This is a genomic window from Arthrobacter sp. lap29, from assembly GCF_032458965.1.
Classification (GTDB): domain Bacteria; phylum Actinomycetota; class Actinomycetes; order Actinomycetales; family Micrococcaceae; genus Specibacter; species Specibacter psychrochitiniphilus.
Window position 1 is genome coordinate 633,434 of the sequence record NZ_JAUCEK010000001.1, and the last position, 57,671, is coordinate 691,104.

The following is a 57,671-nucleotide window of genomic DNA, read 5'->3' on the forward strand; positions in this document are numbered from 1 at the left end:
CAGTGCGAGCAGATGTTGGGCAACACTAGCCTCGCTGGCACTGACAGCGTCGACGATGTCGCCGCGAGGTACCGGCCCGTGGCCTTCCAAGTACCTGAGGATTTCGCTGCGGCCGCGATTGCCGAAGGCCTCGACGGCCGCTTCGACATCTGATGTCCATGCAATGTCAACGGGATGCGTAATTTTAGGCATGGTTCCATTCTGCCTCCGTTATCCACAGATTGACATAGTGGGGGTTGACTAGGTCAAATCTTGATCTGACAATGGTTTATATAGTCTTTGGGCTTCTGTTGAACAATTGGAAACCCTGTCATGGCCGTAACGCTGTCGATTCTTTTGGTTGGCGTAGGGGCTGACCCGTACAGTGTGCAGTTTTTCTTGAACGAAGACGATCATGGTCTCTTACACGTCAACCCGACCGACCTACCGCAAGGATCTGCTCCCGTGCGATTTCAGACCGGGTTCCGGGGCTGACGGTCCCATGATCCGTGGCGACGATGTCATCACGGCGGTGGATGATGTCTCCTGTTTTGTCCGTTCTCGCCTGACCCGGGCTGGGTGCGCCTACGAGCTGGACGACGTGCTTCAGGACATCCGCATCGCCGTGTGGTCTGGAGTGTCCCAGGGCCGTTACCAGTCGTTGCCCGGTGTCCGATTTGGTGCGTGGGTCCAAGGCATTGCCAACCACGTGTGCGCCGCTCACATTGCCAAGGCAGCCTCCCACTTCACCGTTCCCCTGTTCACGGAGGACACCGATGACCATGCCGCCTTCGACCGGGCGCAGGATGTCGTGGTCGAGCCATCAGGGGTTACTGATCAGGAGTGGGCGCTCCATGTCTTGAAGCTGACACGGATGTGTGCCGGCGAAGAAGCATGGGGGTCCGCCATGTTTCTTCTGATGGATGACTTTGACGATAGCGACGGCTCGGCATCCTGCGAGGGCGCAGATACCCCGGCCTATCGCAGGGCACTCAGGGATTTGAAGTTTGTGCGCCAGATGGCGATCACGGTGAAGAACGCACTGGCCGCCGTTGACTTCGATGAGAGAAAACCGGGGGTTGTGGCTGTGCGTGCGTCTGAATGTTTGCCGACTGAGCTGCACAGGGCCATCGCGGCAACGATCGTTGCTCCGCGATTGAATGGACGCGACAGGCAGGCCGCACTTTCTGTTGTTGCAGCCAAGGTCAATGTCACACCCCGCTACGTCGCTGTCCAGACCGGCCGTGCTAGGGCCCTCTACAAGGCAGCCCTGAAAGTCATGAGGATGTCGCAACCGGTGTGAACTCGGCACCTGTTCCTCCTCGGTCAGGCGTGTGTGCCCCTTCGGCCATCTCGGACTGACAGTCTCGACCGACAGCCATCTCCTGTTGACATGCAAGACGGTGTGGCCCGGCTCGAAAGAGCCTCCGTAGATCCGCTGTGGTTGGGTCATACGTCTTTGGCTCCTGTGCCGCATGGATGTGCAAAGGAGGCCAACAATGCGCAACGCATCAGCTTGGATGAGAGATCTTCCCCATTCCCGGCGACAATGGCTACTGACTGCCCTCGTAGTCACCCTCGCTGCCGTCGTCATCGCCCTGTTCCTGACGCCAGACAAGTCCCCGATCCCAAAAGAGGAGAGTGTTTCGGCGGTCCCGACTCTGCCCCCGTCTTCGGTTCCGCCCAGCCAGGCAACGGCCGGGCCGGGTCCTGCAGCCGCAGCTGCCACGGTGCCACTGGTTGTTGCGGTGTCGCCGGGGGAGCCGAAGACCCTTGATTTCAAGAAGTACGCCCAGGACACTGCCCAGGCGTTGTTCACTTGGGACACGCGCACCGCAACGTATACCCAGGTATATTCCCATGTGCGTAGTTGGTGGGTTGTCCTCGCTGATGGTTCGAACCCGCTGACCGTGTATACGCAGGAGTTCGAGGGAACCGGGATTAACTCGGCAGCGTTCGCTCAACTCTCCACCTATGGCGCGTACCGGACTGCCACCGTTACCGGGACCAGCTGTGACGATGCGTTGGCGCAATTCCGGGATCATCCGGCCCCTTGGGTTGGGCTGCATGTTTGCACGATGACGGTCAGCGTCACCGACCGTTCCGCCGTAGATCCACACGTGACCGCTTACCGTGTACCGGTGAGTGTCATGGTGAATTGTCCACCGGCACCCACGGCCCCGGCCAACCGATGCGCGCTGGTGGGCTTTTACACAATGGCCAGCAGAATCGTCTACTGATGCCCGCCGCAGCTCTGGCCGCAATCGCGAAAGCCCGACTGATCCAGCGCACTCTTGCCTCGCTGGTCATTGTGGTCCCAGTGGGGATGGCAGCCCTGCTCGGCGGGACCAGCGTCGTCGTCGCTCAAATCGCGGACACAAACCAACCCTGCACGTTGGCGCCCCAAACCCCTGCGCCCACAGGAGCAGTCTCGCACCCGTCATTGACGCCTCGCGCCAGCAACGAGGGGCTGACTGTTCCCGGTCCGGACGGTGTACCACTGACACTTGACCCGAAGCAGCAAAGCGTCGCAGGAGCTTATCAGTCGGTGGGTGCTTCCCTGGGTGTTCCGTCACGGGGGATCCAGATTGCCATCATGGTGGCCCTTCAAGAATCCGGGCTCAGGATGCTGGCCAACCCTGCTGTACCCGAATCGCTGAGTATGCCGCACGATGGTCTTGGCTACGACCATGATTCCCTCGGATCCGCGCAACAGCGGCCCAGCGCAGGATGGGGGAGCACCCGGGAACTGATGACACCTGCCTATAACGCCGAGGCTTTCTTTGGTGGCCCGAGCGGGCCCAACCACGGGTCCCTTCCCGGACTGCTCGACATTTCGGGCTGGGATTCGATGGGCTTGGGACAGGCTGCCCAAGCCGTACAGGTGTCCGCCTTCCCTGAACTCTACGAACGGTGGGAATCTGCGGCCCTGGCCATCGTGTCTTCTGTCAATGGGACGGACGTCCCGCAATCATGCGTACAAGCCGCACCTTCAGAGGACCAGTCCGCACCGCCGATCCCTGCCGACCTGAGCACGACACGGCAAGCCATTCTCGGGTTTGCCCAGGAAGGCGTGGGCGGCAGTTACGTATGGGGCGGTACGGCATTCAAAGCCTGGGACTGCTCCGGCTATGTGCAATGGATCTATGCTCAAGTCGGGATTCAACTACCGCGCACGGAACAGTGGATGGCCGGGCGTCTAACGTCCGCTCCGCAGCCGGGGGATCTGGTAGTTCAGAACCCGGATGGGCCAAATCATTGGGGTCACGTCGGTATCTACGCAGGGTCAGGGATGATGTACAGCGCCTTGAACCCCTCGGTGGGAACACTGCTCCACCCCGTCAGCTGGAATCCAGGCACACAATACTTCACCCTCCTTGGACCCGCCCCGGCTACCTGACGGTTGCTGGCGAAACATTGGTCATGCGGGATGGGGTCGTGTGGTCCATGGAAGGGGAGAAGCAAACGCTAGGTCTGCCTCTACTATCCGGATGGAGTAGTGTCATGAATTTTGCGCCCGTAGATCCGGGAATCGTCCCCAACAGCAATTTTCCCTTTCTTGAGTCCCTCAAGGAAATCGGTGGAGGGATCTTGGTGGGGGCCTTTATTGTCATCGCCATTGTGGCGATTATTGGTGCCGCTATGCTGCTGGCCGGCAAACTCAGTCAGTCCTCCCGTCTCGCCTCCGGCGGGGGGATGATCCTGCTCTGGACGGGACCCATCGCCGCGATCCTTGGCGGGATCAACGGCTACATCCTGTGGTCGCAGTCCGCCTTCAATCTCGGGTTCTGAGTTGTTGTTATGCCAGCGATTGAGTGCACTCTCGGGGGATGGTGGCCGTTGGGCTGTGGACTGGCTTCTGCGGCGAAGGACTCCGTTAATGACAGTATTAGCGGCTTCTTCGCCGGAATTTTGGTGAGTATTGCCTCGTGGTTGTGGTCTTTTATTTCTGGTGCGTTCGGCGTCTCCGATGTCGACGATTCACAGTGGACGGCAGTCCAAGGATTGACGAGCTGGTGGGTCGTGGTCATGATGACGCCGTTAGTGTCCGTCATGATCCTCCAACTGGTTTCGGGCCTGATCTCTCAACAACCGCGACGGATCTGGCGGGCCCTGATCGGCGGATTTGTTGCTGTTCCCGTCGTGGGCGGTGCCGTCTATCTCATGAGGGCTCTGACACGTGTCAGTGATAGCGCCTCCACTGCGCTACTGGCCACGATGGGATCTGACCCGTACGTGGTGTTCATGCGGCTCTTCGGATTTCAACGCGGGCCAGCGGGTTCGGGGCAGGCCTGGGTCCTCACCTCGATCGGAGGACAAGGCATGACGGGGGATCAAGTCACCGGCACCATAGTAGTCACAGTCTTGGCCACGCTCATCGTCTGGGTTCTGGCATTTATCCTGATGTGTTCGATGATCTTCCGTTCCTTCGCACTGATCGTGCTGGCCGCAGTGGCCCCCGTTGCGCTGATGCTGATGCCGTGGGAGAAAACCAAATCCTGGGCGGGCCGGTGGTGTGAGATTGTCATCGCATTGTTGATAGCAAAACCGCTCGCGGCGACTGTCCTGGCCGTTGCCGTAAAACTGTACGCAGACTCCACATCCTTCGCTGGGTTGGCTGCCGGCGCTGTGGGCATGACCTTGGCTTGTGCCGCTCCGTTGATGGCATTGAAGCTTGTCGGTTTTGCGGGTGGTGAACTCGCGGCAGCAGCCCAAACCGCGGGTGGAGGACATCTCGCTCGCACGGGGGCAAATTTTGCCGGCCGACAGCTTGGGCAACAGCTCCGAGGGCACCACATGCTCGGCTCAGGTGGCGGTATGAAAAGCCCCAAAATCATTCAATCGAGAGAGAAACCAGAGACTGCCCATGTGAAGGATGCTGTGGATTCCAGCTCTACATCCTCGGAAGATAAACCCATTATTCAACAACGCCCGGGAGCCGCAGCGACTCAACAGGCTCCGGCCCCTCCGGTACCTAGTTCAGTGCCGACTCAGCCAGCACAGGCGTCAGCGGCTCCAACCCCGGATCGAAGCCAGAGCGCTGGCCAGTCCCGAGCGCCACAACCGCCGCCGAGACGGAACGCCGCCACAACCAAGATTCCTTCGCCAGCTCCACCAAAACAGTCAAGGACAGGAACGCCGAGGCCAGAAGGCGGCCCGTCGAGTTCTGGCCCTGCACGGCCTAGCGCGACGAGTCCAAGCCCATCGCCTGGGCCTAAGCCGAGGCCACCGTCGTCCCGGCCCGACAACCCACCCATCAGACCACCCCACACTGGAGGACATCATGACTGAGAACAGCAACGCCTTGCAACCGGTGAGTTTTCCTAGGCACGAACGCCGCGGCGTCCTCATGGGCTTGCAGTGGTACCAACTTGCCCTCGCCGGGGGCGGTGTCCTCATTGCAGGAATGTCCTCGGCCATCGGCGGCCCAGTCGGGTTTCTGGGCTCCAGCCCGGCCTGGATCTTCCTGTTAGTCTTCGGTGTTCTGCAATATGCGAGAACCCCGTATCCCCTCTGGGCGCTGACCGGGACCCGTTTTCTGCTGCGAAAGACGACCGGGCAAACCACCTATTTCCTGCCTACCGAGGACCCCGTCCCGGTCGGCACTCTGGTTCTTCCTGGTGGGCTCGCGTCCTTGGTCATTCATCGGACTGTCTACGGTGAGTGCTTTGTTGTGGATGCCCAGGCTCATGAGGCGTTTGCGGTCCTGCGCTGCAGGGCTGGCGCTTTTGCGTTGCTCGATGATGATGACAAGGCTTACGCCGTCCAAGCGTGGTCACGGGTGCAGGCTGCACTGGCCAAGAGGCCCGTCGTCGCGAGAATCGCCATCCAGGACCATACCGTCCAGTTCCCAGCCACGGCTCTCCAAGATTATTACGACCAACAAGTCATCTCCCGCGGCGATGCAACCCCTGCCACGGATTGGGGTGACAGCTCTTATAAGGACTTGATCGCCGCGGCCGGGACAGCATCAAGCCATGAAATCCTCCTGATCCTAGTAGTGAACACTGCCAAGGCAAGGCGCCGAATCCACGACGCCGGCGGCGGGACAAAAGGGTTGGAATACACCCTGCGCTCAGAAATCCGGGCTCTTCGCACCGGGCTCAAAACCCACGGAGTGATCGTGGAGGAATGGTTGGGGGACAGGAGCTTCGCCGCTGTTCTTAGGGGAGCCTTTGATCCAGAATCGGTCATGCGCATCTCTCAACGGACCGGGGACTTCAAGGGAGTGGAACCGAGCCAAGGCGGCCCCACAGCTCTGGAAGAGCACTGGTCCTACATTCGCACCGACAGCGGCTTCCATCAGACGTTCTGGATCGCGGAATGGCCACGCCAAAAAGTCTTCCCAGGATTCCTACACCCGCTGGTCTACGTCGGAGGGTTTCGGCACACCGTCACCCAGATCATCAAGGCCATCCCCACAGACCAGGCACTCAAAGACATCCGCTCGGCTCAGGAAGCCCATGAAACCAGGCGCCGGATCAACTCCAAGTTTGACCGCCCCAGCACACGTGAACAACGCGCCGAGGAAGAAGAAGTCCAACAGCGCGAGGAAGAGATCGTCGCCGGTCACGGAGACGTTAGACCTGCCGCCTACGTCACTATCACCGCGGACTCGCTGGCGGAACTCTCCAGCCATCGTCAGGAACTCGAATCAGCGGCCGCCAGCGCCTTCGTTGACTTACGACTGCTTGTCGGGGAACAGTGGCCAGCCTTTATCGCTGGCGGACTCCCATTAGGAAGAGGTCTGAAATGAAAACCACTAGACAAGCTGTTGCCTTTATCCCAAGCCATGAGTCCCGCAGTGCTAGGCGAGAACGGCGGGCACTGCAGGATCAGGCCGTTGCTGGCGGGCAGGAACCCTTCTGGAAGAAGTTGGGACTGCTCGTCGGCGACGAGGAAGGACCCGATACGGCGTCCCGGATGCAGCCCTTAGGCTCGCATTCGTTCCGTGGTCCGCATCGATTGCACCCGGCACCTCACCGGGCCTCCACCATGACTTTCGCCGCTGCGTATCCTTTTATCGCCGAATCTGGGTTGGGGCACGAAGGAACCTATATCGGCAGCGATGTTTTCGGTTCAGGCGCCTTCGCCTACGATCCTTGGGTTCTCTACGACAAGGGTGTCATCAGCGGCCCCTCCATCGTGGTCATCGGCACGGTAGGGACGGGCAAGTCCATGTGCGGGAAGTCCTTTGTTGCCCGCTCCATCACGCTCGGGCGCAAGGCTGCTGTGGCGTCGGATCCCAAAGGGGAGTGGGTTCCTGTGGCCAACGCCGTCGGCGGCAAAGTGATTTCCATCGGGCCTGGCCGGTCCACGCGAGTCAACCCGCTCGACGCTGGCCCCCGCTCCAAGGATTTATCCAATGCGCAATGGCGGGCTGTTGTCCGGCAACGACGCCGACAACTGCTGGTCGCACTCGTATCGCTCATGCGTCAGGGTGTGCCGATGCATCCGGTTGAACACACGGCCCTTGACATGGCCTTGACCGAGGCTGTTGCCGCCAACGACACTCCCACGCTACCCATGGTGCTGGGATATCTCCTCAACCCATCCAAGGAAACCCGGGAACTCGTCGGACCCGACGGCGGGCGGGCCGTTGCCCATTCCCTGCGCCGCACCGTGTCAGGGGACCTGGAGGGCATGTTTGACGCGCCCTCCACGGTCTCCTTTGACGCTGACGCACCCATGATGGTCATGGACACCTCAGCCCTGATCGGCGCCTCGGAACAAGCTCTCTCCCTGGCCGCTGCCTGCGGAGCTACGTGGCTGGAAGCGGCGATCACCAATCCCGACGGCGGGAAGCGCATCGTGGTCTACGACGAGGGCTGGCGCATGCTGGCGGATCCCTACATGCTGGTCAAAATGAGCGAACAGTGGCGGCTCGCCCGTACCTACGGCATCGCGAACCTGTTGATCATGCACAAGGTCGCGGACCTGAATGAGATAGGCGACAGCACCAGCGGCCACCGCCAAAAAGCCCTCGGCCTGCTCACCGAGGCCGACACCCGGATCATCTACCGCCAAAAACATGACTCCATGAGCCTGACCAAAGACGCGCTCGGACTCACTGAGGCTGAATGCGGCCAGGTGGAGGAACTGCCCAAGGGCGTCGGGTTGTGGAAGGTAGGCAATCGTTCGTTCATCGTCGCCAACGAGGTCACCAGTGATGAACTCACAGTCTTCAGTACCGATCACCGGATGATGCCATGAGCATCGTGCACGCAGACTCCACACCTCTCATCACTGTCGGCCTGTTATGTGCGGCGGGCTATGTCGGATTTAGCGGCCTGACAGCTGGGGCCGCGAACGTCGCCTCGCAGTGGAAGTGTGGGCAGGGGTTGAGCGGCCCGCCCAGTCCGATGGCCGCCGTCGGACTTTTCACCGGCAACCTGGCCACTATCGGCCAGGCACCGCCAGGATGCGAGATGGGCGTCGGTACCGTCTGGGTCCTCCTTGGCCCGGTGCTGGTCCTGCTGCTGGTGGCTGTCCTGTTCGTCTTTTTCCTATGGCGGAGCTGGCGCCAATCAGGGGCGTGGCTGCGCCAAGACATCCTCGGCCGAGATGGTATGGCCCAGCGGGCCGAGGTAGTGCGCGAGTTCGGCCGTCGGGCCGCACTGAATCGGGGCAGGATCACCCGCCCCGGACTCAAACACCCGACTTTGGCTGACGTGTCCTGGACCCTGGGCACCTCGCGAGGCACCAAGGTTCACGTCTCGACCGAGGAATCCATGGTCATCCAAGGCGCCCCACGCTCCGGAAAGGGACTCTTTGTCGTCATCAATGCCATCTTGGATGCACCGGGAGCGGTGGTGACGACCTCCACCCGCGCCGACAACCTTGCCGTCACCATGAAAGCCCGGGCCACCGGCGGGCGCCCCGTGACAGTCTTTGACCCGCAAGGCATGTCCGGACTGACATCCACCCTGCGCTGGTCCCCGGTACGAGGTTGCGAGGACCCGGACGTAGCTGTCCGGCGGGCACTGGTGATCTCGGCGGATTCGAAAATGAGCGGCGAAAACGCTGCCTGGCAGAAGCGGGCACAAATCGTCCTGCAATGCCTGCTGCACGCAGCAGCCCTCTCCGGCGAAGGCATTCAGGCTTTCCGCCGCTGGTCCTCAAACCCCACCCTGGCCACCGAGGCGCTGGATATACTGCATGGGCCACGGGCAGCGTTGGGCTGGCATTCAGATCTGATGGGCATCCTTGAAGACGACCCCCGCAACACGTCAAACTCATGGATCGGTGTCTCCGCCGCCGTCGCGCCCTTGTCCTCACCCCGAGTCCTGGCCGCCCTGGACCCGGCGAACCGTGAAGACGAATTTGATCCCGAGGCCTTCATCCGTGACCGTGGAACCCTGTACCTGATCGGCACCAAGTCCGGGGCAGCTGCGGCAGGACCCTACCTCTCTGCATTGATTGATGACATCGAGGCCACGGCCAGGGACATGGCGTTCACCGCCCCGGGCGGCAGGCTGGATCCGCCACTGTCCCTGATCCTGGATGAAATCGCAAACCTCTCGCCATGGCCCGGACTGCCCATCGTGCTCTCCGACGGTGGTGGCATCGGAATCTCCACCATCGTCGTACTCCAATCCCTCTCCCAAGCGCGCTCGGGCTGGTCGATCGAGGAAGCCTCCACCATTTGGGAATCGGCCATCATCAAGGTCATCTTCGGCGGCGGCTCAGACGAAAGGGATCTGCGCGATCTGGCCTCTCTGTTGGGGGAGCGGCGCCACACCTACAGGACCCACTCCTGGTCATCCCAAGGCCGGCAGGAAGGCGAACAGATCCGGGACTTGCCCGTCATTGCACTGCACGAAATCCGGCGCCTGCCCGCCGGGACCGCCCTGATGGTGGGCCGGCGCACCCGCCCCATCCTGTTGGACCTGCGCGGCTGGCACCAACGCCGCGACGCAGCCGCACTGGGCCGCTCCAAGATCGAGGCCGAAGACGCCCTCGCCCAGGGTCACATCCACCAACAAATCGTGGAGAAGGAGATCCGTGATGAATCCCTTTGATGACGACGAAGCCGCCGACAGGCTCTTCGGCGACCTGACTACGGACGAACCTCTCGGAGGGGCTCCCGGTGGCCTGATGGAGCCCACCTATCGGTGGCGGGACCTTGATCGGATAACCTCACCCAAAGCGTGGAAGGCGTTGAACGGCTGGGTGTCCTGGTTCGTGGCCACCTACAGGTTGACGACCTCGGTTGTCCCTGACTGCTGGTGGAGGCACTCGGAACTCGTCGCCGAGCTGTATGCCCTTCAAAAAGCGGAAATGGCGTCCTACACGCCAGCAGATCCTGGCTTCGGGCCGCTCGGGTTTCACGAACGGCTACCCCTGGCCATCGAGCGCCTGAGGCTAGAAACCAGAACCATTGGCTGCGTGGGACTCCAAACCCACCGCGAGATCAGTCCTCGGCTGCTTCCCACCGATGATCCGGAGTTCCTAGCCTGGACCAGCGAACCGCACCAAATGGCGCCTGAAAATTCATTGGGCTCTGGTCATGTGGTTGGGGGCAGTTCGCGCCATGGATAAGTATCACCGCAAAAACGGAGATAACTCTTAGAAGTAAGGGAGGCGGCCGCCGTGGCCCCTAAAACAAGCAACCACCCGGACAGCAAGGAGGAAGTGGGCCAGCGCCGTGCCGGCCCACGTCCGAGCAATGAGGACCGGCTGGCCGGGCTAACCCAGCAACTGCAGACCCTGCTGGAGAACGCCATTTCCACCCCAGGACGCTGGCACATGCTCCTGGACACCTCGGCGACCCTATGGCGATACTCCGGCGGCAACATCGCCCTGCTCATGGCACAAATGGAAGGCCGCGGGCAACAGCAACCCCTGCTCGTTGCAGGGTTTCGAGAGTGGGAACGCCACAGCCGCAACGTACTCAAAGGCGAACACGCACTGTGGGTCCTCGCACCACGAACAGCAACCAAAAACACGGAAGCGAACCCGAAGGCTGACGCCAAGCCAACGCCAGATATCTCAAAGCAGGGCAGCGGCGGCACCAAGGAAGCTGATCGCCGACAGATTGTTGGATGGCGGGCCCAATCCGTCTTCGACGTGTCCCAAACAGAAGGACAGCCCATCTACATTCCGCGTCCCATGGTGGACGTTGAATCTTCACCTATGGGGTTGTGGTCGTCGCTGGTGACATTCGCACAGAACCAAGGATTCACCGTTGAGCAATCAATGAGCCAATACGGGCTCTCGAGCGGATACACGGACTTCGCCGGGCGCAAGATCCAGGTTGGCGCCTGGCTGGACCAAGAACAACGCGTCGCCGTGCTGGCCCATGAACTCGGCCACGTCTGCCTGCACGGCCCCGACGACAAACTCGGGAAACTCTACGGCAGTGGACTGGACCATCGCGGCCTGGCCGAAGTCGAAGCCGAATCCGTCGCCTACACGGTATTGCGCGCCCACGGAATCGATCGCAGTGCCCAATCAGGCAGCTACCTCGCAGGATGGGCTGACCAAATATTGGCAGTCGAACAATCCAGTCTGTCCGGTCCAGTGGCAGCGAAAAAGTCAGTCAGCAGGCTTGAGATAGCCCGGTCAACCTTGGCACGAGTCACATCCGCCTGCCGCTCCATCCTAGAAATCACCCAGCCGCACAACTTGGGAGGAAAACCAGCCTCGGCAGGAGTGGCCGTCGCCTACGAACGCGGCGACCTCACCGGTCCGGTGGCCGGCCACCAAACACCCGATACCGCGCCGAAGATCGACGCGTCATAAGCCAAGCAAGCCACCCGGCCGGGCACACCGGCCGGGACCAAGAAAGGTAGGGAAAGAAAATGGGCACCAGAATCCCAGTCAGCATCCACGGCAACCTCGTCGCCGATCCGGAACTCTCCTACGGGGAGTCCGGCATCGCCCACGCGAAGCTGCGCGTCGCCGTCAACCAGCGCTTCCAGGCAGCCGACGGCACCTGGCGCGACGGCGTCCCTGTCTTCCACAACGTCTCCGCATTCAGGGCACTGGCAGAAAACGTGGCATCCTCCCTGAGGAAGGGAGACCCCGTCACCGTTACTGGCGACCTGGAATTCAGGTCTTACGAAAAGGACGGCGCCCAGCACGAAGCCCGGCGCATCGTTGCCGAAGTCGTCGGCCCAGACCTCCGGTTTGGAACAACCTCCTACGAGCGGACACCCAAGGCAATGCCGACGGTAACCATGGGAAGCCCCGACCATGTCCAATCCGAGACAGGAGTCACGAATGGTTCGGGGTGGGTACCAACAATGCCAGTCACATCGCCGTCGGCGGGAGGAACTAACTCCAACGGCCTGCAAATGTGACGCTTGAATGGGCGGCGTTCCTTCGGCCGCCAGCAGGGAACCCAAAGCCCCTATTATGCGAGTTCGTTCGTTGTCACTGGAGATGTCGCCGGGGTTAGCTTGGTGCACTGTCTCCTTGCCATCCTGCGACAACTCGATCAATATGACTCGGGAGGAGTTTAAGTCTAGAGCCATCGGCCCATGTAGCGATGAAGTCTGGATCATTGCTCTTAGGCGGATTCACCACATCACGGATGCGGACTGCCGCCGGTACTCCCGTACTAACCCCAGTTACTAGAGCGTGTTGTTGCGCAAGCCCAGGTAACTGATCAAGAAGTGCACGAGAGCTGAGGGCCGTTGCGTGCCGAAGCAGAGTCTGATCGGCTTCGTGAGTGAGTCGGTGAGCGATCACTGTTCCGCACTGTGCGACGACCGTCTCACTTAGTTCGCTTGGACGTTGGCTCGCTAAAAGAAGTGACAGTCCGAATTTGCGGCCTTCTTTTGCAATTCTTTCGAAAACCGCAGTAGATCGGCTTCCAGCACCATTAATTTCTCTACGAGCGGGAATGAAACGGTGCGCTTCTTCCAGCACGAGTAGCACCGGGTGGGCAGCCCTTGGATCGCTTCGAACGGCGAAATCAAATAGGAGACGTCCGAGGAGGGCGGTTACGTTTTCGAGGACGTCACTTGCTACCAAACTCAGATCAAAAATCGTCACTGATGGGCCGCGAACATGCTCAGCTACTTGTGTCCTATAAATATCTGCTGCGGGCCAGTCAGATGCGTCGTTACCAAGCGTCGGATCGGCGCCCATGAGAGCGCGGAGATAGGTTCCGAGGGGGTCCTGGTGCTTCTCAATTCGGGACATGAAGTCGTATCTACCGTCGGCAAGCAATCGGCTGAGCCGCATCTGAAGAGTCGCGACGTAGCTAGCGATCTTGTTATCGTTAGCCTGCTCGAACTGGATTCGGTTCGGTAGGAAATAGTCGCAGAGCTTCTGCAGGTCGTAGTAGACAGGAGCATCGAAATCGGCGCCAGTGGCTCCGCTGCCGAGTCCGAGTGCGCTGAGTGCAGCGGTCACGTGTCCGTTGAGTTCACGGATCAAAGTTCCAAGAACGTCACGATGCTTGGGCGTTAGTTGCGCCCACTTTGATTTGTTCTCAATTCCGGAGTGAGCGATGGCTATAGGGACCAAGGGCGCCATCGCTTCCCAGTACGCCTTTATCGGTGAATCCGATTGTGCCTGAAATGACAGAAGAGTGCCAAGCGTCTCAAGCTGCCGGTATGCGGGGCCTTCAGCATCAGTTGTATTCGTAAAGTAGGTCTCAATGATTCCCAGAGTGATTCTCACATTTTCGAGACGGTCAGCTTCCACTGGAGAAGTCGCATCTGCAATGCGAGCATCGGCAACGGCTCGCTGAAGCACTGGCGCTTGAACACCTTCGCTCGCGCGGAACAGCGAAAGGTGTTCTTCATTGTTCATGAACCAATGCGGCAGGAATAATCCTGAATCGGGGCCAGGCTGTGGTCCAAGAATGAGTGTTCTGGTCTTCTTACCACGTGCCGTGTCGCTTGCAAAAGACTGGGCATACTCGCCGTTAACATCGAAGATAACGATGTGGCCGTTTGGGATATCGTTCTCGATAAGTCCATCGATCAATGCCGTTGTCGTGCAAGATTTACCCGAGCCGGTTGACCCAACAACTGCGCAATGATGACCAAGAAGCAGATTTGCATCGAGATAAACGTCCTGTTCGGTCGCAACTGCGGAGGAGCCGAGCCGAATAGTTGGCACTTTATTGGGCAGGAAGATGTTCTTTACTTCAATGGTCGTAGCGGATCGAACTGGCGCATGAAGTGAAGGGTAAGCCGTCAACCCAGACTTGAATTTTCCTCCTTCAAATCGCCCGACGACAGCAGCTTCAAGTTCGTACGCACTCTGATCGTCTTCGCTCAACAAGTTTCGGCGGTCGGTGGCATCCGGGCGGTTCGTAATTGATACGCCCGTAACGATGGCAACGACGCGATGTGCGCCAGCAGTCACCGTGACATAGGAGTTGACGACCCCAACGGTTTGGAGCCCGTCGGGACCCACTTTGGTAAATCCTTTCGCTCCTATGTCGAGCGCTATTCGAAGCGTGGTGCTCTGCACAGCCGTGACTCGGCCGATGACGCCGACGTCACTCATCGCCAGCTCCATCTTTCTCAGGAAGTGCCTCGACAAAGCGCTCGAGTGACTCGATCAGATTCATCACAGCGGCGGGCGCGTTTACATTCACATTCAAGGCAGGCTGTGGGAGGAGTTCGACCATATGAACGAATTCACCAGCCTTACCTGTGAGGACCGCTATGCGGGAGTCGTCGCCTGCAGCAAGCGCCGCGACTGGCGTGTTGAGAACTTCATGATTGCGCGCTGCTAGCGTGCTGCCGACTAAGTCGTCGTCAAGGATTGCGTTGTTCAGCGTCGAGTCTCTATCGAGCACTGCATATGGGTCGATAGCGAGGACACTAATAGCCGGGTTGATCGCGAGGCTACGCAACAGGATTCGATTGATGTGTGGGTCGCCGTAGCCATAGCCAATCGTCAAGACAGCTGTGTCACTTTGTTGGACAGCATCGCTGAGTAAACGCATAAGGTCCGAATAGGGGTAGGAGAGCGAGTCTCCCTCTTTTGCGGTTGTGGGATAAATAAGTACTGGCTCATCGATTGTGGCGCTACCTTCTTGAACCTGAGTAATCTCAAGTGTTCGGATACCAGATGAACCGATTGTAGCTGCTTTCCAATTGAGGCTTCCGTGGATTTTGTGGAGATAGAGGGCGCTGTCGGCACGAGCAACTACCTGCTGCGATGTCGTCTCAACGCGATGGAAGTCCAGGCCATAGTATGCGAGGTTAAGTCGTCGGTCGACGGTGCCGCTGAAACCGTCAATGTAGGGGTATCCGAGCTCGTCAAGGGCGCGCTCGATAACTAAGTCATAGTTGGTCGTGAAAACTTTGGGACGGGGCAGATTCGCTCGTCTGCTTCGGACGATTCGCGATAGGAACTTGCGGTGGGCCGCGAGTGGGTCCTTAAGGTCGGTGTCCGGTGACGGGAGCTGGCAGGCGTGGGCAAAGGCAACATTAATCTTGCCCTTCAACTGTTGGATCTGATCCTTCGTGAAGCCCTTGGCACTGGGCCCAGAACCAAACGTTACCTCTGTGAGGCCGGCTTGGTCAGCAAGAGACGCGGCCAGCTGGAGACCGTTCAGAAGTTTCTCCAAATCTCCTTTGTCAGCAGGGTTTAGGAAGGACAATAATTCGGAATCAATCTCGTCAACGCTATGGCCTGCGTTGGAGATGAGCTGTTGCACCGCTGCATTGTTGAGATTCCTAGTCTGCGGTGAGCCGAGGTGAAAGGAAGCACCTGACCCAACGAGAACTACAAGATTTTGGACTTGAAGCAGGGAGGCCAAATAGTCTTCGACTACGTGGCGGTCTAGATCTGTAAGGCGTGACTTTACGATGCCGCCAGCGATAAAAATTCCACGAACTTCGCTACCAGAATCAATGTCGATCACTTGTGCTCCTACTCGTCGAGGTCTATGCAGAAAAGCCACTGGAAATGCGCCTATCGCTTGCATGCCCGCAATCGCCCGGTAGATTCCAGCCGCAAGAGGCTCCGCAATGCCGCAAATACCATTCAAACACTGATCATAGTGCGACAATGCGACAGCGCACGCTCATTGGGCTATGACGACGCGATCCCTGAAGTAGGGGAGCGCTTCTGCTGCTGCAAATGAGTGGTAGTCAGTCGCCATAAGGTAGTAAATATCGGGCCAAGGGCCGTGTACCTGGATTTGGGCAGGATCGGGCGAGATTAGGAGGACTGATCCTCGCCAAATTTCATCCGGTATCGCTTCCATCCAGGCCCGTTGCACGTATCCGAATTTGTCCCAGCGGATGGTGACCCAGGTGCCTGTAGGGTCCAGCGCATGGATGTCCACGACCGTAACTTCGGTGGTAACTCCGAGCTGGCTCTTGACGGTGGAGAAGTGTTCCCATTGTTGGACAGCGTTGATGATCCATGCCTTCGTTCGACGGATCTTTATAAACCAAATGGTTGCTGCGACTCCAGCTAGGATAATGGCTGCAGCCACCAACACCCATCCGACTGCCGCGGAGGACGGCTGGGACAGGAACAAGCGAATGGCAATGGCAAAGCACACGCAGCTGATCACGGTGAGTGTGACTGCCCAGCCGGATGAGGTCTGGGGCTTGACCATCGGATTCGTTCGCATGACTCGACCTCTGCCTATGTACCGATTTTACAGCGAGGGGCCGACAACGGGCAGCCGTGTGTGTGGTTGGGCTGTCAGCTCAGGTGGAATCGTCGAGAAGGTTGTAGTGGGCGTGCTGCTCTTGGCGGCGGTGATGCGGACCTCGAGTCGGGCTCGCTGGTCGGACTGTTCCCAATCCGTCGCGCTGGGAGGCGCCCCGAGGGGCAGGGCAGGGTTGTCGATGTCCCAGCGATCCCGGAAGCCGGCGACGTCCCGCACCAGGGATTTCCACGCCCCGCCGTTGGCTTGCAGGCTGGTTTGTGCACGGAGTTGGTCCATCCAAGGCTCTTCGTTGGCGAGGGCTTGGACGGCCACTGTGGACAGCCGCTTGGTGATCCGCTGCTGAACGTCGTTGAGCAGTTCACGGAGCTCTTCCCGGTCTGTGGGCACGGCCTCAGGCGTAAGCCCCAGTGTTCCAGTGGCCGGTAGCCGCCGCTGGAGCGCCTGCAGGTGGGAATGCACAATGGCGGCAACGTCGCGGGCGCCAGCTGTTGGTTGCAGCCCGCCTGCCAGGGTTTGCTCGGCGAGGGCTCGGTTGGCGACCGCGGTGCGCCGCCAGGATGCAACCATGGCGCCCCAGGATGGGGACGCCTGCATCTCGGTCACGTGCTCGGGGGAGTGGGTTTTGATGAGATGGGTGACGTCGTCGGACGCGGCGACCTGGGCCAGGTAGTCATGCTCTGCCAGCAGGCGGGACAGGGAGTTGGCCTGGTTGTGTTGTTCTTCGCGGACCTCATGGGCGGTGTGTTCGGCACCTTCTGCCGAGAGTACGGTGCCGAGGATTTGCCGCCAATCCGGCAGGGAGGACGGATCCACGCCGTGGTGGTCGCGGGGGTCGGGTTCGCTGATGTAGGCGTGGTTGCCGGCTTTCCCGCGGGTCATGGAGACGTAGAAGAGTTCCCGGGTGAGCCTGCCTTCACTTACCAGGGTATGGCCGGTGTCCACGGTGATTCCTTGGGAGCGGTGGGCTGTGGTGGCGTAGCCGAGCTCCACGGACTCGGCAAGGTACCCGGCGTTGAGGAGGATTCTTGCGCCGTTGTCGTAGCGGATCCCTTCGACCGACCCATCGGGGTTGGGCGAATCAGAGATGGTGATGAGGGTGCCGTTGCGGATGAAGTCGCCCGTGTCGTCGAGGATGTGCCGGTCGTTGCGCCGGGCGAGGATGGTGTCACCTTGTCCGGCGTGGAGCCCGTCGCTGAGGTCCACGGTGGCTTCTGCGTCGACGGCGCCGGCGCTGACACGGTCTGCCTGGGCTCGTTCGTTGAGCATGGCGACGGTGTGGTTGTCGGGGGCGATGAGGATCGATGTCTTGCCGGTGCGGGTGTCGGCGTCCCAGCGGTTGTAGGCGTCATCGACCATGGCGTTGTAGGTGCCGCTGCTGATGCGTTCGTGGGCTTTGTATTCGGTGATGACGTCGATGTCGCCCTTGCGGAGTTTCAGGGAGGCGGTGCGTTCCCAGTCGTTCGTGAAGCGCCAGACGGTGGTGAGACGTTGTGCGCATCCCGTCCTGTCCAGCCACCCGAGGACGCCGCCGGCGTCGATGGCGTCCAGCTGAGCCGGATCACCGACGAGCAAGACTTTGGCCCCGGCGGATGAGGCTTGATCGAGCAGGGCGGCGAGCTGGTAGGTGGAGACCATGGATGCTTCGTCGATGATGACCAGCTGGTGCGGACGAAGCTGCCACTTTGCTTGGGTCGATGTAAGGGCGCTCAGGCGCTGCGCGAGACGCGCCATGGCCTTCCGGGCCTGAGTGTCCTGTCGCGGGGCTTGGCTGGCCTCCTGGTAGCGTTCCGCGGCGTGTATGTACTGTCCGGCCCGGATGGCGGCGCCTGGGCCGGTGGATTCGTAGAGCCATTTGCTCACGTTGTCCGTGGCCAGTTCGAGCTCGCGGCCGAGGACGTCGGCAGAGGCTGCAGCGGGGGCGAGCCCCAAGACGGTCCCTGTCCCGAAGTGGGCTTCCCAGAGGGTTTTGACGGCGCTCATCGTGGTGGTTTTTCCGGTTCCGGCGGGGCCGACGACGGCGTCTAGCCGCCGCCCGCTGGCCAAGACCGCCTCGGCGGTCCTTCGCTGTTCGCCTTGCAAGGCTTCTCCGCGGCGGCTGATGAACTGTTGGAGGGCTTCCTGGACCGTTGTTTGATTGAGGTGAGGGCCGGCGTCGTTTGTGTGGGCTTTCATGATGGCTTCCTCATTCGTCAGTGTGGAGACATCAGTGAAGAGGTGGGCGCTGGCCAAATCAAAGACGCTGCGGCCGTTGAAGTTCAGGTCGGGTGCAGTAGTGGTGGGGATGCTGTAGCGGAATTCGTTGAGCGCGACGGATTGTTCCTCGGCAGCGGTGGCGATGGCCTCCATGAGCTGGAGGCGGTCGGCGGGTGTGGCGCAGCGGATTTCCAGGCACACCCGTTCTGCTTCGGCGATCAGATTCCACCGGTTCCAGGTGGCTCGGCGCCGGGCGACCAGGTCTTTCACCAGTCCGGCGGTGCTGGTGATCCAGGCAGCGTCGGTGTCGGAGGAGGTAAGTGGGCGGTTGTGGGAGCGGTTGATGGTTGCTGACAGCACGGCCTCGGGATCGAAGCCCTTGGCTTGGGCTCGTTCTCGCCATTGCCGGGTGCGGGTGTTGAGGGGGACGACGTCGTGGTTCTTGGCGGTGCGTGTGGACAGTGTTGCTTGCTGCCGGAGTTTGAGTTTGACGGCGTTGCCGGGTTCGCGGCCGTGGGTTTCCGACCAGTCGTGGATGAGGCGGGCCGCTTCAATATCGATTAACCGGGACCGGCTGGAGAACTCGCGGATGAGTTCATCGTCCACGCCGGAGAGTTCGAAACTGAAATTGTGGATGGCGCTGGTGGGTGTGCGAACCTCAGCCTCGGTTCCCAGATCCAGGCCAAGCCGATCGAAAAGGAGCCCGTTGTAATGTTGGCTGGCGGCCACGGTGGCCTTGTAGAGCGTGCGGGAGTCAAGGGTGGTCCAGGCGCCGTCGCTGACGCGTTGGGCCCGGTTGGCTATGACGACGTGGCTGTGCAGCTGGGGGTCCCCGGAGCGGGACTCCCAATGGTCGAAAGCCGCCGCGATGGCACCGTGGACGCCGACGTGGGCGACACCGCCGTGGCCGGCACGGGTGTGGATGGCGGACGTCTCCAGCCAAGCCAACGTGGCTTCGAGTGCCGCGTGGTGGGCTGCCATGACCTTGTCCTTGCACTCGTCACTGCCAAGGGCCCAAAGCACGGAGATGGATTTCGGCACACTGAACGTCATGTCGAAGCCGGCCACCGCCGTACGGCGTACGGGATGCCCGTTCCTGCCGGTGACGGTGGACGCCTGGTTAGGCGTCCTACCTAGGGATGCGCCCGTGGTGGGGTGTTCGCCCCGTTCAAAGAGGGCCTTCGCCGCCGCATCTGTGACCGTGTCGTGGAGAGTTGTGCCAATGCCGGGAAGTCCTTTGCCGAGCCATTGCCCGGGTGGGTTACTGGCGTCTGTGTAGTAGCCGGTGAGGTCCCGGGTTTCGACGTCGGCATGGCTGGTGGTCTTGAGGAGGTAGGCGACGCCGGCCTCGGTGGAGAGGCGGGCTATGGAGACGGTCATGACGTGCCCATTTCCGTGTTCCAGCCTCGGCGTGCGAAGATCGCCGCAGTTGACGGATCGAGCCGCATGTTCGCGTTCGAGTGCAATGTCAGGACCTTGGCGGCGAGGTGTTGCATGTCCTTGATGGACTGCCGTTCACTGAGCTCACGCAGTTTGTTTTCACGCTGCAAGTGGCGCATCGAGCGTTCCATGTCATCGGCCTTCGACTGTGCCCGTGACGCGGCTTGGGCACGTTCATTGAGCTGTTCATGCGCTGCGGCCAGCTGGCTCTCAAAGGACCGGGTGATCCTGGCGAACTTGCGTTGATGCGTGGATCGAAGATTCCGGATCGTAGCCTCGTAAAGGGCGGTGAGTGCAGCCATCGCCTCCCGGTTGTCGGCGATGGACTGATCAATTCGAGTCTTGGCCTCTGGTCCGGCTGGGGTGGTGTGCCGGTAGTTTCGTTGCCGTTGGCGGTGCGCGCACGCGGGGCGGCAGAAGAGCTGCCGTGTGCTCGAGGGCGTGAAGGCGGTGGTGCATTCGGGGCAGATTCGCGTAGTCATACTCCTCCATGGCGTCCCGGACTGATTTCACCATGACCAGCCGTCACGCATGCCGTGACGCCAGCCCACCTCGGTGCCAACAGTGTGAAGGGTTTTTGGGTTACGGCAACTTCATGGTGGACGCGGGATGAATTGGCTGTGGGGGTGGGCGTTGGATTGGCAACTGGCGGTGGTCGTGGGGAGGGTCAATGTTGGTGGGAGGTGAGGTGGTGTGGTCGCTTTTTCTAGCTCTTAGGGGTCTTCGTCTGAATATGTCAGTGGCACACTCTAGTGTCGAAGACGTATTCTATTAGTGAATTTGTTATTAGAGGTGTGTTCGATGGTTGTTGATGAGCGTGTGAGTGTCCGGACGACTGCTGCGGGAAGTCCGATGGAGTTTGAGTGGCGGGCGCGGCGGTATCAAATGACTGAACTACCTTTGAGATTCTATATTCGACGCCCGTGGTGGACGGAGCAGAACCGCATCCAAAAAGGCATTGGCGCTCAGGTCTTAGAGACGGAGATCTGGAGAGTAACTGCTGCGGGCCGTGGTCGTTCTGCCGAACGAGTTTTTGAGCTTACCCATGAGGACTCTAACTGGCGGCTGTCTAGGATTCTTGGCTAGGCAAAAATGTTCACTCATCTGCATGTTGCCTCCGCTTTCTCCGCCCACTACGGGGTGGATTGGCCAGACACTATGGCCGCCGCGGCGAGGGATGGTGGTGCCGACGCCTTGGCGATCACAGATCGTGATGGCTTGTACGGAGTTCCCAAGCACATTGCCGCTTGTCAGCGGGCCGGGATCGATCCGGTTCTTGGTGTGGAACTTGCAACCTTGGGAGACGACGGCGCGGTGACCGGCCGCGTCATTGTCCTAGCCCACGGACACAACGAGGGGGAGGGCTACGCCGCACTGTGCCGGTTGGTGTCCGCTGCTCACGCCCAAGCAAGGGTGGGGGTGAGTCCGGATGAGATTGCGGCGCATCTGCTGACCAATTCCGGGCCAGTTGGGACCGTGCTGCTCGGCCCACTCTCAGACGTTGGTCGCAGGGTCGCATCGCGTCGAGACGGGCTGCCATTGCTCCGTGCATGGCTAAGCGTACTTCCGACTGCGGCCGTGCGTATTGAGGTGGCTTCGCATCTTTCCGAGCCAGGGCAGCCACTGAGCCATACTCACGCCATTCGCATGCTTCGCCTAGCAACCCAGACCGGACTCACACCCGTGCTAACCAATATGGTTAGATATGCCGAGCCTGATGGTGCCATTACAGCAGACGTTCTTGACGCGGCCCGTGCCCTGGCGTGTTTGGATGAGACGGGGGTCCAGCCAACTGCCCAAGGTTGGCTCAAACCCGTAACCACGATGAAGGCCTTGGCCTCGGAAATTACTACACTGGGCCAGTTCGGTGCCGGCGCTGCTAGAACGCTCCTGGCGAACACCGAAGAGTTGGCGGATAAGTGCCGGATTGATCCCGTTAGCGATGCAGGCTGGGGAATTCCAGTGATGCCGGAGGCCTCCATCATCGGCATCACGGGCGATCCATTAGCCGAGTTGTGGGAACGCGCGACGGCGGGTGTGTCCAGCAGGTATCCGGGGATCGACTCCACTTCCTTCGGGGTGATGCAGGACCGGCTCTGGGATGAGATGGCGGCCATCGCCGAGCTGGGATTCGCCTCCTATTTTTTGACGGTGGCCGAGGTGACTCGACTGATCCGGGAGATGGGGATTCGCTCTGCTGCCCGCGGCTCCGGGGCCGGCTCGCTAGTCAACTACGCCCTAGGTATCTCTCAAGTCGACCCGATCCGACACGACCTACTGTTTGAACGCTTCCTCAGTACCGAGCGGCAAACCCTGCCGGACGTTGACATCGATGTGGAGTCAGCGAGGCGGCACGAAATCTACCACCGCATTTTCGAGCGCTTCGGCCCTGAACGCGTGACCTTGATGTCGATGCAATCCGGGTATCGGGCCCGCGGTGCCGCCCGAGATGCTGGCATGGTTCTGGGTATGGCACCGCAGGATATTGACGGGATCGCCAAAGGTTTGTGGAGGTTTTCGGCCAGTGAATTTCGGGAAGCGCTGGATGAAAAGCCGGAACTGCGTGATCTGGCCGATCGGGTCGAGGGTAACCGGCAGCTAGACCTTCTGGTGGATATCACCGAGCGCCTAGACAGGCTACCTCGACACATCTCTATGCACCCCTGTGGTGTCATCCTCAGCTCTGCGACGCTGTTGGATCGTACCCCGGTCCAGCCCTCCGGGATGGGGTTGCCCATGTCCCAATACGACAAGCACGACATGGACCCCATGGGGTTGATCAAGCTCGACGTCCTCGGGGTGAGGATGCAGTCCGCGATGGCCTACGCCATCACTGAAATCCACCGCACCACCGGAAAGAGTATCGATCTGGAGGCTGTGCCGCTGGATGATGAGCCGACCTTTGAGCTGATCCGCTCCACCCAGACACTGGGGTGTTTTCAGATCGAATCACCCGGGCAGCGTGAACTCATCGGCAAACTCCAGCCAGCCGTCTTTGATGACCTCATCACCGACATCAGCCTGTTCCGCCCCGGTCCCATGCAGGCAGACATGGTCAAACCATTTTTGAACCGGCGGGGTGGCTGGGAAACTGTCGCCCAACTCCACCCAGACCTTGAACCTGTGCTGCGCAGCACTTACGGGATCGTGGTCTTCCACGAACAACTCATGCGCATCCTTGACATCTTCACCGGCTGCGGGCTCGCTTACGCCGACGTCCTGCGCCGCCATCTCAGCAACGAAGACAAACTCCCTGCCGTGGAAACGTACTTTCGAGAGCAATCCATCCAACGGGGCTACACGCCCGAGACTGTTGAGCGGGTGTGGGGTGTTGTGAAGGGCTTTGGCTCGTTTGGGTTTTGCCGTGCCCACGGGGCTGCTTTTGCCGTCCCTACCTACGAGTCTGCATGGCTCAAAACTCACTACCCGATCCAATTCTTGGCCGGACTGTGGACCCATGATCCCGGTATGTATCCCAAACGGCTTCTTGTCGCCGAGGCTCGACGGCTTGGTATCCCGATTCTTCCTTTGGACGTCAACGCTTCCACGGACGAGTATGTCGTTGAACCTGCAGGTGATGGGGGCTTGGGGATCCGTATGTCCCTGTCGGATGTGAAGGGCATCCAAACCAAGGAAGTCGAACGCATCCTCAACCAGCGTCCCTTCGATTCATTGGCCGATCTCAAGCAACGCGCCCGTCTGCGGGTATCCACGCTTGAGAGTCTGGCCTTGGTCGGAGCACTTGACTCCCTCTACACCGGAAGTAGTCACAGGAGCCGACGAGACTTGGTGGCGTGGAACGAAGCGATGCGCCACAGCAAACGGGCACACGTCATCCCCGGCCAACTCGCACTTCTCCTGCCCGCCATCGACGCCGCCACCATGATCGCCCACGAGCCGGACATGACTCCCACAGATGTCACCCGGGCGGAGCTGGACATCCTTTCCCTAGACGTTACCTACCACCTCATGGAATCCCATCAACCTCTCTTGGACGAGCTCGGAGTCACTAAAGCCAAAGACCTCCTCAGCCTGCGCAACGGCACCTTCGTGCGCGTCGCTGGCGTCAGAGTCGCTACACAAACCCCGCCCATGCATGGAGGCAAGCGCGTTGTGTTCATCAGCATCGATGACGGCACCGGCTGCATCGATGCGACCTTCTTCGCCGACGCCCAGAAAGACCTAGACCCACCCATTCTTTTCAACACCCGGTTGCTCCTGATCGAAGGAACCACTCGTCGCACCGGCCCGCGTGGCATGTCCCTCCAAGCCACTCACGCCAAAGACCTCACACAAATTTCAGCCACATGACGGGGTGGTGGTGTCGCCGACCAGTGCCGCACGAAGTATTCATGCGGCTCTAGATCTCCCACTTGGAGTGATTATTGGATGGCGAGCATGAGCCGTTCGATTTCGGTGGGGTTGAATCCTGACCAATGGTCGTGCTCGTTGACCACGACGACCGGGGCTTGGGAGTAGCCGAGGTCTTGAACGTACTCGAGGGCAGCGGCGTTGGTGGTCAGGTCGACGACGCTGTAAGGGATGCCAGCATGGTCCAGACTGCGGCAAGTGAATTTGCATTGCTGGCAGCCTGGCTTGCTGTAGACCGTGACGATCATTATTCTCGCCTCACTCTCGGCTTCTGGTGTTGAATCCTGTGGGATTGCTAGTGGTGGTTCCGGTACGCGGTGGTCTTGTGTTGCGCCCAGCCGGACACGACGCCGGCGCCGAGCAGCTGGTCCAGCAGCCTAGCCAGGTGATAGTCGGGGTCGAAGGTCAGGGCAACGTGCATGTAGTTTGCGGCGGCCGTTCCCTTGCCTTTCCACCAGCAGATGTGTCCGAGCATCGTCAACGGGGCGGCTGCGTGGGTTGGGGAGGCGATGGTGAGCAGCTGCCGCAGCAGCTTTTCGGACCTGTCGATCCGGTCCCACTGCGGGGCTCCGTCCGTGGCACCAAAGAGTGTCACTGCCATGGGCTCGTTGATGCCGGGCATGTCGGCCAGGATCTGGTCGCGGAGCCCGACATGCTGCAGCCCGGCTAAGACCTCGGACAACTGCTCATGGCTGGGTTCGGCGCCGTGATCGATGAGTTCGGTCCACAACCGGTAGGCCGCGTGGAGGCCTTGGTCGGGGTTGGTGGCCAGGGCCTGCAACGCTGCCTCGACCGCGTCGTGGTCGACGGCGGCGAACAACTCGGGGATGGCGGGTGTGTCGCTGTGTTCGATGCGGCTGCCTTGGTAGACAAGTTCGGCGTTGAGCATGCTGGACTCGACGGCAGTCAGCGGGGTTTCCTTGCCGCACGTGGCGGGGTTGGCGCCGTCGTAGGTGGCGAAGGATTCAGGCCCGACGATCCACACGTCATGGACCAGCAGGCCGGCAGCCGACAACCGGCGCTTTAGCCTTTGGACCATGGCCGCAAATGGCTTTTGGAGTTCTTTGCCCCAGGGCTGGTGGGTGAAGAGTGCGATGAGGACGGCGGTGGCGTCGCGGTCGATGCCGATGGAGTGGGCGACGACGTCGGCGTAGTTCTCAGTGGGGCCTGTGCTGTTGGGGAGGTTGACTCGGAGGGTGGGGCCGAGTGTCTTGCCTTCGAGGGCGACGCAGACGAGGCTTTCCTTGGGCCAGTAGCCGAGGCTGTGGCCCATATAGCTGATGGCGTCGGCTGGGCTGCTGATTCTGATCGGTTCCATTGTCTTGCTCCTCTTGTGTGAACGGTGGCTGGTTGTTCGCGGCCGCCTGCTCTGGTGGTGCCTTCTGGTAAGAGGAATCACCGCTGGGTGTTAGGGGCCGGAGGGCAACTTGGGGTACCGGGCACGGGGCAAAAATTGTTTCGAGGAAATAAGCGACGCAGGAGCGCCGAGCAAGAATTTTTGGAGGAGTGGCCGGCGCGCAGCGCCCTGGTTGCGTGAAGGGCCCGCCCAGCGATGATGGGGTACCAGAAGGCGCAACGTGGTTGGGTATGTATTCATAGATCTCCATGGCGAAGGATCATTCGCTTGGACTGACCATTGAAAGCCCAGTGGCATTCATGCTAGTGAACTGATGTTTCGCTATTCAGGCCAGTCCATGGTGGTGCCTGGCCTCTGCGACGTAACTCGACGTCGGGATTGAACCTGAGGCGTTTGGCGGTGGCCGAACTGCCCGTGAAATCTACAGACCGAGGTGTGATGTCTCTATTGGCAACGTTGGTACTGCCGTGTTCAAAATTGGCGCGACAAAATCATCTGGGTCGTCCTCGGGGTCCCTCATTACCACCGGTTTGTGTGGTTCAAAGAAGGACCTGCGCATCAGCCGATAGGCTGGACGAAGGTCTAAGATATGAGCACTTAGTATCGCTACCGCGCAAACCGTAAGTCAGAAGCGCAACGCCCGACCGCTGGGCACCTGGATCTCAATACAGCTCGGGAGGCTATCTTTATGCCTTGCGGCGTGTAGAGGTGGAAATGACGACGCCTTCCGGCGGTGAGTTGCAATTATTTTGGGGTTGGAAATGGCAAATAAAGCTTGGTTGGTCTCGGCACTAGGATCCGTTCGTACTTACGGAGGAAACGAGGGTTACGACGACCATCCGGAGACGACTTATCGATGGGATAGCAATGTCCCCAATTCTTCCAAGCCAGCAGCCGGTGACTTTATCGTCGTGCGTGACAAATTCGTGAGTACCGGCGTCTCAGTCATCGATCACGTGAAGTCATCGGCAGGGGTTAAGACGCTCAGGTACTGCCCTGATCTGACGTGCAAAGCGTCGGACATTAATGAAAGGACAACGAAGAGCCCTAGATACCGTTGCTCGAAATGTAAAGGAGAGTTTGAGACACCTGTGAGCCGAATCGTCGAGGTGACCAAATACGTTGCCCACTATGAAGCTGCATGGACGGACCTTCGCGGCGTTTTTACGGCACGTGACCTCTTGATGATGTGTGAAGATCCTGGAGCTCAGTTCAGTATCCGTGAAATTGAATGGCAAAAATTTGCATCGGCAGTGCTGTCCCTGATAGGAACGCAATCTTCAGAAATAGTCGAACGTCGACACGATGCCATTGTTGGAGGACATAAAATCACGACAACGCGCATTCGGCGAGGTCAAAATGCTTTCAGGCAAGCCCTCCTTAAGGACTATGGTGCGGTCTGTGCTTTCACAGGGCCTGCCCCCGTGGATGTTTTGGATGCGGCTCACCTATATAGTTTCGCCAAAGAAGGCAAACATCATGAGCATGGTGGCCTTTTGCTTCGAAAAGACCTGCACCGATTGTTCGATCTTGGACGACTGGCCGTAGACCCGGATAGTTGTAAGATCAGTGTTTCAGACCTCGGCAACTACCCGGACTACGCACGTTTGAGCAATGAATCGCTTCACGTCAAACTCAAGCCAGCTCAAATTGAATGGTTTCGGCTTCATTGGAATGCGCACCGAGCGTAACTTCCAAGCGAACTTCGGATCCATTCTGGCCGTCAGTAGCTCAGTTGGAGCTATTGCGAAAAGTGCCTCCAGCACGGAATCGTGAACGGGCTTCTACAATTACTTCGTCAAAAAATCCGGGGCAGTACTGATCTCCCACCAGTAGCTTCCGATCTAGGAACATATTTCCGGATTCACAGGAGGTTTCGGATACAAGGGAACAACCGTGGCAAGCAGCTAGATTCAGAGCATTCATGCCTTGACCGCGGCTCTCTCGACAGATGGGGTCGTTTGAGCAAAGATCTGCATTTTCGATTGACTTCAGAAGGATTTTAGCCAGTCGATCCCTACCAGCAAGCCTTACCAAGCCTCCGAGAGTGCCCTCAGTATCGCCGGAGGCTGTATAGATCAGGATCCCGGCTTGAGGGTCGGCACTTCCGGGAAGGGCGTAGATCCGTTCGCGCAGGGACGACGCGGAGTATCCACTGGAAAATTCCAGTTGCCGGATGAGGATGTGAGCAAATGTATGGAGCATGACGTAGCGGGGAGTTGCTTCTGGCCGCCGATGCAATAGATTAAGGTTCAGGGCGCGTCGGGAAATATTTGCAACACGCTTGATGACTTGTGGATCGTTTTCCCACGCCTGAAGGCTTTCTTCCTTGAATGCGATGAAGATGCCCTCGCCAAACTGCTCGACGGCCGGATACCAGTCAAGGGCTGGAATCTTGCCGAGATCGACTCTCACGATTGTGGAGTCCTGCTTATAACGTCTGAAGCCTCTCATGGCTCTGACCTCTCGAAGCCTCCGCGCCCCAGCTACATGATCGATGTGGTTCGTCAGCGCAGACGTGGCATCCAGACTCGAGGCGAATTCCTCTCTTTTAACGTCAAAGTCTGGATGTTCATCGTGATCGTGGTCCACAAGGGCGTTTTGAAATGCGGACCATTCACCAACGAGTAAGTTTGCCGTAGCTTCCTCAAGCGTTGGGACTGTTCCAGCACGGCTCAACGCCAGGACAAGTATTTGTGTGACGCCGATGTCGGTGGCGATTAGCTTTGCGATCTGCTCTTCCGCTGGGCCACCTTCCAAACTCGCAAGCGAAGAGAACAAACGGTGCTCACGAATCTTGTCGCTTGTTTGCTCCGAGCGCGATGTTGTTTCGGGGATGTCTAGTGCCGTGACGATTTCAGGGATGTGGAGACTCGTTGAACCCCGCTGTACGGCTCTGAGTTCGGCAGCACAGGATGAATCGCCGACCACATACTCCCAGGGTTGAGCGCCGCGGCACCGGTAGCCGTCGTTGGACAGCGATTTTTCCCCTGATAACATTCCAAGATCTCTTTCGGCGCCGCAGGCCTGACAGGAAATATGAGTCTGGCTCAATGATTCGCCACGCCCTGCGGACGTGCTGAAGTGAAGCCGGTCCTTGGCTCGGCATTGTTTTTGCTCGTCAGTTTGTGCCCGCCGATGCGCCCAGGATTGCCAGTCGACTTCTTGAACGTGCCCCCCCGTTTCGCAGACGGCGACGAAGCGCATGGGGACCATTCCGTTGCCGCAAGCTTGGCAAGTGTTTTTGGCAATTCCCTGGACCCAATTCATGGAGTTACTCATGAGTAGGCATGACTGGCAAAATCTCCATTTGGGGAAGCGCCAATAGTCTAGGGATGGTGCGGGTTTGGGTTTCGACTTTCCAAATGCTTTGTTCTGCTTCTTGCCGGATGCCTTGACCGGGGCAGTCATGAATCCACTGACTCCAAGCTCGCGTTCTAGACGGAGGCATCGGAGGGGCTGAGGCCCGTAATTTGGCCACTTCGTGATGTCCGGTGCTATAAACGACTCGCCTAAGATATCAACGATTGCGCCTGGCCCGAATGGGTAGATAGTTTCCTGAAGACGCAGTAGCCTATCTTGATTTTTCATTGGGCTTCCTTTTCGCCAGCGACTGTAATCCGAACGGCTCTGTCGACATTTCGCATTGAGTTAATAATTGGCCACCCAACTTTTTCTTCACCGAATGATTTGGTGAGGGATGGGGCCTGTTTATCTTGGTAATGCAATTCTTCCGTGCCATGACTGTCTGCGGTGGCCCGTAGCTCCCATTCCTGTGTGAGCCGTGACAGCATGAGTGCGGTCTCCTCTGCTTCCGAGCTATCTGCTTTGGAGACGACTTCCATTATGCTGGCGACGGCCCGCTTAACAGGTGCATAGTCTCGCCGGAATTCTGCTGCGGCTTCATTAGCTTGCAGGTTGGTTGCCTGTCGGATGAAGGCCACGAGCACACTAGCTAATGTTCGTCTCCGCGATGATAGCGACCAAGGGGTGACGCTGGTCGGCTCGACATGTCGATATAGGGCTTGGTGATAGGCGCGAAAGCTCTCGTAGTGTGAGCGATCCCTAGGCTTGCCAGCTCTATAAAGTGTCACAATAATCCCTGGTACCTCGCCTCGACCTACTCGACTGGTGGCCTGGATGTATTCTGAGGTGGTTTTGGGCTGGCCGTTCATAAACATGGATGCGAGCCGAGGTACGTCAATTCCGACCGAAAGCATGTTCGTGCTGGCGACGACATCGATCGCGTCAGACCTGTCGTAGGGTATTGCGAGTCTGGATAGGGATTTCGGCAGCTCGTCGGCTGGGACCTGGCCTGTGAGCTCGGCTAGGCCGTCACTTCGCAGCGCACGTCCAGGGGAGATTGGTGATGATCGTGCTTTGAGGAGCGATTGGATGTCGTCTCGCACAATGGTGACTGTTCGACCCAATTCGCGCAGGCTGTTGTGGTAGGCAACTACGGTCCAGTATGCGTCTAGGTCTTGTCTATCTGTGGTAGTCAGCGCGTAAGGTGCTTCCAAGAGGGGGGTTAAGCCTCGTACCGTCGATGTTGCCTGCGTGAAAGCTTGGGGCATTAATCCCAGATAGACACGCCCGGGCCGGTTCTTATCGGGAATGGCAAAGTAACTGTCGTCTTCGTCAACGCCAGAAGGCGGGAAAAGCTGCACTTCCCTGGCCATCAGATTCTTAACCTGATCCTGAGCTGCACGAATGGTTGCAGTAGACGCGACGATCTTTGGTGATTTGCCGCTGGACTCAATGATGCCCATGACTGCGGCATCGAAGATGCCCACGGTAGTTCCCAATGGCCCCGACAAAAGATGAAGCTCATCTTGAATGATCAACGAAGGAGCATCATAGGCTCCACGTCCTAGGAGCACACCAGCTGCTGGTACGGCTGCCAGGCGAGCGAATTTGTCCACAGTTGCGAGCAAGATCGTCGGAGGGTTCCGGTAGATTCGTTCGTCGATAACTTCAACGGGTAGTTCGGCCCGGAATGGGCAATCCGCCGAGGGGCATCGCAATATTACTGACCCGGCATCGACGTTCACACCGTAGTCGGAATCGCGAGGTGATTTTTGTGCAGGCATGATCCGGTGACCGCACCAAGGACATGACTCGAGCTGGAATGGATTGTCGGGATTTTGCTTGGTGCGGGTTTCTTTGAACTGGGTTAGGGCTTCAGCTTCGGTGCCGGGGGTTGTATCGTTGCCGACCCACAGTCCGATGGAGAAACGTGCCATGCCTATGACACGGTCGTCGTCTCTGCGTAAGAGTTCCATTGCGCAGACCAGCGCGGCCGCACGCTGGAATTGCTGGGTTGTGAGAAGTCGTAACGTGTAACGGGTGACGACTGCAGTACCAGCGCCCTTATGTTTGCGGGTTATGCGGCGCCAAAAGATCTCGATTGCCGCTAGTCCTAGATACGCCTCTGTCTTGCCGCCACCAGTGGGAAACCAGATTAGGTCGACGAGTTTGTGATCGTCATGGGTTTCTTCAATGAGGGACTTGAGGCATAGAAGGATGAAACCAAGTTGGAATGGACGCCAGCGAGGCTCTAGCGCCTCCGCGCTTTCCCCTTCGGATTCTCGTGATTGAACCTGCCTTGACTGAATCATTTGGTCACGCATCGCGACCATGGACAAGGAGAATGCTCTCTGGACGTCGGGGGAATCAGCGAGAAGGGCGATGCTTTCTCGCATTCGGTTGACGGCCTTACCTTGGCGATCCAGAAGTCGATTGGCAGCATTGAGGTGCCTATCTTCGAGATCAGTTGTTTTGTTGTCCTGTCCAGTTATCCAAAATTCGTAGTCATCGACAAAGGACCTTAGGCCTTGGATTACGGGTGCTGGGTTTTCCTCGACCCGTGCGAGAGATTCGAGGTTGAAGACCTTGTCATCAGATTTTCGTGCCGTAAGGACGGGAACAGTGTAGGACGGTAGCGGCTCCATGCGGACGGTGACTGGACCATCAATTGGGCTGGTCCACTCAACGGCGATCCCATGTCCGACAGCAAATATTTCCTTGTCCCTGTACCGGAGGGCCAGCTCTTCTTCTTCCTCGTTAAGGTTGAGTTCGTCGGTCGATTCGTACGGGAGAATCGATCCATTTTGGGACGCTACGGTGCATCCGATTTGGTAGATGGCGTCCTCGGTTTTAGTGGCGTCTTTTTCGTCTCGCCCAATCCGAACATTGGAGACTGAAAGGGTGACCAGCCACCTACCGCCTAGAGGCCTCCACCGGGATGAAACTTGAACTTCGTAGGCGGGGCTGCCGGGTGCGTCCCAGTAGCTTTTAGTTTCAGATAGGGAGAAAATGAATGGGCCATGTTGCGTGCGCCGCCACGAGTGTGAATCGGCGCCTCCGTCTTTTGCCTCGTCCTCATAGGTACCGAAGGAAATCGTGCAATCGAGAGCCTCCCCATCGTGTATGAACGAGAGGGATGCCGAAGACGGTTTCCATGAATTTGAAGTTTCGATCGTTGGGTCTTCGGTGTCGCCCGGATCGACCGCTTCATCCGGACCTGCAATGGTGTCGAAGTCCCAAATCAAAGGATCACTTGCTGGATACAGGGTGCCAACTAGATACGTCCGGTCAGGACGTGAATGGAGCACCTCGGCTTTGCCACCAACAGGTCCGACGTAACTGTTCTTTAGAAACTCAACTGTCTGCTCTTGCCTTGCTGTTGCATCCATTAATGTGCTCGCTTCAGTATTTGTTCGACGGAGATGGATTGCATTACGTTCCATGCATTATCTCCGAGGGCAACCCAGAGGGAGACACTTGCACGAGTTAGTGCAACGTAAGCCCGCGCTTCAGCCTCGGATGAGTCCAAGTCGTCAAGGTCGACGACAAGCACATGATTTGATTCCAACCCCTTGAATTGGGCAGGCGTTGCAACGCTGATAGTTCCAATTTCAGAAGTGTAGGTGAGTGTGGACCCTGAACTCGACAGAGGCAGTGCGCTTGCACCGGGAGTGGCTGCACAAGTGATGATTTGGATATTGCCGATGGTGACCGATTCGTGGTGAAGATACTTTAGCCAGTCTTCCACCAGTTCACGGAACCGTTTATGATCATTTGGACGGGATCGGACGGTCTTGACCTTTGGCCCAGCGCCCACGCGGGGAATGCCAAGGTCCGATCCCAAATGTAGCTGGATCCAGTCTATTATTGGACCAGTGTTTCGAACGTTGTCACGCAATTTGGCGGTTACTGGAGCCCATTCTCTGAGAATCGCATACGAATCGTCATCAAAAGATCCATCGACGTGGGCTTGATTATTGTTGTCGAGGAACATCCACCAGCGTCCTTGTTCTAAGCCGCCAGTGAGGCTTTCATCCAGGACTGCAAGATCATCAGTGTTGATTAAGTCTTGCCCTTCATCAATAACCAACGCGTCAAATGGGCCCTGGGATATCAGATGTTCGGGAGGAAGCACAAAGACCTGTGATTCTGCCAGTGATCTGCTCGCATATTCTCTCAGTCTTGGTGATTTGCATGTAAATGCAGTCCGATAGCCCGAGTCGGAAAAGCGTCGTGCCCACTCGATGCCCAAAAGAGTTTTTCCTGTGCCGGCCCCGCCTTCGACGCGAACGCGGCTATTTTCGGAGAGGACCTCCATGCTCCTGGCCTGATCACCGAATAGCTCTGTCATCTCACCGCTAATGCGGCCCTCTTCGTCGACAAGTCTGCGGATCCTGTCGAAATCTCGTCTCAGAACACGTCGGATTCCGGCCATGTTTCCTGCAGGATTTAGCGTGCCATTTCTCGGATTTGTCCTAGCTTTCCGAGCGGATCGATCAAGTACTCTTTTGAACAACTCGGGGGTTCTGATGTCGGCTGGGCCAGCCCATTCCCAACTTCCCCATTCGGGATCGGACGGTAAGTCTTGATCGGGGGTCACTACCAACGCGATGTCGTTGATGAAGTCATCGACCTGCGCGCTGAGGGACGTTCTGAGCGCAAACATGGCACCCTGCGCCTGTTGCCATGGTGATTCAGGTTTCGCGTTCGTTTGCCCGAATCGATTCGTGAACTGCCAGAGGCCATTCACGCGGCTGACCCGACCTCCTTTCACTTCAACGACTATGACGGCACCATTCCAGAGCACTACGAAGTCGGCTTCCCCCATTCGTTTAGTTTCGTGCGCAGGGAGATGAACTGAATGGTAGGCCACTGCATCATCGCTAGGGATTTTGTCGAGCAGCTCGGCGATGCGCCGCTCTGCGCGACTATTTTTGGGATTTATGAATTCAAGAGGGGGAATTAGGCGCATCAGTTCGACCCATTCCAGAATTGTTCGTAGTCTCGGTAAGCCAAATTCCTACCGAGGTTGGTAATGCTGTCTTGGAGATCCACTATGAGACACTCATCAGAGCCGCCGTTGAGGCGGCCACGGAGTCCGCGTCCGACCATTTGCATGTAAAGTCCCGGGCTGAGAGTTGGGCGGGCGATATAAAGTGCTCTGACCAACGGTGCGTCGAATCCCTGTGTTAGTACATCGCAATTAACGAGGACCCTGGTATCACCTCGTCTGAAACTATTGGTGATTCTTCGACGCTCCTGAGGCCGAGTTGTTCCGCTGATGGACGCGGCAGATATGTTCATTGACCGGAGCAACGCGGCGCTAATCTGTGCTGACAGCACAGAGGAAGTGAAAATAAGGACTGGCCAGTCTTCTGGGAGTTGAACGACGTGATCGATGATGCGCGTGGTGCGCTCCTCGTCAGCTTCGATTTTTGCTAATACAGTGGCCGACAATTTGTTGAACTGAGCCACGGCATTCAGTTCCTTTTGGTCTAGCTCAATATTTGTCCCATCTAGGACCTGCCGGGTGACGCGAGAAAGGACGCCTCGCTTCTGCAATTCAGCGATTGGATCGTCACCGAGAGAGTTCACGAGATTACGACCGAAACGTGCTGCCAACCTATCGGTAGCTTCGGGCTTCCGGCCTTTGAATGGCGTAGCTGACAGTCCAAGTAGTGGACGACTGTGGTGCCGACCGTCGACCCCAAGCCAGGTGAAGATTCTCGTGTACCTTTGGGATTCGCCAGCAACGTGGGCCTCGTCGACGATGACGGCTGTGGGGATCGCGAGCCAGTCGTAGTTGGGGTTGTTGACTATCGACGTGTCCAATTTTGCGTCTGTCACAATAATGACGCTGAGGTTCGTGTCTGGTTCACTGACATCATGCTTGCTCCACAGTCGCCCAATGAGTAACGCTCGCTCGTCCGAAAATTCGCGCCAGACCTCACTCCAACACTGAAATGCTTGTTCGCAGAGCTCGGCAGTAGGGGCGATCCATAGAATCGGACCCTGGATCTCTTCGGCAAGGAAGGATTTAACGATCGATTCGACTGCCACTCGCGTCTTACCAGCTCCGGTGGGGAGTTCAATCATGGCCTTTCCAGAAGAGCCCCCCTCAGTGCGAAGTATCTTTCGAATCTCTTCCGACGCGGATTCTTGATAGTCATGGAGAGGTTTAAGGCCGGGCCTGCCCAGAACCAATTCTGAGTTGGGGATTGTGGCTTCACGTTCTCCCGCGAATTGTGCATCAAATCCGAGATCTCTTACGAATTTTTTGGCGCTTGAGGACCCAGCCCAGTTCTGCGGGATGACCAGCGACTTGGCTGCAAGGTCGTCGGATAGTTCTTTAAGAGCATCGGACCCATGAACGTCGAGGAATATTTTGGGGATGGCGGATTCACTGGTATCTGCGCCGAGCGCGTTAAGTGCAGCAAGCAGCCCGGAGGGAAGTTTTGTGCGAAGATTCTTTGTGCCGACCAGAAGTTCGAGTCTGGCTTGGTCCGTGCTGCACGCAAGCGATGCCGTTCTGAGTTCCTGGACTGCCGCGCGGTCGCGCTGACGCAGGATGTCGTCGATGTCGCGAGAAGCGAGTTCTGATTCGAACTCGAGGCTGATCGATTCCAAAACGTCGTGGTCTGTGGCGCTATCCACGACATACATAACGCCGCCTTCCAGGGCAAACTGTGCTGGTCGATCCTTAGTGCCGTCTGGCGTAATCACCCTGCGAGCCAGCCCTGCGCATCGAACCAAATCTGTCTCGAGTACGGCTCGCGACACAAAGTCTCTAAGCCCCAGGAAGACGTCGCCGATCGCCTCAGCGTCATTCGGCTCGCTTACATTGAGCGCGAAGGAAATTGCCTCGCTGGCGAGACGGCAATCTGACCCGGCCAAGATTATGTCGCGATGCTGCGCATTTGGGCAATAGATATATGGGCGTTCACCTGTTTGTAAGTAGTCAAGTTCTTCTGGTTCGCAGGCAACGTACACATCCGATGCCCTCGCCTTTCGTACGGCTCCGTTGACGACTGCCGGTATCAGGGACGGGCGCTTACCTGCACCGGTGAGGGCCAGCAACGCGCTGGAAATCAAGTGGCATAGAGTCTCGTGATCACGCGAATTGGCAATCGTGACCGGATGATCGCGCTCAAGAAACTCAAGCCACGTTTCGAGGGGCATTTGATCGAGATTGTCGACAAGGCGGAGTTTTCGTGCTGAAGGCTCAAGAGACACGGGTAAGTATCTTGTGTACTCAGTCAACGCCGGTGAAAGGGCAGCTGAAGGCCGTCGGTGACCCCACAAGGTGTCGATCAGTCCAAATTCCCTCGCGGCCCAAATGTCGGGGGCGAGCACCATTGCGGCAGGAATATCTCGGTCATAACGGAAAGCCCATTCCTCCGGACCAGTGCCTGCTTTCAGGATTTGTGCAGTCCAGGCTCCGAGACCCTTCATTTCCGTCTCAGGGTCAAATTCCAGAAAAATGGAAATTGGCCCGGGAGCGTATTCATCGACAAAGCGAGCGCTTAACGCCTCCGAAGCCGGCCTCTTGGGTAGTTGTCTGCGATACTCCCGCTCTGCCCAAGAACGGTACTCTGCAAAGATCTCTTCCTCGATGACTGGGTAACGGCTGTCTACGCCCGTTATGACGCCAGCTGCTTCAGCCAGTGGGCGGCTGTGGAAACTTGGGTCGAGGGCTCGAGCAGGGTCTTTGATCGTTACTCCCGTGACTTCTGAATTAACAACTCTTTCAGCTGGCTGCCAGGACCCAGCCAGCGTCATGACCTTAATCATTCCGCCGAGGCTGATATGTCGCTTGAGAATAGTTTCTGATTGCCGTTCAGAGATGTCCAGGAACATGTCCCAAAGTTGTTCCCATTTCGCGGCAGTGGTTTCGTCGTCGCACTGGGACAACAGAGCTCCAATAGCGGATTCGGGCGCCACTTCTTTGAAGCCTAATTTCTCGAGAATCGACCGATTCTCCGGTTTCGCAAGGAAAATTGCGGAAACTGTTGTGAGGCCGTTGATAGGCGGGTAGTCATTCGCAGGCAGAAACACAGTCTTGCTGTCTGAGATCCTGACAAATCCCTCAGCTGTCGGCACTATTCTTGCTTCGTAAGCTCTATTCCTGGCGGCGACGTCCGGGATATTACTAGCTATGCGCAGAGCCGAACTGGCATAATTCAAGTCCCCAGAGGTTCCAAGTTCTGTCAGCCACGTGGCTAAGCCTATAAAGTCCACTCCAGGGTAGGTCTGACGGCCATCTGGACCGGAAGTGACAGAATCGTCGAGAAACAGTTCACGAAGACGCAGATAGCGGGTACCTGACGTGAAGCAAGTCCAGTGGGGGACTTGGCTGTCGGTGTGGGGGGAACTCTGCCAAAGGGCATGCATTTTTGCCCCTGGTTCTCGGCCTTGCCAGGACTCATCAAATGAGAGAACCCGCAAGGAATCAGATTTTGAAAGGGTTCCTTGGCTGTCGGGTATGAGTGCGGCGCTTCTTGAGCGATACGGTACCCGCGTGGTCAAGATTTCATCACCATAACCGCGGAACTCGCGGGCACGGCTGGGCAGGTAATCCAAATGTCTTGCTGGGTCTTCCTTCGTGCGGAATCGGGGAGCCGCATCAAGAAAGATATCAACGAAGACATCCAGTATCTCCTCGTTGTATTTGTTGTACAACATACTCGTTCGATCATCGTTGACCGCCCAGGGGGCATTGAAGATCCCCCACGCGGTGGTCTGTTCATCCAAGGGATAGTAGGCCCAGAATGATCCCAAACGACCGGCCATCGCCACGTCGAGCGGAGCCGCGTAGGCAATTTTTATTTCAGCTCGGGCGACAGTTTCGGCAGCGACTTGGAGGGCTGCGCTGGAAGGCCGATGCATGTGTTCTACGACTAGCCAACGTTCGGCTTTCTTGGAAGGACGGTGAAGATTGAACTCATTATTATCAAGCTTTTGACAGAGGTGTTCGTGCTGATACAGCTCAGTGGTCGTCCGTCGGTCCTCCATCACGAGCGCACTGACAGTATTTGCAAAAAGGAGAAATTCCGTTGGGAATTCCCGAATTTGAGTCGCCAGACTTTCCTGGCCGCCGTCAAGTGGCATTTTGATGATCGTGGAGGCCCAGCTTGCAAGTTCAGCCAGGACTGTGTCAGATATCATTGCAGCCGAAGCATCGAAAACAGTCGGTATTCGGAATTTGGGCGTTCGCTGTCCCGGAACTGATACTGAGCGCAGGGCTTGCTGTGCCGCTATCGAATTGAACTCGAAAGAGACTGATTGGCTTAGGATCTGGGCATTGCTGGTGATTGCCAGAATCGATTTAAACCCCAGGCCAAACCTGCCGATTTCGTCGCCGCGTTTGTCACTAATGTAGGCGTGAGTGACTGCATCAATGCCAGCCTCATCAAAGGGCCGTCCCTCGTTAGCGCAATACAGTGCGTCGTCAGTCAAAACGACCGCGACCTTTCCGCGGCTATCGTGGCGGAGCAAGGCGTCAGCGGCGTTCTGCACAAGTTCTAGGACTTGACGTTTGGCATACCCTCCGGTGCGGAAAGATTCTTCCTGATTGGCATGTTCGCGGAGTAACTGCGGATCAGCTTCGTATGAGGAGACGGCAGCACGTAATTGATTTTCAATCTGCGCAACCAGTGACTCGTCAGTTTGGTGCCAAAATTTTTTCTTCATGTCCTCATGTGCCTGCTCGCTGCCAGCCAATTTTCCGGTCATACCAGTTTCCCCCAATGCTTGCCGATACTCTGAAACCCATTTACTGGGTGATACTTCTACTAGTATGCAAGTTATCTTGGCCGAGGCATGTACGTAGTTGTTTGGTGGTCCGATCTTCGACGGATCTGCGGCAAGTTTGACCGGTACTTCGCTGCGTTTGAGCGGCTTGGACTCTTCCGGACCGGGAATTGAAGAAGTCCGTAATATACCTGTCTTGCGTCCCGACGAACCCGAATTTACATAATCGATTACGGTTGGACTATGAGGAGAGCGGGGGGCTTCTTGCGGAAAAAGGGATTGTTTTGAAGCGCTTAAGTCAAGTCGTCTCTCTAAAGCAGAGGTGCATGGGCAGGCATTCCGTTACAAACAATCGAGCTTGGGCCCAGCCGAACGGTGCTAAGCGCGCTCGAAGCGAAATTATCCTCGTTTGACCCTGTGGAGCGACGGAAATGTAGCGGGTGGATGGCGAAGGCGTAAGCGTCGAGTGCTCAGGTAGTCCGAGAACGAGGAACGTCGAGAGAAGTACGGCTATGTAACCTGGGGCTGAATCGCCGGGGGGAGGACACAACCGCGACTAACTTGGTAACGATGTTCCTGACGCTCGACCATCGTCGACTATGTAGCTCGATTGAGATCACGATGTGGATGGGTCTTGGGGGGCGTGTCAACGAAACCGGTCCTTCGCTCGAAAGTACCTGGGACTTGCAGCTATTCTGGTGTGTGCGCGCATTTGGTTCTGCCAGTCATTCGTCGGTCCAGCAGCGCGCCTCGTTGTTGTCGCTTCGAGGATGACATCGCGTGAACATAGCGACTTTCAGTCGCCTCATGGAAAACAGTGAGGTTTGCCTATTTGGCTTGGGGAGAATATGGCTGTGAAAGGTCTAGGGAAAGGCCAGCATGACTGAGTTGAAGTTGATAGTTGATTCGGGTCTCGGAAGCGCCACGAATCTACCGTATGCCAAGCCTGTAGCAGTCGAATGGACCTGAGTGACAAAGCGCTGGGTACCTTTCGTTCCGTCCGCACTCGCGACGCTGTTGCCAGGGATAGAGACTGCTGGCAGTACTTTGCCATGAACCGGCTCGGGTTAGACAGCTCGGGAGAAGCTTTGTACGAGATTCGGTTTGCTGATGGCCAATGGATCCTTGCCGTGGCGGGGGACTTGCAGAGCTACGAATCGCCCGAAGCGTAGGATCGGCTGGCCCTTTGAGGTGAAATTCACTCTGCGTTTGGCACTCGGGCAGCGATGTCAGTGGTCTGTGCCAAGATAAGATTGTAACCGGAAGGGCATCATGGACATTAGAACTATTGACTTATTCGCAGGGGCAGGCGGCCTCTCCTTGGGTTTTGAGCAAGCGGACCTTGGCTTTCGCCCAATTCTCGCCGTTGAGATTGACGATTCAGCGGCCAGAACGTACAAACGGCATTTCGGCGGAACCGTCGAAACAGGTTCCGTTACGGATGTGCAGGTTTTCCCTGAAGCTGACGTGATTATCGGTGGCCCGCCATGCCAAGGATTCTCCCCGCTGGGCAAGAACAGGGATGATGCCTCACGTGCTGAATTGAACGAGTTGTGGCAGCAATACCTCCGCGCAGTTCGGGACGTCCAGCCAGCTGCTTTTATCATCGAGAACGTCCCCGAATTTCAGAAATCGGATCAGTTCGCGGCACTTCTCCATCAAATGGGAACAGATCCATTGCTGATGAAATACAAGTTTGCCTATGGTCCGTTAAATGCAGCAGACTACGGTGCGCCTCAACGGCGGATCCGAGGTATCTTTATGGCCGTCCGTGACGCATCAGAAGTTCAGTGGCCTCCGCCCATCACGCACGGCCCGAACTCATTGACCGATGTGCCTTATATGACGGTTCGAGACGCGATTAGTGATCTGCCCCAATACCCGACGGCAACGGAACCCGAACTCTTCGCTGGCAAGAGCGGTATCCGTCAGGAATTGCACTTGAAGCGAAACCCCAGGCCAACGAGCCTGGAACGGTACAAGGCGATCCCCGCGGGTGGTAACAGATTTGACCTGGCCCGCAACCGTCCAGATTTGCTTCCAGCGTGCTGGGCCAACAAGCCGACCGGCACTACAGATGTGATGGGTAGGCTTTGGTGGGAGCGGCCAAGCCCAACGATTCGAACGGAATTTTACAAGCCGGAGAAAGGCCGTTATCTTCACCCTGAAGCGAATCGGCCGATCACGCACCGTGAAGCAGCACGTCTGCAAGGTTTCCCGGACGACTTCATTTTTGAAGGCAGCAAGATCGAGATTGCAAGGCAAATTGGAAACGCGGTTCCTACAGCACTTGCCCAGGCTATTGCCAGACACTTGTACGCGGCGCTGGCTGCACAGGAGGCGGATGGGAAGACCTCCACTATGAACCTGCCGTTTCCGGTGTGAGCCGTCTGGTCGTTCAGGATGAGGCAAATTCCATTAGGTACTCGTTTTACACGCTGTCTCGCCATTCCTCGACAATGCCATTGAAACCCAGGGCTGTCCCGACTCTGGAACCCTCGACGTGAACGAATGGAAAAAGGTAACCTCTGCGCCATCTTTCGATTGACAAGCAAGTCAGGGTCACCTCAGTGACCACGACCAGATAATTTGTGCTGCAATGTCCAATGCTCATTTCGTCTAGCCCCAATGCTGCCTGACGGATGCATAGCGTTCGTTCAAGGGGTCGTGGAACGCGCGAAGGAGCCCGGGGGCGTGCCGCCGCGGTTCCCCATGCGGATGTTCTACATCCGAGAAGATGGTGGGAGGCCCGCGGGGACGACTCATGTCGTGAGCCGAAAACAGTGCGGGTTTGCCTTGCACCCGATCTGCACTTGATTCTTCGAGCTCTGAAAAAGCCTTTGTTCTAGCGCTCAGGGGTGGTCTCGGTCGGCAGCGCCCTGGGGTAACCCGCGACTGACGGGAGCTACGTGAAGCAGTCCTTGATACTGAACGGATATGGATGGCGAGGAAAGCAGCATCCAGGACTTTCCGGGAGGTAGCCTTTCAGCTGGCACAGGAAGTGCGCCATGACGAAGAGAATCGGCAACATTGTAAATACTTTGTTGCCGTGCGCGATTGCACGGCCGTCAACCCGTCTGCCAGCTGAGCCGTTCAAGTTCGTTGGGACGTCGCAAAAGACATTGCTTTTGCGACTTCAAAGTCCGTTCCAAGAGTCTCCGGCCTGATGGCGACCCAGGCTTCCCCAGAAAGATCGAAACCGTGTCTCGCGGCCAATTCCTGCTGTGGGATCCACGTACCCATGAGCACGACGAGACCGTGCTGGGTATAGACGTCAAACTTTGCCTCACGGGCGCGGCGAGCTGCATCTTTCCTGTTTGCTCCCACCGTTTCGATGGTAATACGCGGGATGACCACCTCGGGCAGATAGCCAAATAGGGCAGTGAGGCGTCGTTTAATTCCTTCCTTCAAGTTGAAGACGACCGCCTTCTGCTCGGAGGTCAAAAGTTTCAATGGATTGCGAGGAAGCGGAGTCCAAGGAAGAACGGGCAGTGCGTAGGTACGAATCGCATCCGCCATAATGTTGCGTTTCTGGTCCCCATTGCCCCTGTTCAGCCAAATACGGTGGGTACGCATCAAGAGGACTTGGTGGCGGTCGTTCTTCGCGTCGACCTGAATGAGAAGGCAAATCTGGCACTGACCTTCTCGAGGGATCATCCAGTTGGTGCGAACGGTCCCTTTTAGCTCGACGGCGATGCCAAGGATCGTCGTGTCGAGCGGAGGTTCTTTGATGAGATCAAGCGCGGCAAGTACCCGGTACTGTAATTTCGTGCCTACTGTTGCCCGCTCGTCCGAATCGACGTCAGGGCTATTGAGATCGAAACGCCAAGTTCTGGCTCCATCGAGTACGTATTCAACGGCATCATTGACCGCACCGGTGAGTAACGTCTCGAGCGGGTGGGATGTCAACCATGTGTGCACAGTCTGGAGATCGGCATCTGATAGCGGATCATCGACGATATGTGTGATGCCATTTCGGTCACTTGCACATTCGCTCCCAGGGGGGAGTAATAATCTCTTCGGGGCCACAAGACATGATTATGCCTTGCCCGCAGACGCATTTGATAGGCGACGCGCCAAGAGGGTGCGCTGCAGCTATTGCCACTTCGCCCGTGTCGGCATCGTGGTCAGCATTCGGACGACATTTCGCGCTGAATTTGACCGAGTGACGGGCCTCCTTGAGTCACTGCCACCCGCGCGTCGTTGCCGTGTCCAGGTGGTTTTCGACCAACGCAGTTCAGCTGGAGCGGCCGACCAGCCTGAAAATTTACCGGCGTCTGTAGCTAAAGTCACTCTTGTTGTCATGTTGATGAATGAACCGTCCCTGGTTTGATGCCGCCGTCTTTTTTGAGAAAGATAGTGAGTATGCCCAAGAATTTTCCCCCTGAAGTCCGTGACCGTGCAGTGCGCATGGTGTTGGATCGATTGTCGGACTACCCATCGGTGAATGCTACTTGCAAGGTAGTGGCTCCGAAGCTCGGCGTTGGCACCGAGTCGCTTCGCCGCTGGGTCATCCAAGCCCAAATTGATGCTGGCGCGAAGAAGGGCCCGAGCAGTAACGAGCTGGAGGAGATCAAGCGGCTACGGGCCGAGGTACGGGATTTGAAGGAGTCCAACGAGATCCTCAAGCAGGCCTCGATTTTCTTCGCGAGGGAACTCGACCCTCGCCGCCGCTAATCTGCCGATTCATTGACCAGCAGCGGGCCCAAGGTCATGCGGTCGAGTCGATCTGCATCGTCCTGCGAGGGCAGGGCGTGCAGGTCGCCGCACGAACCTACCGGGCTTGGAAGAAGCGTTTGCCGGCCCTTCGCACCCTGGAAGACGCCCGGATCACGGACGCGCTCCGGGCCCTAAAAGCCAAAGATGCGAAGGGCCGTCCCCGGCCCGAGATTATCTATGGGCGTCGGAAGATGACGGCATGGCTACGACGGAACGGTTTCCCGGAAGCCTCCAAACACACGGTGGATCGTCTCATGCGTGATGAGCACATGAACGGTCTCATCCGCGGGAGGAAGACCCGCACGACGATCCCTGGCAAGGACGGGCGACGCGCCGGTGACCTGCTCAACCGGGACTTCACCGCCCCGGCACCGAACCAGGTCTGGGTCACCGACTTCACCTACGTGCCGGTCTATGCGGGCTTCGTCTACGTTGCCCTAGTCATCGACTTGTACTCACGCGCGATCGTTGGCTGGGAGACCTCTACGGTAAAAGACACGGCATTCGTGGAGCAATGCCTGCGCATGGCGTTATGGCGCCGCCAGCACACCGGCCGGCCTGTCCCGGAAGGGCTGATTCATCACAGCGATGCGGGCTCGCAGTACACCTCGATCCGCTACACCGACACCTTGGCGCTGGAGGGGTTGCAACCATCCATCGGCAGTGTTGGCGACGCGTACGATAATGCCGCTGCAGAAACCGTCATGGGGTTGTTCAAGAACGAAGCCGTGGCTAAGAACTCACCGTTTCGCACCGGTGCGTTGAAGACCGAAAGCGACGTCATCGAGATCGTGTTCGAGTGGGTTAATTGGTACAACAATGGCCGTCTGCATTCCGCCCTGGACCACCAAACACCAGAGGAATACGAGCAGTCCTACTATGATTTAGAAACCGGCTCGTTACCCGACGACGCCGCCCACAAAACGGCGGCATGATTCCCGGGACGGTTCAGAAAGCGGTCTGCGATTTCCCGGACGGTGTGGTCCGCGGGATAAATGATTTTCCACTGTCGATGTCTTGGCTCGGCCTGGCATGTGTGCCAGGATGGCACAGTTGTGTCATTCTCTGCCAATGTTTTGATTTCCGGTGGTAAATGGCTAGAGATAGCACTTGCGGTGCTAGTCCTTTTGCTTGATTCTTTTGATCGGGATGGCTGTGAACCACTCGATTCTGTAGCTTCCGTAGGATTCGTACCATTCAATATGGCCGTAGGAGGGTGTGTATTCGACGGCGCGGCCGTAGAGGCTACCAACCTTAACTAGCGACTTTTCCAAACGGGGGATGATGTGTGGTCTTTCATCGCTGCGATCGGGGTGTCGGTCGGCGGCAGTGATGATTTCCCTGAGCTTTGAGTCTCGGTCGAATATATCCACTAGAATATTATGTCGGGCTGGTCTCACATGGGATATAGGTGATGGTTTCGCCTATCGTGATGGCATGAAGATCGTTGGCATTCTGGAGACCACCCAGTCAGGCGTCCTCGAACAGTTAGAGTCCGGTTGCTCTGAATACTGGCGCGGATTCGACGCTATGCGCAGGATGGTGCCGGAAGGCGTGCTGTTGCTCAGCGTCCGCGTCTCATGGTATCGGTATGCCTCTGGGGACCTCTTCCTCGCCAGTGGCAGGCGCCTAGTCTCATCGTATGCGGTCGGCAAGCGCCGGTAGTTCTTGAAATTTAATGGGGCCAGGTGCAACCATCATTTTTGACGCGAAAACATGGAGAGCCCTGAATAGGGGGAGTGAAATCTAAAGAAAATTTTGCTGAATTGGGGGAGTAAAGGGGGAGTTGGGCCGTTTTTGGCCTTAAGCCGCTCTGACCTGCGGAATGAAGCCGCAGGTCAGAGGCATGTTTTTGTGCCCCGGGCGGGAATTGAACCCACGACCAAGAGATTCTCGGGCTGATCATTTTTCCAACTTCGTATGTTTTCCGTGGTGCTACATTTCTGTGACAGGGCGACACTGTTTGCATACTCGGGTTCTGTAGACATTTACTAATGCAGCCTGCGTACCATTGCGGCGATGGCAGCTAGTGCTATTGGATCGTGCAGTTTGATTGGAAGGCCTTGTTTAGAACATTGCGGTCCGATCCAATCCGACAACTCTATGCTCGCTTCTTTAGGCCCAACCTCCGACGACGATACTGTTCCAGCTGGCATTCCGGTAGAGCAGCCGGTCGTCAATTCTGAGGCAAGAATCGCGGTGTTCCTCGATTTGGTTTTCCGCCGACGTTCGGCATGAGTAACAGGACTTTGGGATTCGATTGCAGGCATCACAAGTCTCCAAATGGATCTCAGGCCGCTTCTTTGGGCCGGTTACTATTCCATTCGTTGGGGACGCAGTGTGACATGACCCAGACAAGGTGTGGAAAGTGGTCTGGAAGAAATTGGATACATCGCTAGTGCATTCGAGCCGATGGCAATCATGGAGGCTAGACCTTCCACTCGATGCGAATTAGGTCTGGATCGAACTGCCACTTCTTTTTATAGAGAGGGGTTTTTTTACCAGGTACGCGCGGGTCGACATGGATCTTCTCGATCACAGTGTCCACTAGCTGTCTACGCCACGGCATGTCGGCGTTGTCCCACGCTTCTCGTACGCTCTGACCGGCAGGAATTTTTGCCACGGTGGTTTTGGCAGATCTGGCATCTATCTCGCGCCCTAGAGTATCTAAGCGTGATTGGGCGTGGACTTTTGCTGTCTTGTATTCATCCAGCGTGAGTTCACCCGTCGCGTAGCACTCTAAGACGTCTCGTAATCGTCTGGCCTGCATTTCGTGGTCGCGAAGAAGCTTTTTCAGTGCCGGAGTGTTTGACTCCACGTCCTCTAACATGACACCTAGCTCTGGCGAATCCAAACGATACATGATGCAATCGGCGATGAAGTCCTCCAACGGGACTTTCCTGCGTTTCATACGTCCACAGCCAACTTCATCACCGCGGTAATCGCGCTTTCGGCATCCAAAAGCCGGAGAGTAGCTGCCGTCTCGTTGTTGGGCATTAACGATGTGCATACGACAGCCGCATCTACCGCAGTGTACAAACCCCTTCAAAAGGTGCTTATTCGAGTAGGAGCGTTTCCCATTGATGGCTTGGCCTCGTTTGAGGGCAAGCTGCAGATCTTCCCAAGTGTCGAGACTGATGACCGGTGGCCATTGCGCTGGGTACTCATCGTTGTTGTGAACGCGGATCGCGATGTTGCGTGGACGGATGGCGACGTTGCGCACATTCGCCGCACACCACTTGTTGCCCTTTGCCGTCGGAACAGCTCGTGAGTTCAAATCTGTGGCGATTGTTTGCCAGGATTCGCCCCGTACGAATCGGTCTATGACCTCACGAACTATAACTGCTTCACTCTCAATGATGACCATGCCATTTTGTTCATAGCCGTAGCCACGGTTGCCACCCGAGGGTTTGCCGGCTTTAGCAGCTTGGAGCTTGGCTGATAAAACACGATCCTTCGAGTTGTCGACCTCAAGAGTGGCGAAAGCGATGCTTGTGCGTGCCATAGCCCGTCCCATGGCTGTATTCAGATCGAAGGCCCCAGCCATGACGGTATGGGTCAGTACGCCCGTGTCCTCCACGAGGTCAATGTATTCTTCTAGGTCTTTCATACGGCGATATAGACGATCTAGATTCCAGACGATCACGGCATCTATCTCATGATTCCTTATAGCATCCATCATTCGCATGTACGCAGGGCGGGGTTTGCCTGAGTAGGCGCTGATTGAGTTGTCAACCTCTACGAGCGCGACCTCCCACCCGTTGCTTGCGGCAAGGACATGGCAGGAATCTTTTTGGCGCTCCACTCCGAGGCCTTCACCACGTTTATCGTCGCTTATCCGGGCATAAATCGCGCATCGTGTGGGAGTTGGGTCGATATTTTTCATAGGAATCACTGCCGTTCATTTAGAGCCAGTATGAGGCAAGCGTGGGGTGTCGTCAACGTTCTTGCCGAGGCGCCGGAATTTGATAAGCGCGTGTTGGATGCGCTGCGGCAACCGTTGGAGAGCGGGGAACTTATCCTGCACCGCTCCGCCGGAACGGCCTCCTACCCGGCCCGCTTTCAGCTCGTCATGGCCGCAAACCCGTGTCCCTGCGGGAAAGCAACGGGGAAAGGCATCCATTGCGAATGCACTCCCATGGCTCGGCGCCGCTATTTTGGCAGGCTCTCAGGGCCTTTGCTGGACCGGGTTGATATCCAACTTCAAGTCAACAAGGTGCAATTGGCGCAACTGGCGGACTCCGGTCCTCGTGAGTCGAGCCGGCAGGTGGCCGCACGGGTACAACTGGCCCGCAACATTGCCGGTGAACGGTTGAAGCCGTGGGGACTGGCACATAACGCGGACCTGAGCGGCAGGGTGCTCCGTGGGCCCTTGCGGCTGCCTGGGCGCGAGACAGCGTTGCTGGACAAGGCCATGGGCACGGGGGTCCTCAGCGCCCGCGGCTATGACCGTGTGTTGCGGCTGGCGTGGACGGTGGCAGACCTTCAAGGACGGGAAAAGCCGGGCAGCGAAGACGTTGGCTTGGCACTGACGTTGCGGCAGCGAGGAGAAATACCATGAACGGCGCAGAATTAGATGGCGCAGACGCGCAATTGAGGCAGGCAGGGGTAAGTCAGTCCCTGCTGATTGCCAGGGCCGCATTGTCCAGGCTGATGGAACCCTCTGATCTGCCCGGTCTAGCCCTCATCCAGGTGCTCGGAGCGCAGGACGCGCTGGCTTTCATTCGAGGCCGTGACAGTTCCCATGCGCGTGTGGAGAAGGAAATGACCTCCGTTCTCTCAGCAGCGGGCTGTGAACGGTGGGCCGGGCTAAGCGAGGTACTGACACGGTGGCGTCCACGGTTAGTGGATGTGGCGCCGGAACGTGATCTGGCCACGGTGGCACGGTTGCATGGGCGGTTGTTGGTCCCAGAAGATCCACAGTGGCCCCCGGCGCTCGAGGATTTGGAACTGGCCGCACCCATTGCTCTCTGGTGCCGGGGCAGTCTTACCGCGTTACCTGCACAAGCCAGGTGCATCTCCGTGGTGGGCTCACGGGACAGCACCAGCTATGGGGCAAATGTGAGCGCAGAAATTGCCAGCACTCTTGTGCAACATGGCTTTACCGTGATCAGCGGAGGCGCCTACGGAATTGATGCCCACGCTCACAGAGGAGCGTTGAGCGCGTCCCGGCAGCCCCACCTGCAGCCCCACCTGCAGTCTTCCCGCCAGCCCTCCCCTCAGCAGGCACTGCTCGAGCCAGGGCTGGAGCAGACGGCAAAGCCGGGGCTTGCAGGCACCAACGCCGTCAGCGGCGGGTACCGGCCGGCAGAAGACGTCCCGCCCACCATTGCCGTTATGGCAGGCGGCGTGGACAGGTTCTACCCCTCAGGAAATGAAGATCTGCTGCGGACCATTGCCGAGCGAGGACTCGTTGTCTCAGAGGTGCCACCTGGCACTAATCCCACTCGCTACCGCTTCCTACAGCGCAACCGCCTCATCGCGGCGCTGAGCTCCGTCACCGTTGTTGTCGAGGCTCGCTGGCGCTCAGGGGCCTTGAATACCGCCCACCATGCAGAAGCTCTGAGCAGGCTAGTGGGGGCGGTGCCTGGTTCCGTGTACTCGGCGAATTCTGCTGGCTGCCACCGGCTGCTCAAGGAAGGTTCTGCCGTGTGCGTCACTGATGCTGCGGATGTCGCCGAATTGGCAGGCGGCATAGGCGAACACCTATCCACGGAGCCGTATGTTGAAGCCGCCTTGCATGACGGGCTGGGGACCTCAGATTTGCTGCTGTTGGATGCCTTACCATTGCACTCAGCCACCACCTTGGAAAAGCTGTGCGTAGTGGCCGGGCTCAGTGCAGCAACTGTGCTTTCGGGTTTGGCTCGTTTGGAAGTCTTGGGGCTTGCTGAACGATTTGGCGGTGGCTGGAAACGAAGCCGCAGATCGTGAGGTGCCAGAACCACGCGTAACGTTCCGGGAATCCTTCGGGGGATAGGTAACGGTTGCTACGGTGGCACAGACAAAACCTCAGGGCGGTGGCATCATGACACTATGAGTCATGACTCTATGAGCATCGAAGCGGATCGGCCTTTTCCCGCCCGCCGCCGGCGCAACACCGGGCGGAGTATTCTGCTGGTCTTTCTCGCAATCTTCGTGATTGCAGCACTAAGTAGTGTGGCTTTTATTGCCAATCTTGCCCACACCTTCAATAGCCAGACCCAGAGTATCCCTCAAGCATTCCCCCAAGAGAGATTCCGGCCCGTCAAGCCGACGGAAGGGCCAGCTGCACAGGCCCAGAATATTTTGCTGCTAGGCAGTGACAGCCGCGGAGATGGCCTGAACCTCGCCGAAGCAGGCGACCCCTCCAACCAGCGCTCGGACACCATCATGTGGTTGCACGTGCCGGCGGATCGCCACCATTTGTATTTGATGTCAATCATGCGTGACATGTGGGTAGATATACCCGGGGTGGGGCCAGCCAAAATCAATGCGGCTATGGCTTACGGGGGTGTTCCTCTGGTAGTCCAAACACTGGAAGGACTGTTTAAAACCAGGATCGATCACGTGGCAGTTATTGATTTCCAGGGGTTTAAGTCAGTCACTGACGCCTTGGGGGGTGTGCAGGTCAACGTACCGTTGGACTTCACTTCCGTTCATGGCAACTTCACCTTCAAGGCCGGTCCGCAAAAACTCGACGGCGATCAGGCTCTGGCGTTCGTAAGGGAACGCTACGCCTTTGTTGACGGCGATTATCAGCGGGTGAAGGATCAGCAACTATTCCTGAGGGCAGTGCTGAACGAGGTCATGTCACCGGCAACAATGACCAACCCCTTCAAAGTGACAACGCTCGTGAAAGAGATTTCTCCCTATGTCAGTGTGGATTCCACCCTGAATGCCGCAACTCTAGGCGCGCTTGCCTTGAGTCTGAATGGTGTCCGTGGATCAGACGTGATCGCTTTTACCTTGCCTACCTTAGGGACGGGAACAAGCGCAGACGGGCAGTCCATTGTCTTGGCCGATGACAATGCCCTGACTGCTATAGGGAAGGCCCTGAATAATGACACGCTCGGGGAGTACCTCCAAACGGCAGGTCTTGGCTGAGTAGAGTTTCTCCCAGTACGGCGAGGTAACTTGCCCATGTCAGCCCGCTGGCGCACAGTGGGTGTGTGGAATCAGAAGAACGGGCCGCCCTGCCGCCTGCCCTTGCCAGCGCAGCTGACGCCTTTGCCCGCTATTTACGTCACGAGCGGGGACGGTCAGAACATACGGTGCGGGCCTACCTCGGGGACATTGATGCGCTACTGATCCACGCCGTCACCGAAGGCAATACGCACTTGGCCGAGCTGGACCTCAGCTCACTGCGGCGTTGGCTCGGCGAGCAAAGTAGCGCTGGGCTGGCCCGCTCAACCCTTGCCCGGCGTGCCGCCACGGTCCGAAGCTTCACAGCGTGGGCGCTTCGAGAAGAGATCATCACGGTGGATCCGGCACTTCGCCTCAAAGCGCCCCGGAGCGAGAAGACACTGCCGGGGGTATTGCAACAACAACAAATACGCCGGCTCTTGGAGGAACTCACTGCCTCAGCGCAGTCCGGGGACGCCGTAGCAGTGCGGGACCTAGCCATGGTGGAGCTGCTCTATGCAACAGGTATTCGTGTTGGAGAATTGGCGGGCCTGGACGTGGGGGACATCAACCGGGAACGGCGTACCTTGAAGGTTCTGGGCAAGGGCAACAAGGAGCGGATTGTTCCCTTCGGTGTACCGGCAGAAAAGGCCGTGGGGGATTGGTTGGAGACTGGCAGGCTTACCCTGCTGAAAGCAGGGGCAGGATCTGCCTTGTTCTTGGGCAAGCGCGGAGGGCGGATTGACCAGCGTGCAGTGCGCACCGTGGTAGACCGGCTTTTGCGTGCCATGGGTGATACCTCCGCAACCGGACCCCACACGTTGCGTCACACTGCGGCCACTCACCTCCTGGACGGTGGGGCTGATCTGAGGTCGGTGCAGGAAATTCTTGGTCACACATCATTGGCCACAACCCAGTTGTACACACATGTTTCCGTGGAACGGCTGCGGGAAAGTTACCGCACAGCGCATCCACGGGCTTGAACAAACGCGCTCCAAGTCACTACGGTGGCGTAATGTGATCCGCTGCGGCACAATGAGAGGAAGCAAAAGCAATAGAATCTATTAACAGCCCCGAAGGACGGGTAAAACACACAAAAATTTAGGCCAGCACAGAAGCCCGTGTAACCAGAGTTTCATCCATAAGAAGGTCGTTGGGGAAGACGCACCTACTGCTATGGAGGATGGAATGAAGGTAGTAACCACGCGCGGTGTCTTATTTGTGCACTCAGCCCCGGCTGTCATGTGCCCACATATTGAGTCATCCATCGCAGGGGTGATGGAACAACGCTCGGACTTGCACTGGACTGCACAGCCCGCGGCGCCCAATGTGCTGCGCACAGAAGTCCTCTGGCAAGGACCCGCAGGAACAGGCGCCCGGCTGGCGTCGGCTCTCCGCGGATGGGCCAATGTCCGCTATGAAGTGACAGAAGATCCCAGCCCCGGTGTGGACGGCTCGCGCTGGTCCCACACCCCTGAACTAGGTATTTTCCATGCCGTCACGGACGTGCACGGAAACATCATGGTTTCAGAAGATAGGATTCGCTACGCCTACGAATCCGGCGCTGGCGATCCCACGGTTGTCTACCAGGAGCTCTCACTAGCCCTTGGCGAAGCCTGGGATGAGGAACTTGAACCCTTCCGCCATGCGGCTGCAGGCGCCCCTGTCCGGTGGCTCCACCACGTAGGCTAAGCAACTCTCTGTTTTTCTTGCCACGATGGACACCAGTTCCATTAAGGCATAAAAGAACGACGGTGGCACCCACCAAAAAGGTGAGTGCCGCCGTCGTATTTTAATCCCGCCCTCTGCTACTGCGAAAAATCCGATGTCCGCAAGAGCCATAAAAAAGTGGGGAAATTAGGAGAGTTCAACCTTCGGGCCCGTGCTACGGATTGCCACAACAGCGTTGTGACCGCCGAAGCCGAATGAGTTGTTCAATGCCATGATCTCACCCTCGGGCAGTTCACGCGGGGAACCGGTGACAACATCAAGGGGGATTTCCGGGTCCTGGTTCTCCAAGTTGATGGTGACAGGGGCCAAACGGTGGTAGACGGCCAGAACGGTCAGCACCGACTCCACAGCACCCGAGGCACCCAGCAGGTGCCCCATCTGCGACTTCGTGGCGGAAACGCACACGTTATCGACGTGATCGCCAAGGGCGGCCTTAAGTGCGGTGTATTCCGGCTTGTCACCGACAGGCGTTGACGTGGCGTGAGCATTGACATGCACCACGTCCTCAGGCATTGCACGGGCATCGAACAGGGCTGCCTTCAAGGCGCGGGTTGCACCCAGGCCCTGGGGGTCCGGAGCCGTGATGTGGTAGGCATCTGCGGTGACAGCAGTTCCAGCCAGCTCGCCGTAGATACGGGCGCCACGGGCCAAGGCGTGCTCCTCGGCTTCTAGCACCAGTGCGCCGGCGCCCTCACCCATGACAAAACCGTCACGGCTGATGTCGTAGGGCCGTGAAGCCGTCTCGGGGGAATCGTTGCGTTTGGAGAGCGCCTGCATGGCGGCGAAGGAAGCCAGCGGCATGGGGTGGATGGCGGCTTCGGCACCACCGGCCACCACCACGTCGGCCTTGCCCGAGCGGATCAGCTCAAGGGCAATGTGCAAGGCTTCGGTGCCTGAGGCGCAGGCGGAGACGGGAGTGTGGGCTCCGGCACGGGCGCCAAGGTCCAGGCTGACGGCTGCTGCCGGGCCATTGGGCATGAGCATGGGAACCGTCATGGGCAGGACCCGGCGCGGACCCTTTTCACGCAGGGTGTCCCACGCGTCAAGAAGGGTCCAGACTCCGCCGATCCCGGTGGCAAAGGCTACTGCGAGGCGGTCGTGGTCAACCTCTTCGATACCGGAGTCTTTCCACGCCTCACGAGCCGCCACAACTGCGAACTGTGTTGAGGGGTCCATGCGCTTGGCCTCGACGCGGCTGAGCACCTCGGTGGCAGGAGTTGATGCCTTGGCGGCGAAATGCACTGGAAGGTCGTACTTTTCCACCCAGTCGTCGGTGAGGGTGTGGGCGCCGGAAACACCCTTGAGGGCGTTCTTCCACATGGTCGGGACGTCGCCGCCAATGGGTGTGGTGGCACCCAAACCGGTGATGACTACTTTGCGGGCCATGGTTCAACTCTCTACAAAAATTTGGGGGCAGGTCGGGGGGTGGTGATGTGGTTGGCCGGTGTCCTGCAGATCCGGCCAACCACGGTGTCACAGTCCGCTACTGCGGGTTGAGACGAACACAGGGCTCAGGCTTAGGCCTGTGCGCCTGCGATGAAGCTGACAGCGTCGCCAACGGTCTTGAGGTTCTTGACTTCCTCGTCCGGGATCTTCACATCAAACTTCTCTTCAGCGTTGACAACAATGGTCATCATGGAGATGGAATCGATGTCCAGATCATCTGTGAAGGACTTATCCAGCTCAACTGCCTCGGGGGCAAGTCCGGTCTCTTCGTTAACGATTTCGGCCAAACCAGCCAGGATTTCTTCGTTGCTAGCCATTGACGGCTCCTTTTCTTCTTTTGCTGTGATCAAGGACTTGATCATTTCAGGCATGATGATCACCCTCGGTTGAGGGGGATACGTTTTTAGGGCAGACGCACAACTTGGGCGCCAAACACCAGTCCGGCACCAAAGCCGATCTGAAGCGAAAGTTTACCGGAGAGCTCGGGGTTCTCTGCCAGCAAGCGGTGTGTTGCCAGGGGGATAGAGGCGGCGGAGGTATTTCCAGCATCGGCAACGTCACGTCCAATGATGACGTGCTCAGGCAGTTTGAGCTGCTTGGCAAGTTCGTCAATGATGCGCATATTGGCCTGGTGCGGCACAAAGGCGCCCAGATCCTCGGCGGTGATGCCGGCATCGACGAGGGCCTTCTTGGCCATCTTCGCCATTTCCCACACGGCCCAGCGGAACACTGTCTGGCCGTCTTGGCGCAGTGTGGGCCACAGCGTGGAGTGGGCCTCGTCAGCCGCGGCGAGGGCTACGCCGTCGCCCTTCATGGCCTGCTCGCTGAAGTCACGGATATCCAGCTGGGAGTGGGTCATGCCAATGGTGTCCCACTTGCTGCCGTCCGAACCCCACACGGAGGGGCTGATGCCGGGATCCTCGGAGGGGCCTATCACCACGGCGCCGGCGCCGTCACCGAGCAGGAAGGAAATGGTGCGCTCATGGTTGTCGATGACATCGGAAAGCTTCTCAACGCCGATGACCAGCACATATTCCGCGGTTCCTGAACGGACCAGGGAGTCCGCCTGGGCCACGCCGTAGCAGTAGCCAGCACAAGCTGCGGAGATGTCGTAGGCAGGGGCAGGGGTGGCACCGAGACGGTCGGCGATCAAAGTGGCAGCCGAGGGTGTGGCGTACGGGTGCGTCACAGTTGAGACCAGCACCGCACCAATCTGGGAGGCCTCAATGCCAGCTTTTTCAAGGGCTTCAGCACCTGCCGAGACGGCCATGTCCACCACGGAGACGTCCTTGGGGGCGCGGTGCCGGGTGATGATGCCCGTGCGTTGGCGGATCCATTCGTCAGAGGAGTCAATCCACTGGCACACGTCCTCGTTGCTGACAATGATGGACGGGCGGTAGGCGCCAATGCCCAAGATCTGGGAACCGGCCCGCGTGGGGGTTGCCTTCAAAGTGGGGGTGCTCACAGTGATCCTGCTTCCGATGAAAGGTGTGCTGCCAGCACTTCTCGGGCAGCTTGGAGATCTTCGGGTGTTTTCACCGCAATGGTGGCCACCCCGGACATTCCGCGTTTGGCCAAGCCTGTCAACGTGCCAGCCGGGGCCAGCTCGATCAGCCCGGTGACACCCATGGTGGACATGGTTTCCATGCACTTATCCCAGCGCACGGGCCGTGACACCTGGGCGATGAGTGAGGCAAGTGCCGCTTCCCCGGAAGGTACTGCGGCGCCGTCGTAGTTGGAGAGTAGCGCCACCTTGGGTGTGTGGGGAGTAAGTGACGGAGCCAGCGCTTGCAAGGCGGAGACGGCCGGGGCCATGTGGTGGGTGTGGAACGCGCCGGCAACCTGCAAGGGGATGACCCGGGCCTTGGTGGGAGGGGCCGCGACAAGGGCCGCAATCTGCTCCAGCGTGCCCGCGGCCACGGTCTGGCCCTTGGAATTCATATTTGCCGGGGTGAGACCGGCGGCTTCGATGGCGGCGATAACCTCTTCGGGATCCCCGCCCACAACAGCTGCCATGCCGGTGGGTGTGACGGCAGCGGCCTCGGCCATGCGGTTGGCCCGCTCCCGCACAAAGGCCATGGCATCGGAGTTGGAGAGGGTTCCGGTCAGGGCAGCGGCCGTGATTTCACCGACGGAGTGGCCAGCTACCACCATGGTGCCGGGAACCAGAGCAGCGGTTGCGTCTTCGCCCAGGAGCGCCTGGGCTGTGATGAGCCCGGCAGCCACGATCAGCGGCTGAGCAACGGCTGTGTCCTTGATGGTTTCCGCATCTGAAAGGGTGCCGTGGGTGAGCAAATCAATGCCCGCGGCATCGCTCAGGGAGGCCAGTTGTTCTTGGACACCAGGGAGTTCTAGCCATGGCGAAAGGAATCCTGGGGATTGAGAGCCCTGACCCGGGCAGACTATTGCAAGCACATTAACCAGCTTTCCAAACTTAACAGCATTTTTAGGGTGTTTCCATACACCAAGCTCTTCGGCACAATTTGTAGGAAGTCTACAATGCTCCCGGGTCTCGGCGCGTCATCGTTACGTCTCTTGGTGGGATATGCACAGTGTGCTGGCCTGAAAATTCAGTGGCTGCAAGTGCGCTCCGGCCCATTCCTGGCCGCCGGTAAACGCTCCCGGCCGTGCCAAAGCGGCTCTCACGGGGCCTTGCCAGGCTGCTTGGGGCTTTGTGTGCCTGCCAGTTTTGCCGGTGTGGCGAGCCTGCCCACAATCAAGGCTGTTTGGAGGACAAACGCTTCACGGGGAATGAGCGGGTCCCATCCTGTGACATCGCACACGCGTCGCAGCCGGTAACGGACGGTGTTGGAGTGAACAAAAAGGTCACGGGCCGCAGCCTCCAAGGAATGCCCACCCTGCAGGTAACTGCTCAGGGTTTCCTCCAGGCCATTGGATGCTGCCACAAGCGGGCGGTAAATGCTCGTCAGCAGGACTTGGCGGGCAGAGTCATCGCCCCCTATGACACGCTCAGGCAACAGGTCCTCAGCTGACACCGGACGCGGGGCGGCGGACCAGCCCTTGGCTACTGACATGCCGGCGAAAGCCGCCTTGGCGCAGGCGGTAGCCTCGGCCAGCGTTGTCGCCAGCGGTCCATACACAACCGGTCCCGGGGCAAACAGTTCGCTCAGGCGCACATAGGCTGAATCGGGATTCGCCACGTTGCCCAGCACCAGAATTAACTTATCGCCTTGAATGCCCACCATGACATCTTCGGCAAAACGTCCTGCTGCGCGGCGCAGCGTGGAGAGGAAAAGGGCATTCGGTTCTGACGGCGCGGGGCCCACCATGATGGTGAACCGTCCGCGCGAGGTCCAACCCAAGGCTGAGATGCGTGATTGGAGGGCATCGGAATTCTCCCCGCGGAGGATGCCATCAACAGCCAGCGCCTCTAACCGGGTATCCCAGGCACCCCTGTTTTCCGCGGCACGGGCGTAGACGTCTGCAGCGGCAAAGGCCACCTCGCGAGAGTAGCGTAGAACGGCTTCGCGCAAGGCCACTTGTTCCTCCGGCGCCGCTAGTTCAGGCACTCTGTCCTCGACCACTTGGACAACGGTCCGGATCAGCTGCAGCGCCCGCTGCAAGCTGATTGAGCGCGTGAGCTCGGTGGGAGCTGTGCCGAAGACATCAGAAAGGACCCAGCTAGGAGATGACGGGTGTTCGTACCAGGAGACG

42 protein-coding genes and 1 pseudogene (1 of these 43 cut by a window edge) are annotated in these 57,671 nt (G+C 58.2%); 22 read left to right on the top strand and 21 right to left on the bottom strand.

Features of this window, described 5'->3' with window-relative positions:
- Positions 1-12 precede the first annotated feature (12 nt).
- The 5 genes from RY113_RS02855 (at position 13) to RY113_RS02875 (ending at position 3,771) form a co-directional block, all read left to right on the top strand.
- Complete coding sequence (locus tag RY113_RS02855) at positions 13-153, top strand: hypothetical protein (protein ID WP_315913249.1); 141 nt, start codon at positions 13-15, stop codon at positions 151-153.
- 241 nt (positions 154-394) lie between these two features.
- Positions 395-1,282 carry a hypothetical protein gene (locus RY113_RS02860; protein ID WP_315913250.1) on the top strand — a complete coding sequence of 296 codons (888 nt, stop codon included), beginning with the start codon at positions 395-397 and terminating at the stop codon, positions 1,280-1,282.
- Positions 1,283-1,478: 196 nt separating this feature from the next.
- Complete coding sequence (locus RY113_RS02865) at positions 1,479-2,219, top strand: hypothetical protein (RefSeq protein WP_315913251.1); 741 nt, start codon at positions 1,479-1,481, stop codon at positions 2,217-2,219.
- The gene (locus tag RY113_RS02870; protein ID WP_315913252.1) at positions 2,219-3,379 is read left to right on the top strand and encodes a C40 family peptidase; all 1,161 of its coding nucleotides are present in this window, start codon (positions 2,219-2,221) and stop codon (positions 3,377-3,379) included. Before RY113_RS02865 ends, RY113_RS02870 begins: the two co-directional genes overlap by 1 nt.
- Positions 3,380-3,483: 104 nt before the next feature.
- Entirely contained in the window at positions 3,484-3,771 is a 288-nt protein-coding gene (locus tag RY113_RS02875; RefSeq protein WP_315913254.1) for a hypothetical protein, read from the top strand.
- Between the two features lie 542 nt (positions 3,772-4,313).
- On the opposite strand, the gene RY113_RS02880 is transcribed toward RY113_RS02875, so the two are convergent.
- Both RY113_RS02880 and RY113_RS02885 read right to left on the bottom strand, forming a co-directional pair.
- Complete coding sequence (locus RY113_RS02880; RefSeq protein WP_315913256.1) at positions 4,314-4,616, bottom strand: hypothetical protein; 303 nt, start codon at positions 4,614-4,616, stop codon at positions 4,314-4,316.
- A gap of 338 nt (positions 4,617-4,954) precedes the next feature.
- Positions 4,955-5,158 (bottom strand): hypothetical protein, encoded by a 204-nt coding sequence (locus tag RY113_RS02885; protein ID WP_315913257.1) that lies wholly within the window; start codon positions 5,156-5,158, stop codon positions 4,955-4,957.
- A gap of 105 nt (positions 5,159-5,263) precedes the next feature.
- Between RY113_RS02885 and RY113_RS02890 the strand changes: the two genes are divergently transcribed.
- Genes RY113_RS02890 through RY113_RS02915 form a run of 6 tightly spaced genes read left to right on the top strand, consistent with a single transcriptional unit; the run spans position 5,264 to position 12,284 of the window.
- Positions 5,264-6,736 (top strand): SCO6880 family protein, encoded by a 1,473-nt coding sequence (locus tag RY113_RS02890; RefSeq protein WP_315913258.1) that lies wholly within the window; start codon positions 5,264-5,266, stop codon positions 6,734-6,736.
- Positions 6,733-8,193, top strand: coding sequence for an ATP-binding protein (locus tag RY113_RS02895; RefSeq protein ID WP_315913261.1), 1,461 nt, complete (start codon positions 6,733-6,735; stop codon positions 8,191-8,193). Before RY113_RS02890 ends, RY113_RS02895 begins: the two co-directional genes overlap by 4 nt.
- On the top strand, positions 8,190-10,001 hold the full coding sequence (locus RY113_RS02900; RefSeq protein ID WP_315913263.1) for a TraM recognition domain-containing protein: 1,812 nt from the start codon (positions 8,190-8,192) through the stop codon (positions 9,999-10,001). Before RY113_RS02895 ends, RY113_RS02900 begins: the two co-directional genes overlap by 4 nt.
- Entirely contained in the window at positions 9,988-10,521 is a 534-nt protein-coding gene (locus RY113_RS02905) for a hypothetical protein (RefSeq protein ID WP_315913265.1), read from the top strand. Before RY113_RS02900 ends, RY113_RS02905 begins: the two co-directional genes overlap by 14 nt.
- A gap of 51 nt (positions 10,522-10,572) precedes the next feature.
- Complete coding sequence (locus RY113_RS02910; RefSeq protein ID WP_315913267.1) at positions 10,573-11,724, top strand: ArdC-like ssDNA-binding domain-containing protein; 1,152 nt, start codon at positions 10,573-10,575, stop codon at positions 11,722-11,724.
- A 59-nt stretch (positions 11,725-11,783) separates the two neighbouring features.
- Positions 11,784-12,284, top strand: coding sequence for a single-stranded DNA-binding protein (locus RY113_RS02915; RefSeq protein WP_315913269.1), 501 nt, complete (start codon positions 11,784-11,786; stop codon positions 12,282-12,284).
- Between the two features lie 94 nt (positions 12,285-12,378).
- Here RY113_RS02915 and RY113_RS02920 read toward each other — a convergent pair whose 3' ends face one another.
- The 5 genes from RY113_RS02920 to RY113_RS02940 all read right to left on the bottom strand — a co-directional run bounded on the left by RY113_RS02920 (position 12,379) and on the right by RY113_RS02940 (position 20,697).
- Complete coding sequence (locus RY113_RS02920; RefSeq protein WP_315913270.1) at positions 12,379-14,451, bottom strand: helicase HerA domain-containing protein; 2,073 nt, start codon at positions 14,449-14,451, stop codon at positions 12,379-12,381.
- Positions 14,444-15,820, bottom strand: a complete 1,377-nt coding sequence (locus RY113_RS02925; protein ID WP_315913272.1) for an SIR2 family protein — start codon at positions 15,818-15,820, stop codon at positions 14,444-14,446. Before RY113_RS02925 ends, RY113_RS02920 begins: the two co-directional genes overlap by 8 nt.
- A 162-nt stretch (positions 15,821-15,982) precedes the next feature.
- Complete coding sequence (locus RY113_RS02930; protein WP_315913274.1) at positions 15,983-16,540, bottom strand: hypothetical protein; 558 nt, start codon at positions 16,538-16,540, stop codon at positions 15,983-15,985.
- 27 nt (positions 16,541-16,567) lie between these two features.
- Entirely contained in the window at positions 16,568-20,155 is a 3,588-nt protein-coding gene (gene mobF, locus RY113_RS02935) for a MobF family relaxase (protein WP_315913276.1), read from the bottom strand.
- The gene (locus tag RY113_RS02940; RefSeq protein WP_315913278.1) at positions 20,152-20,697 is read right to left on the bottom strand and encodes a hypothetical protein; all 546 of its coding nucleotides are present in this window, start codon (positions 20,695-20,697) and stop codon (positions 20,152-20,154) included. Before RY113_RS02940 ends, mobF begins: the two co-directional genes overlap by 4 nt.
- 319 nt (positions 20,698-21,016) lie before the next feature.
- Between RY113_RS02940 and RY113_RS18475 the strand changes: the two genes are divergently transcribed.
- Positions 21,017-21,301: a DUF6504 family protein gene (locus RY113_RS18475; protein ID WP_396334189.1), complete on the top strand. Its 285-nt coding sequence runs from the start codon at positions 21,017-21,019 to the stop codon at positions 21,299-21,301.
- Positions 21,302-21,307: 6 nt separating this feature from the next.
- Positions 21,308-24,526: a DNA polymerase III subunit alpha gene (locus RY113_RS02945; RefSeq protein WP_315913279.1), complete on the top strand. Its 3,219-nt coding sequence runs from the start codon at positions 21,308-21,310 to the stop codon at positions 24,524-24,526.
- A gap of 71 nt (positions 24,527-24,597) precedes the next feature.
- On the opposite strand, the gene nrdH is transcribed toward RY113_RS02945, so the two are convergent.
- Positions 24,598-24,834: a glutaredoxin-like protein NrdH gene (nrdH, locus tag RY113_RS02950; protein ID WP_315913280.1), complete on the bottom strand. Its 237-nt coding sequence runs from the start codon at positions 24,832-24,834 to the stop codon at positions 24,598-24,600.
- A gap of 47 nt (positions 24,835-24,881) precedes the next feature.
- Positions 24,882-25,904 (bottom strand): DUF4192 domain-containing protein, encoded by a 1,023-nt coding sequence (locus RY113_RS02955; RefSeq protein WP_315913281.1) that lies wholly within the window; start codon positions 25,902-25,904, stop codon positions 24,882-24,884.
- A gap of 1,130 nt (positions 25,905-27,034) precedes the next feature.
- Between RY113_RS02955 and RY113_RS02960 the strand changes: the two genes are divergently transcribed.
- A complete protein-coding gene (locus RY113_RS02960) occupies positions 27,035-27,634 on the top strand; it encodes an HNH endonuclease (protein WP_315913282.1) in 600 nt (199 codons plus the stop codon).
- 40 nt (positions 27,635-27,674) lie between these two features.
- On the opposite strand, the gene RY113_RS02965 is transcribed toward RY113_RS02960, so the two are convergent.
- The 4 genes from RY113_RS02965 to RY113_RS02980 are packed head-to-tail and all read right to left on the bottom strand — an operon-like array spanning position 27,675 to position 38,981.
- Positions 27,675-29,534, bottom strand: a complete 1,860-nt coding sequence (locus RY113_RS02965; RefSeq protein WP_315913283.1) for a DUF1998 domain-containing protein — start codon at positions 29,532-29,534, stop codon at positions 27,675-27,677.
- The gene (locus RY113_RS02970) at positions 29,531-32,692 is read right to left on the bottom strand and encodes a helicase-related protein (RefSeq protein WP_315913284.1); all 3,162 of its coding nucleotides are present in this window, start codon (positions 32,690-32,692) and stop codon (positions 29,531-29,533) included. Before RY113_RS02970 ends, RY113_RS02965 begins: the two co-directional genes overlap by 4 nt.
- The gene (locus RY113_RS02975) at positions 32,638-34,221 is read right to left on the bottom strand and encodes an NERD domain-containing protein (protein ID WP_315913286.1); all 1,584 of its coding nucleotides are present in this window, start codon (positions 34,219-34,221) and stop codon (positions 32,638-32,640) included. The genes RY113_RS02970 and RY113_RS02975 overlap by 55 nt, the downstream gene beginning before the upstream one ends.
- Complete coding sequence (locus tag RY113_RS02980; RefSeq protein WP_315913287.1) at positions 34,221-38,981, bottom strand: DEAD/DEAH box helicase; 4,761 nt, start codon at positions 38,979-38,981, stop codon at positions 34,221-34,223. Before RY113_RS02980 ends, RY113_RS02975 begins: the two co-directional genes overlap by 1 nt.
- Before the next feature lie 977 nt (positions 38,982-39,958).
- Here RY113_RS02980 and RY113_RS02985 point away from each other — a divergent pair.
- Positions 39,959-40,171: a hypothetical protein gene (locus RY113_RS02985; RefSeq protein WP_315913289.1), complete on the top strand. Its 213-nt coding sequence runs from the start codon at positions 39,959-39,961 to the stop codon at positions 40,169-40,171.
- A gap of 100 nt (positions 40,172-40,271) precedes the next feature.
- Complete coding sequence (locus RY113_RS02990) at positions 40,272-41,384, top strand: DNA cytosine methyltransferase (RefSeq protein WP_315913291.1); 1,113 nt, start codon at positions 40,272-40,274, stop codon at positions 41,382-41,384.
- A gap of 708 nt (positions 41,385-42,092) precedes the next feature.
- Here the strand turns inward: RY113_RS02990 and RY113_RS02995 are convergent.
- Positions 42,093-42,908, bottom strand: a complete 816-nt coding sequence (locus tag RY113_RS02995; protein WP_315913293.1) for a NaeI family type II restriction endonuclease — start codon at positions 42,906-42,908, stop codon at positions 42,093-42,095.
- A gap of 456 nt (positions 42,909-43,364) precedes the next feature.
- On the opposite strand from RY113_RS02995, the gene RY113_RS03000 reads away from it, so the two are divergent.
- Positions 43,365-44,653, top strand: a protein-coding gene (locus tag RY113_RS03000; RefSeq protein WP_315913295.1) for an IS3 family transposase whose coding sequence is annotated in 2 segments (ribosomal slippage) — positions 43,365-43,638 and positions 43,638-44,653 — 1,290 coding nt in all. Because the reading frame shifts where the segments join, the coding sequence is not laid out codon by codon here.
- 183 nt (positions 44,654-44,836) lie between these two features.
- Here RY113_RS03000 and RY113_RS03005 read toward each other — a convergent pair.
- Positions 44,837-45,091 carry a hypothetical protein gene (locus tag RY113_RS03005; protein ID WP_315913297.1) on the bottom strand — a complete coding sequence of 85 codons (255 nt, stop codon included), beginning with the start codon at positions 45,089-45,091 and terminating at the stop codon, positions 44,837-44,839.
- A 1,055-nt stretch (positions 45,092-46,146) separates the two neighbouring features.
- Positions 46,147-47,604, bottom strand: coding sequence for a recombinase family protein (locus RY113_RS03010; protein WP_315913299.1), 1,458 nt, complete (start codon positions 47,602-47,604; stop codon positions 46,147-46,149).
- 24 nt (positions 47,605-47,628) lie between these two features.
- On the opposite strand from RY113_RS03010, the pseudogene RY113_RS03015 reads away from it, so the two are divergent.
- The 5 genes and pseudogenes from RY113_RS03015 to RY113_RS03035 form a co-directional block, all read left to right on the top strand.
- Positions 47,629-48,279 (top strand): annotated as a pseudogene (locus RY113_RS03015) (ATP-binding protein); the annotation flags it as partial.
- Positions 48,276-49,649, top strand: coding sequence for a DNA-processing protein DprA (locus RY113_RS03020; RefSeq protein WP_315913303.1), 1,374 nt, complete (start codon positions 48,276-48,278; stop codon positions 49,647-49,649). The pseudogene RY113_RS03015 and the gene RY113_RS03020, both read left to right, overlap by 4 nt.
- 102 nt (positions 49,650-49,751) lie before the next feature.
- Positions 49,752-50,801 carry an LCP family protein gene (locus tag RY113_RS03025; RefSeq protein ID WP_315913305.1) on the top strand — a complete coding sequence of 350 codons (1,050 nt, stop codon included), beginning with the start codon at positions 49,752-49,754 and terminating at the stop codon, positions 50,799-50,801.
- Between the two features lie 65 nt (positions 50,802-50,866).
- Complete coding sequence (locus tag RY113_RS03030; RefSeq protein WP_315913307.1) at positions 50,867-51,802, top strand: tyrosine recombinase XerC; 936 nt, start codon at positions 50,867-50,869, stop codon at positions 51,800-51,802.
- Between the two features lie 205 nt (positions 51,803-52,007).
- The gene (locus tag RY113_RS03035) at positions 52,008-52,511 is read left to right on the top strand and encodes a DUF3145 domain-containing protein (RefSeq protein ID WP_110107372.1); all 504 of its coding nucleotides are present in this window, start codon (positions 52,008-52,010) and stop codon (positions 52,509-52,511) included.
- Positions 52,512-52,676: 165 nt separating this feature from the next.
- Here RY113_RS03035 and fabF read toward each other — a convergent pair whose 3' ends face one another.
- From fabF to RY113_RS03060, 5 genes are all read right to left on the bottom strand, one after another.
- The gene (gene fabF / locus RY113_RS03040) at positions 52,677-53,936 is read right to left on the bottom strand and encodes a beta-ketoacyl-ACP synthase II (protein WP_110107374.1); all 1,260 of its coding nucleotides are present in this window, start codon (positions 53,934-53,936) and stop codon (positions 52,677-52,679) included.
- A gap of 131 nt (positions 53,937-54,067) precedes the next feature.
- On the bottom strand, positions 54,068-54,313 hold the full coding sequence (locus RY113_RS03045) for an acyl carrier protein (protein ID WP_038462997.1): 246 nt from the start codon (positions 54,311-54,313) through the stop codon (positions 54,068-54,070).
- Between the two features lie 86 nt (positions 54,314-54,399).
- On the bottom strand, positions 54,400-55,461 hold the full coding sequence (locus RY113_RS03050; protein WP_315913317.1) for a beta-ketoacyl-ACP synthase III: 1,062 nt from the start codon (positions 55,459-55,461) through the stop codon (positions 54,400-54,402).
- Positions 55,458-56,411 (bottom strand): ACP S-malonyltransferase, encoded by a 954-nt coding sequence (locus RY113_RS03055; protein WP_315913319.1) that lies wholly within the window; start codon positions 56,409-56,411, stop codon positions 55,458-55,460. Before RY113_RS03055 ends, RY113_RS03050 begins: the two co-directional genes overlap by 4 nt.
- Positions 56,412-56,638: 227 nt before the next feature.
- On the bottom strand, positions 56,639-57,671 hold the 3' portion of the coding sequence (locus RY113_RS03060) for a helix-turn-helix domain-containing protein (protein WP_315913385.1). The gene runs 200 nt beyond the window's last position; the window shows 1,033 of its 1,233 coding nt (coding positions 201-1,233); the start codon falls outside the window, past its right edge — the gene reads right to left on this strand; the stop codon is at positions 56,639-56,641.

Bases quoted from the DNA above. Each gene is read 5' to 3' on its own strand.
- RY113_RS02980 (WP_315913287.1), bottom strand. From the start codon at position 38,981: ATGACCGGAAAATTGGCTGGCAGCGAGCAGGCACATGAGGACATGAAG.
- RY113_RS02870 (WP_315913252.1), top strand. From the start codon at position 2,219: ATGCCCGCCGCAGCTCTGGCCGCAATCGCGAAAGCCCGACTGATCCAG.
- RY113_RS02900 (WP_315913263.1), top strand. From the start codon at position 8,190: ATGAGCATCGTGCACGCAGACTCCACACCTCTCATCACTGTCGGCCTG.
- RY113_RS02965 (WP_315913283.1), bottom strand. From the start codon at position 29,534: ATGAAAAATCAAGATAGGCTACTGCGTCTTCAGGAAACTATCTACCCA.
- RY113_RS02970 (WP_315913284.1), bottom strand. From the start codon at position 32,692: ATGGAACGTAATGCAATCCATCTCCGTCGAACAAATACTGAAGCGAGC.
- RY113_RS02855 (WP_315913249.1), top strand. From the start codon at position 13: ATGTTGGGCAACACTAGCCTCGCTGGCACTGACAGCGTCGACGATGTC.
- fabF (WP_110107374.1), bottom strand. From the start codon at position 53,936: ATGGCCCGCAAAGTAGTCATCACCGGTTTGGGTGCCACCACACCCATT.
- RY113_RS02915 (WP_315913269.1), top strand. From the start codon at position 11,784: ATGGGCACCAGAATCCCAGTCAGCATCCACGGCAACCTCGTCGCCGAT.
- RY113_RS02955 (WP_315913281.1), bottom strand. From the start codon at position 25,904: ATGGAACCGATCAGAATCAGCAGCCCAGCCGACGCCATCAGCTATATG.
- RY113_RS02975 (WP_315913286.1), bottom strand. From the start codon at position 34,221: ATGCGCCTAATTCCCCCTCTTGAATTCATAAATCCCAAAAATAGTCGC.
- nrdH (WP_315913280.1), bottom strand. From the start codon at position 24,834: ATGATCGTCACGGTCTACAGCAAGCCAGGCTGCCAGCAATGCAAATTC.
- RY113_RS02930 (WP_315913274.1), bottom strand. From the start codon at position 16,540: ATGCGAACGAATCCGATGGTCAAGCCCCAGACCTCATCCGGCTGGGCA.
- RY113_RS03025 (WP_315913305.1), top strand. From the start codon at position 49,752: ATGAGTCATGACTCTATGAGCATCGAAGCGGATCGGCCTTTTCCCGCC.
- RY113_RS02920 (WP_315913270.1), bottom strand. From the start codon at position 14,451: ATGAGTGACGTCGGCGTCATCGGCCGAGTCACGGCTGTGCAGAGCACC.
- RY113_RS03010 (WP_315913299.1), bottom strand. From the start codon at position 47,604: ATGAAAAATATCGACCCAACTCCCACACGATGCGCGATTTATGCCCGG.
- RY113_RS02905 (WP_315913265.1), top strand. From the start codon at position 9,988: ATGAATCCCTTTGATGACGACGAAGCCGCCGACAGGCTCTTCGGCGAC.
- RY113_RS18475 (WP_396334189.1), top strand. From the start codon at position 21,017: ATGGTTGTTGATGAGCGTGTGAGTGTCCGGACGACTGCTGCGGGAAGT.
- RY113_RS02945 (WP_315913279.1), top strand. From the start codon at position 21,308: ATGTTCACTCATCTGCATGTTGCCTCCGCTTTCTCCGCCCACTACGGG.
- RY113_RS02985 (WP_315913289.1), top strand. From the start codon at position 39,959: ATGGACCTGAGTGACAAAGCGCTGGGTACCTTTCGTTCCGTCCGCACT.
- RY113_RS02895 (WP_315913261.1), top strand. From the start codon at position 6,733: ATGAAAACCACTAGACAAGCTGTTGCCTTTATCCCAAGCCATGAGTCC.
- RY113_RS02890 (WP_315913258.1), top strand. From the start codon at position 5,264: ATGACTGAGAACAGCAACGCCTTGCAACCGGTGAGTTTTCCTAGGCAC.
- RY113_RS02865 (WP_315913251.1), top strand. From the start codon at position 1,479: ATGCGCAACGCATCAGCTTGGATGAGAGATCTTCCCCATTCCCGGCGA.
- RY113_RS03045 (WP_038462997.1), bottom strand. From the start codon at position 54,313: ATGGCTAGCAACGAAGAAATCCTGGCTGGTTTGGCCGAAATCGTTAAC.
- mobF (WP_315913276.1), bottom strand. From the start codon at position 20,155: ATGACCGTCTCCATAGCCCGCCTCTCCACCGAGGCCGGCGTCGCCTAC.
- RY113_RS02875 (WP_315913254.1), top strand. From the start codon at position 3,484: ATGAATTTTGCGCCCGTAGATCCGGGAATCGTCCCCAACAGCAATTTT.
- RY113_RS02860 (WP_315913250.1), top strand. From the start codon at position 395: ATGGTCTCTTACACGTCAACCCGACCGACCTACCGCAAGGATCTGCTC.
- RY113_RS03020 (WP_315913303.1), top strand. From the start codon at position 48,276: ATGAACGGCGCAGAATTAGATGGCGCAGACGCGCAATTGAGGCAGGCA.
- RY113_RS02940 (WP_315913278.1), bottom strand. From the start codon at position 20,697: ATGACTACGCGAATCTGCCCCGAATGCACCACCGCCTTCACGCCCTCG.
- RY113_RS03035 (WP_110107372.1), top strand. From the start codon at position 52,008: ATGAAGGTAGTAACCACGCGCGGTGTCTTATTTGTGCACTCAGCCCCG.
- RY113_RS02880 (WP_315913256.1), bottom strand. From the start codon at position 4,616: ATGCCCACAGCGCCGGCAGCCAACCCAGCGAAGGATGTGGAGTCTGCG.
- RY113_RS02990 (WP_315913291.1), top strand. From the start codon at position 40,272: ATGGACATTAGAACTATTGACTTATTCGCAGGGGCAGGCGGCCTCTCC.